Source organism: Aurantiacibacter aquimixticola (assembly GCF_003605475.1).
Lineage (GTDB): Bacteria > Pseudomonadota > Alphaproteobacteria > Sphingomonadales > Sphingomonadaceae > Alteraurantiacibacter > Alteraurantiacibacter aquimixticola_B.
Genome location: NZ_RAHX01000001.1, coordinates 784,639 through 842,309 on the forward strand (window position 1 = coordinate 784,639; position 57,671 = coordinate 842,309).

Below are 57,671 nucleotides of genomic sequence, written 5' to 3' on the forward strand. Positions count from 1 at the left end.
GCCTGGTTCGAGGCCCTGCTGGACGAGGACGACGTCGACGTGATGGCCTGGGCGCTCGGACGGCAGGAACCGCCCAAAAGCTTTCAGGGCGAGCGCATGGAAGCCTTGCGCAAGCTGGATTACGTGCGCATTTAGGCGGCTCGAACCCCCGTCTCAGATCGAGCCGGGGGCACTTTTGCTTGTGCAATCGTTGAGCCTGAAATGCCCGATCTTTCCCGCATATTGAACGCCGACAAACCGCTTACGCTCGCCCAGGTCGCGCGTGGGAGCCAGACGCTCGTCATGGCCGACATCGCTCGCGCCGCGAAGGGCCGCGCGGTTTTCATCGCGCCGGACGATACAGCGATGAGGGCCGTGGTCGATGCCGCGCATTTCTTCGCACCGGAATTGCAGGTGATCGAATTTCCTGCATGGGACTGCCTGCCCTACGACCGCGCCAGCCCGGCCATGTCGGTCAGCGCCCAAAGGCTCGCCGCGCTGCATCGCTTGCAGACCGGCAAGGCGGGCAGCCAGCTTGTCGTCACCACCGTCAATGCGCTGCTCCAGCGCGTGCTCACACCGTTCCGCATTCGCGAAGCCGTGCGCGAGTTCAAGCCGGGCACGCAGATCGGGCATGAGAGCCTCGCCGCGCTGCTTCGAAGGCAAGGCTACACCCGCGTCGATACCGTCGTCGACACCGGCGAATTCGCCGTTCGCGGCAGTATCGTCGATATCTATCCCAGTGGGCTCGAGGCTGGTCTGCGGCTGGATTTCTTCGGAGACGAGCTGGAAAGCCTGCGCCTGTTCGACCCCAGCACCCAGCGCACCACCAAGACTGTCGACAGCCACCTGCTGCTGCCCGCGAGCGAGGCGCTGCTGGACGAGGATAGCATCAAGCGTTTCCGCGGACGGTATCGCGAGGCGTTCGGCGCGGATGCCACGCAGGATCCGCTTTACGAAGCGGTGAGCGACGGGCGCCGGCTGGCAGGCATGGAGCACTGGCTGCCCATGTTCGAGGAGAAGCTGGCGACACTGTTCGACCACCTCGATGCGAAGGACACGGTGGTCATAGATTCCGGCGCGCTCCAGGCCGCCGACGAGCGGCTGTCCGACATCGCCGATTATCGCAAGCAGCGCGGCGAAATCGCCGGGCAAAGCAGGGGCAGCTATCGCCCGCTGGAGGCCGATGCGCTTTATCTGACCGACGACGAATTCAAGAGCGCGCTGGCCGACTGGCCGATCCATCGCACCACGATTTTCGATGAACCCGAGAGCGAGAAGGTGGTCGATTTCGGCTTCAAGTCCGCCCGCGATTTCACGCCCGAGCGATCTCAGGGGACGAATGTCTACGAAGCAGCTGCCAAGCACTTGGCTGCGCTCGGAAAGGCGGGGAAGCGCCCGCTGCTGGCGGCTTATACGCCAGGCTCGCTGAGCCGCATCACCTCGATCGTCGAGGAAGCGGGCACCAAGATCGCCACTGTCGAAAGCTGGCAGGAAGCCCTAGGCAGCGCCGCCAGGGGCCAGCCCACCGCAATGGTGCTGCCGCTCGATTCGGGTTTCGCGAATGACGAGCTGGAGCTGATTACCGAGCAGGACCTGCTGGGAGATCGCCTCGTCAGGCGGCGCAGGAAGAAGAAGGATGCGGACGCCTTCATCGCCGAGCTGCAATCGCTCGCGCGCGGCGATCTGGTCGTCCATGTCGATCACGGCATTGGCAAATATGTCGGGCTGGAGCCCATCGCGGTCGGCAAGAGCCAGCACGATTGCGTGCGGCTGGAATATGCAGGCGGCGACAAGCTTTTCATCCCGGTCGAGAACCTCGACGTGCTCAGCCGGTATGGTTCCTCCGAGGAAAGCGTGCCGCTAGACAGGCTTGGCGGGGAAGCATGGCAGAAACGCCGCAGTCGCCTGAAGGAGCGTATTCGCGCCATTGCAGGCGAGCTGATGAAGGTCGCCGCCGCGCGCTCGCTGCGGAACGCGCCGGTGCTGGCAGCGGATGAAAGCAGCTACGGCCAGTTTCTCGACCGCTTCCAGTATGAGGAAACCGACGATCAGGAAGCGGCCATCGCCGACGTCCTGCGTGATCTGGAGAGCGGGCGGCCGATGGATCGGCTTGTCTGCGGCGATGTGGGTTTCGGCAAGACCGAGGTTGCGCTGCGCGCCGCTTTCGTTGCCGCCATGAACGGCCAGCAAGTGGCGATGATCGCGCCCACTACGCTGCTCGCGCGGCAGCATTTCCAGAATTTCACGGATCGGTTTTCCGGCTTCCCGCTGAAGATCGGCCGCCTGTCGCGCCTTGTACCCTCCAGCGAGATGAAGGCAACGCGCGAAGGGCTGGCATCCGGAGATATCGACATCGTGATCGGCACGCATGCGATCCTCTCCAAAAACACGACATTCAAGGATCTTGGCCTCGTCATCGTTGATGAGGAGCAGCGCTTCGGCGTCACCCACAAGGAAAAGCTGAAGCAGCTTCGCGCCGATGTGCATGTGCTGACGCTCACTGCCACGCCCATCCCCCGCACGTTGCAAATGGCGATGACGGGGCTTCGCGAACTTTCGACGATCAAGACCCCGCCCGTCGATCGTCTCGCCGTGCGGACCTACGTGATGGAGTGGGACGACATGGTGGTGCGCGAAGCGCTGCTGCGCGAACATCACCGCGGCGGGCAGAGCTTCATCGTCGTGCCGCGGATTTCGGACATGGCCAACGTGGAGGAATGGCTGAAGGAATTCGTGCCTGAGGTGAAATATGTCGCCGCGCACGGCCAGATGAGCGCGGGCGAGATCGAGGAGCGGATGGGTGCCTTCTACGAAGGCAAATACGAAGTGCTGCTTTCCACCACGATCATCGAAAGCGGGCTCGACCTGCCTACCGCCAATACGATGATCATTCACCGCGCGGACCGCTTTGGCCTCGCCCAGCTCTATCAGCTGCGTGGGCGCGTCGGGCGCGCAAAGATCCGCGCCTATGCCTATCTCACCACGCCTGCCGACACGCAGCTTTCCGAGGTGGCGGAGAAGCGGCTCAAGGTGCTGGGCGATCTCGATTCGCTTGGCGCAGGTTTTCAGCTTGCCAGTCACGATCTCGACATTCGCGGTGCGGGCAATCTGCTTGGCGACGAACAGAGCGGGCATATCCGCGAAGTCGGGTTCGAGCTATATCAGTCCATGCTGGAAGACGCGATCATGGAGGCCAAGGCGGGCGATGCCGGGCTGGCATCCGACCGGACCGGCCTGTCACCTGCCATAACTGTCGACGCGCCGATCATGATCCCTGAGGATTACGTGCCGGATCTCGCCGTGCGCATGGCGCTCTATCGCCGCCTGAACCAGGCCGAAGGGCAGGCGGAGATCGAAAGCCTTGCCGCCGAGATGATCGACCGCTTCGGCGAGTTGCCGCAACCGACCAAGAACCTTATCCGCCTGATCGAGATAAAGGCGCAGGCCATCGACGCGCATATCGCCAAGATCGATGTCGGCGCGCGCGGCACGCTGGTGACCTTCCACAGAGATCACTTTCCCGATCCTGCCGGGCTGATCGCCTATGTCGACCGACTGAAAGGCACGGCAAAATTGCGTCCCGACATGAAGCTGCAGATCAATCGCGCATGGGGCGATCCGCAAAGCCGCCTCAATGGGCTGTTCCAGCTGACCAAGGGCCTCTCCGGCGTCGTAAAGCGCGCCGAAAAGAAGAAAGAAGCGGCCTAGAAACGGCTGGCGAAATCGGCGGCGGGTTCGGGCCGCGCGCCGAGATAGCCCTGCCAGACATCACACCCTTCGCGCGTCACGATGTCGCGCTGTTCGGCGCTCTCCACCCCTTCGGCGATGACCGTAAGGTCGAGGGCGCGGGCCATGGCGACGATGGCGCGAAGCACGGCCAGGTCGCGCTCGCCCTCTGTCACGCCGTCCAGCATCGACTTGTCGAGCTTGAGCGCATCGAGCGGCAGCACTTTCAGGTAACGGAAATTACAGAAGCCGGCGCCGAAATCGTCGAGCGCGATGCGAATGTCCTCGCCTGCCAACGCCTCCAGCTTCGCCGCCGAGCGATCGAGATCGGCGACGAGCGCCTGTTCGGTGATTTCCAGTGTCAGCCGCGACGCCGGAAAGCCGGTATCGGCGAGCATGGCGAGCAATTCCTCGCCGAAGGTCCGGTCGAACAGGTCCATCGCCGTGACGTTCAGCGCCAGACGAAGGTGATCGGGCCACTGCGCAGCCGCGTTCAGCGCAGCACGGGCGATATGGCGCGACAGCCGCCGCGCGATGCCGCCGCTCTGCGCGATGGCCACCAGCGCATCACCGGCGAGAGTCCCATGATCGGGATGCTCCCAGCGGACCAGCGCCTCCGCCCCCACGAGCGCGCCATCACTGCTGCGCCATTGCGGCTGGAACAGCAGCTCGATCGCATTCGCCGTCAGCGCATCGGCAAGATCTTCGGTGACCGGATGCGGCTCGCTCCGACGCCTGTCGGTGCGCTCGCGGCGCTCGATCGGATGTACGGGAAGAGACATGCAAGTGTTCTCTTGCACTTAAGCGCTCCCGTTGACAGCCCCGTGCGATTGGCGCGTTGCAAATCGGGACGGCGCTTCATAGGGATGGCGCATGGGAGCGGCGCAACCAGGCGGAGACACCGGCACGGCCTATGAACGGCTGGCCATGCTGCATTCGCCGACGGACCGCGCCAGCGCCGCCGCCGCAGAGCTGCGCGCGCGAATGGATTTCGTCCCGCTGGACCAGGCCGATGCCGTTATCGCCGTGGGGGGCGACGGTTTCATGCTCGACACGCTGCACGACATGCTGGAGGCGCAGCGTGTTTTGCCCGTTTTCGGCCTGAATCTCGGCACGGTCGGCTTCCTGATGAACCGTTATCGCGCAAGCGGGGACCTGGCCGCTCGCATCGCCCGCGCCAAGCCGCTCGCCGTCTCGCCGCTGCGCATGGAGGCGGTGACACAGGCGGGTGAGACGGAAGTCTCCTGCGCGATCAACGAAGTCAGCCTGCTGCGTGAAACCCGCCAGACCGCTAAGCTGGAAATTTCCGTCAACGACCGGGTGCGCATTCCTGAACTGGCAGGCGACGGCGCGCTGCTGGCAACGCCGGTAGGCTCCACCGCCTACAACCTTTCCGCCAACGGGCCGATCCTGCCGCTCGATTCGCATCTGCTGGCGCTCACCGCGATCAGCCCCTTCCGCCCCCGCCGCTGGCCCGGCGCGATCCTGCCCGACACCAGCCGTGTCACCTTCCGCGTGCGAGAGCCTGCCAAGCGCCCCGTCGCCGTCGTGGCGGACCAGAAGGAAGTGCGCGACGTGGCCGAAGTGCGCGTGGAGATCGCGCGCGAGCTGGAGATGACCTTGCTGTTCGACCCCGGTCACGCGCTGGATGAGCGCATTCTGGCCGAGCAATTCGTACAGTAAGCCACGCACCCGCATTCGAGGCTTGCATTCGCAAATCGCGCCCAATATAGGCGCTCACCTGCCTGACGGGCTGCTCCCCGATAGCTCAGCGGTAGAGTAGGTGACTGTTAATCACTTGGTCGTTGGTTCGAATCCAACTCGGGGAGCCACTTTCAACCGACATCGCCGGATGCGAAAAGGGTGCCGCCTGCGCGACACCCCCTCTCATGTCATTGAATTGCGTTTCAGTCGTTCAGCGGTGCTGATGGCCCCGCCGCGGCCGATGCTCCAGCGCGTGGGGCGATTTCAGCCATGCCGACCGGCGCGCGGCGGATTGCGCTTGCCGGAATGGCGAGCTCGACATTGCTCTGCGTCGTCGCGACCAGCTCGCGTCCGGCCGGGATCACCGCGCTGCGGCCGGTAATGAAACCGCCGAACACGCCGGCAACGATCACGCCGCCGACCGTGGCCAAGGTGTTGCCCTCGCCTTCCTGCCGATAGGTGCCTTCGAGCGCGATCTGCCGCCCGGCGACCTCTGCATATTCCAGTTCGATATCCATCTTACCGGATTTTCCGAACATGCCGCGACTGGTAAGCCACGTGATCCGCCCGACGGCCCTGCTGCCTTCCGGAATGACGACGTAATCGCCCAGCATCACATCGTGTGATACGGTGAGATTGAACGTGTCACCCTCGTTCCATGAATTGCCGCGCGTGGTGACGTCCTGGTTCATGCGCAGGCGCAATTCGGTGTTGGCCGGAAGATAGGCGTTGCCCGCATCCTGCTGCTGCACCTGCAGTGGCATCGGCGCGGGCACCTCCTGCGCGGCGGCAGGCGCAGTCATGGCGAGCGCCAGGCCCGCCGAAAGCAGTGTGATTTTCATGTGAATATTCCCTCATTCGGCGACCCCCTGCCGCCGATCCGGGAGGAATGCTAATCGCCGCATGCGAGCATTCGGTTTGCCAAGATGGTTCACACCAACACTGCGACCACCTACGCACTCTCGCGTATCGGGGACCGCCGTCTCGCCATCTTTGCGGCTCGCGGGCACAAAAAAAGCCGCGCTTCTTTGACCCTTGGGGGCCAGGGAGGCGGCGCGGCCTTTGGAATGACAATTCGCAAAAGCGACAATCGGTTCCCGCTCGTTCGGCGGATCCGCTTTACTTCCTGAAACGCAAGGAAACTATTTCAGGAAATCGGTCCGGATCGGCATCGGCGGGCACGGGATAGGCAAAACGCTCCCGCTCCGCCTCAAGCGTAAACCCTGCTGCACGGACATCCTCACGCGGCAGATAGGCGCGCATTCCCTCGGTCGCCGGATTGGCGCCCTGCGCGGCGCCTCCTCGCCCGGTGGCCTGTTCGACGAAGTAGATCCCGCCCGGCTTAAGTGCCGCGTGGATGGCGCGATTATGCGCATCGACATGCTCACCATTCAGCTGGTGATATTCGAGGCCCGCCCACACAAGATCGATCGGTTCCGGCATTTGCAGGTTCGCAAAGTCGGCCATGTCCAGCACCTCCACCGTGTCGAATTGCGCGGCGACGTCCCGGATCGGCCCGGCCACATCGGAAAGGCCCTGCGGCACGAGCGCGTAGACCTTGCCTTCCGGCCCGACCGCCAGCGCGAGCAGCCGTGTGAAATACGGATCGTAAGTCGCGATCTGCGCAATCGTCTGCCCGCGCGCGACACCGGCAAAATCCAGGCGATCGAAGGGCTGGCGGCCGTCATCCTGCGCAAGCTCGCCTGCGGGCCGAGCGGGACTGATCACCGCCGCCATCAGCTCCTCGGACCGCTCGAACGTGCCGAGCGGCTTCTGCTCCATCGTGCTGCATCCGCCCGCGAGCAACGCTGCGGCTGCAAGCGGAAGGATGCAGCGCGCTGCCATCAGGCGGCGGCCCCGTGGCAGTGCTTGTACTTGCTGCCAGAGCCACACGGGCACGGCGCGTTGCGACTGACGCCCTTCCCGGCAAAGGGATCTTCGCCCTGCGCGCCGCCGACGCTCGCCGTAGCGACCGGAGCACCCGCCAGCGTGCCGAAAAGCGGCGCCTGACGCTCCGACCCGTCGCCGTCGTTGGAATTGTCTTCCCCCGTTAGCGGATCGATATGGCCGGTCATGAAATCGGGCAGGTCCGGCAATTCGCGCGGCATAGGCGGCGGCGCGGCGCGGAATTCCGCCGTCAGCAGCACCTTCGTCACATCCTCGCGCAGCGTGTCGAGCATGGTTTCGAAAAGGCCGAACGCTTCCTGTTTATACTCGTTGATCGGCTGCTTCTGCGCATAGGCGCGCAGGAAGACGACCTGCCGCAACGCGTCGAGCGTCGCGAGGTGTTCCTTCCAGTGATAATCGAGCCGCTCGAGAAGGATGCCCTTTTCCACCCGGCGCCAGCTTGTCTCGGGAATGTCGGCGATCTTTGCGGTCAGCTTCTGCTCCGAAAGATCCAGCAGCCGTTCCTCGATGAGCTCGGGTTCGACCTGATCTTCCTCCATCCAGTCATCGAGCGGCACATCTAGGCCGAGCACTTCGTCGATCTTGTCCTTCAGCCCTTCGACGTCCCACTGCTCGGGATAGGATCCCGGCGGGCATGCGGTGGTGACGATCGCGTTGATGGCGTCGCGCCGCATGTCCTCGACAACATCGTCCACACGCTCGGAATCCATGATCTCGGCGCGCTGTTCGTAGATGACCTTGCGCTGGTCGTTCATCACGTCGTCGTACTGCACGACCTGTTTGCGCATTTCGTAATTGCGCGCTTCGACCTTCTTCTGCGCCGTTTCGATGGCTTTCGAGAGCCACTTCGAGCCGATCGCCTCGCCATCTTCCAGATTGGCGTTCATCATCTTGGCGAACAGCGTGTCCGGGCCGAAGATGCGCAGCAGATCGTCTTCCAGGCAGAGATAGAAGCGCGAAAGGCCGGGGTCGCCCTGACGGCCCGAACGACCACGAAGCTGATTGTCGATCCGGCGGCTTTCATGGCGTTCCGTGCCGAGCACGAACAGCCCGCCCGCTTCGAGAACCTTGCGCTTTTCCTCGGCCACTTCCTCGGCAATGCGCTGGATCGCGGCGTCCTTTTCCGGGCCGTCTTCCATCCCGGAAAGCTCATCCTCGATGCGGAACTCGACATTGCCGCCAAGCTGGATGTCGGTGCCGCGCCCCGCCATGTTGGTGGCGATGGTGACGGCGCCGATGCGGCCCGCCTGCGCCACGATATGCGCCTCTCGCTCGTGCATGCGGGCGTTCAGCACTTCGTGCTTCACACCTTCCTTGTCGAGGAAGCTGCTGAGCAGTTCGGACTTCTCGATGCTCACCGTGCCGACCAGCACCGGCTGGCCGATCTCGCTCTTCTCGCGGATCGCCTTGGCGATGGCGGCAAACTTGTCGAGCGTGTTCTTGTAGAACTCGTCCTCCTCGTCGATCCGCTGAATCGGGACATTGGTGGGGATTTCGACGACGTTGAGCTTGTAGATATCCCAGAACTCGCTCGCCTCGGTGGCGGCGGTGCCCGTCATGCCGGACAGCTTGGGGTACATGCGGAAGTAGTTCTGGAAGGTGATGGAGGCCATCGTCTGGTTCTCGGGCTGGATCTCCACGCCCTCCTTGGCTTCCGCCGCCTGATGCAGCCCGTTGGACCAGCGGCGACCATCCATCATGCGGCCCGTGAACTCGTCGATGATGATGACCTTGTCGTCCTTGACGATGTAGTCGGTATCCTTGCGGAACATCACCACGGCTTTCAGCGCCTGGTCCATGTGGTGGACGACCTGCGTGTTCTCGACATCGTAGAGATTATCGGTTTCGAGCAGTTCCGCGGCGATGAGCCGCTTCTCCATCTCTTCCACGCCCTCTTCGGTGAGCTGGATGTTCCGGCTCTTCTCGTCCTTCGTGTAATAGCCCTCATCCTCGCCGAGCGGGCCGTCAGCGGCCTTTTCAAGCGCTTCCTGGTCCTTCACCAGCTGCTTAACGATGGCGTCGAGCGCGACGTAGAGGTCGCTCTTGTCCTCGGTCGGGCCGGAGATGATGAGCGGGGTGCGCGCTTCGTCGATCAGGATCGAGTCGACCTCGTCGACGATGGCGAAATTGAAGGGCCGCTGCACCATCTGGCGGCGTTCCTGCTTCATATTGTCGCGCAGGTAGTCGAAGCCGAACTCGTTGTTCGTCCCGTAGGTGATGTCGGCGGCATAGGCCTCGCGCCGGGCGGCTTCGGGCATATTCGGGACGATCACGCCGATGCTGAGGCCGAGAAAGCCGTGCAGCCTGCCCATCCATTCCGCATCGCGGCGGGCGAGATAGTCGTTGACCGTAACGACATGGACGCCCTTGCCCTCGATCGCGTTGAGATAGGTGGCGAGCGTGGCGACCAGCGTCTTCCCCTCACCCGTCTTCATTTCCGCGATCTCGCCGCGATGGAGCACGATGCCGCCCACCATCTGCACATCGAAATGCCGCATCCCGAGCACGCGCTTCGATGCTTCCCGCACGGTGGCGAAGGCCTCGGGCATGATATCGTCGAGCGTCTTGCCGTCTTCCAGTTGCAGGCGGAACTTCGCGGTCTGGGCCTGCAATTCCTCGTCGGAAAAATCGACAAGTTGCTCTTCAAGAGCATTGATGCGGGCGACGATCTTGTCGAGCGAGCGGACGTAACGGTCGTTGGACGAACCGAAGACGGTTTTGGCGATACCTTGCCACATGGCGGAGATTTCCTGCTTGGATATTATGAGTGCGGCCCGCGCATGCACTGCGACGCGGCCGAAAAGTCGTGCGTATGGAAGAGGCTGCGAAGCCTATTCGCGGGCGCGATCTGCCTGAAGGCGGACGCTGGGCGCGTCGAGCCGCGTAACAGCAATAACGCGCCGCGGTTCGTCCGCCGCGCATTCCTGTGCCGTCAGCAGAGCTTCCGGAGCCGCCGAAACGATCGTTACACCGACGCTTTCCGCTTCGGCTGCGGCGATGCTGACCGCACGCGCGTCCGCTGCGCTCACAGGCTCCGCCGCGAGCGTAAAGCCCGAAATGACGGCAAGCAGGGTGAGCAATTGGCGAAGCATCGGTGGCCCAGATAGCGATTGGTGTGGCGAAGTCTATGCCGCAAGCGGTGAATGGTCGGTGAAACTGGCGATTGTGGCGCGCGCGCCGGGGCCTTAGGACACCGCGCGATGGAACTCAAACGCTCACCGCTCGCTCTGCCTTTCCCCGACATGTCCGCGATCGACGGCGTAACGCTGCGCGTGGCGCGGGCGCGCTATAAAGATTGGGACCGCGCGGATCTGACCTATGCAGAACTGGCCGAGGGCACCGCGTCGGCAGGCGTGTTCACGAAGAACGTGTGCTGCTCCAGCGAGGTCGAGCTGGGCCGGGAAAGCGTGGCGCAAGGCCGCGCGCGAGCGCTGATCGTCAACGCAGGCAATTCCAATGCCTTCACCGGCTATCGCGGGCGCGAGGCGGTGGAGCAGATCATGGCGCAGGTGGCGGATGAGCTGGGCTGCGAAACGTCCCAGGTGCTGGTATCCTCGACCGGTGTGATCGGCGTTCCGCTGCCAAAGGACCGGGCGCGCGAGGGCGTCTCGGCTGTGCTTCGGGCTGCGCCATGCGGCTGGGAAGAAGCCGCCGCCGCGATCGGCACGACCGATACCTTCACCAAGGGCGCGACGACCGCGGCGATGCTGGGCGACACCCGCGTCACGCTGAATGGCATCATCAAGGGCAGCGGCATGATCGCGCCTGACATGGCGACCATGCTCGGCTACATTTTCACAGACGCTGCGGTGGAGCCGACATTCCTCCAGCACTGCCTGGAACGCGCAAACGCGCAGACATTCAGCTGCATCACCGTCGATAGCGATACGTCGACGAGCGATACCGTCCTCGCTTTCGCAACGGGCAAAGCGGACAATGCGCCGCTTGCGAGCTTCGACGATCCGGGCGCAGATGCCTTCATGGCGGCATTGGCAGACCTGTGCCGCCAGCTTGCCCATCTCGTGGTGCGCGACGGCGAAGGGGCGCAGAAATTCATCGCCGTGACCGTCACCGGAGCGACGAGCGACGAGAGCGCGCGCCGCATCGGGCTGGCCGTGGCCAATTCGCCGCTGGTGAAGACGGCGATTGCTGGCGGCGACGCGAACTGGGGCCGCGTCGTCATGGCGGTTGGCAAAGCGGGCGAGCCTGCTGACCGCGACCGGCTGGGCATCGCATTCGGCGGGCACTGGGCGGCGCGCGAAGGCTTGCCGCTGGAGAATTACGACGAGAGGCCGGTGGCCGAGCACCTCGCGGGACGCGAAGTGGACATCACGGTCGATATCGGCCTTGGCGACGGGCGCGCAACCGTGTGGACCTGCGACCTGACCCATGGCTACATCTCCATCAATGCGGATTACCGCTCGTGAGCGAGATTATGGCTTTTCACAGCGAAGTCCACGCGCTGCTCCGCAAGGTCAGCGAAGAGGCGATCCTGCCGCACTATCAATCGCTCAGCGCCGCGCAGATCGAGGATAAGGGCGGCAATGACCCGGTAACTGTCGCCGACAAAAAGTCCGAGGAAATGCTCCGCGACGGCCTGGAAAAGATCGTCCCCGACCTCGCCTTCGTCGGCGAGGAGACAACCCACGCCGATCCCAGCACGGCGGATGGCCTGTCAGGCGATTGCTGGATCGTCGATCCGCTGGACGGGACGCGCAATTTCGCAGATGGCCGCCCGCCTTTCGGGATCATCGTCGCAATGGCTTCGGGCGGAGAAGCGCATAGCGGCTGGATCTATGACTGCCTCAGCGGCCGCATGTGCACCGCGCATCGCGGCAAGGGTGCCTTCGTCGACGAAGAGCGCGTGACAGCGCGCGAAACCGGCGATACGCCGCCCGTCGCCGCCATATCGCTAATCTTCATGGAAGAAGCGCGGCGAGAGGCTGTGAAGCGGCATATCTGCCCACATTACAGCTTGGTCGACATTCCCTATTGCGCCGCCGAACAATATCCGCGCCTTGCGCTCGGCGAAAACGACGTTTCGATCTTTGAACGCACACTAGCGTGGGATCACGCGGCGGGCGTGCTCTGGCTGAACGAGGCAGGCGGGAAAGCCGCCCGCATGGACGGCTCACCCTACCGGGTCGATGCCGACATCTATGGTGGGCTGATCGGCGCCGCCTCGCCCCGGCAATTCGACCTGATGGCCGAGCGGCTCGCGTCGCTGGATTAAAGCTCGCCTTCCAGCCAGCTCTTCAGGGCATTCTTCGGAGCCGCTCCCATCTGTTGGGCAACCGGCTCGCCATTCTTGAACAGCACGAGGAACGGGATCGACTGGACGCCCATCTTGCCCGGTACGTCCGGATTTTCCATGATGTCCATCTTGGCGATCGTCACCTGGTCGGACAGCTCTTCGGAAATCTCTTCCAAAGCGGGCGCGATCATCTTGCACGGGCCGCACCATTCGGCCCAGAAATCGACGAGCACCGGCTTGTCGGCGTCGAGCACGTCGGACTGAAAGCTGGCATCGGTTACGGTCTTGGTGGCCATGTCGGCTCTCCTGATTTGCTTGGCGCCCTATCTGGGCGCGATCTCTGCCACCTCAACGCACAGGCGTGGATAGCTTTCCTTGGCTTGTCCGCAGATGCGGTTTGTTTGCGGCGAGCATATCCGCGGGAATGGCAATCAGCTGCGGGGTTTGCGTGTAAAGCACGGCCGCCTCGATGGCGCGGCCGGGATATATGACGGACAGCGCGGCGGCATAGGCGCCCATTTGCGACAGCGTCGACTGCGGCACGTCGTCCAGCCGCGTCGGCGGGCGGCGCGCGGTTTTGAAATCGGCCACTAGCACCCGCTCGGGCGTTACTAGCAATCGGTCAGCCGTGCCTGCAATCACTTGATCGCCAACAGTCGCAGCGAGCGGAACCTCGGCCAGCCCATCCGGCCCGAACAGCTCGCGCCATTCGGGCACGTCGAGCACGGCCAGCGCGCGCTCCAGCATTTCCTCGCGCTCGGCGGGAGAGAGGTCGGACCCGTGCCGCTCCAGCCACGCCCGGCCTCCGCTCGCGCGCATATCTCGCGGCACGTCGGGCAGTCGCTCCAGCAATGCGTGGATCAGCACACCGCGCCGTGCGGCGATGGCGGCCTGCTCTGCGGCAAGCGGCGGATCCGCGCCCTGTTCCTCTGCACTGGCGGAAGGCGCGAGTGGACGCGGAGGCCGCGGCTCCTCGCCGATGGGCCGCGTCGCCCAGTCCGGAAGCACAATCGGCAGAGCGAGATCGGCCTGCGAACGCTGCTCCACCGGTGGCGGCAATTCGCCGCGTTGCATGCGCGCGCCCCATATCGGATCGTCCAGCCAGTCCTCACCGAAGAGCGGCTGCAGCCGGGCATACCAGCTGTCCTCGGCCGGCTCTTTCTCCCGCTTGCCGAGCGCGCCGCCGACAAAGAGCGCCTCCTCCGCCCGCGTCATCGCGACGTAGAGCAAACGCCAGTGCTCCTGTCGCTCCGCCGCTTTTGCGGCCTCCTCGGCTTGCGAGACGCGGCCGACGCGTTCCTCTTTGGCGAGAGGCGGCAGCGGCAGTTCCAGTCCCTCAGTTGCGCCTGGCAGCTCTTCCTCCAAGGAAAGGCCTCCCGTGCGTGATGCATCGGGATCGCCGCAGGCATCGGCCAGAATGACGATCGGCGCCTGCAGGCCCTTCGAACCGTGCACGGTCATCACCCGCACCTGATCTTCGCCGCCTTCGGCTTCTCGCTTCAGCTCGCCCTCGCCGGCATCGAACCAGCGGATGAAACCCTGCAGGCTCGGCGTGCTGTTGGCGGAGAATTGCAGCGCGGCGTTGAGCAATTCGTCGATGGGGTCGTTCGCCTCCCGGCCGAGCCGCGCGACCAGCTTTCCGCGCGCTTTCCACGGGCCGACGAGCATCCAGTGCAGCAGCGCTTGCGGCGGCTCGAAATCGGCGCGGGCGAGCAGATCGCGCAAAGCTTCAACCGTCTGCGCCACCAGCGGTGCATCGCCGTCGCGAAGGTGATCCCATAACGGCCGGCCTTTCGGGCGGTAGCCATGCTCCAGCAGCTGCTCTTGCGACCACCCGAAGATCGGCGAGACAAGCAGGCAGGCAAGCGAGAGATCGTCCCGAGGCTGGGCGGCGAAGCGGAGGGCGGCCATGAGGTCTTTAACTGCCAGTGGCGCGCCGAGCCGGAGCCGGTCGACACCCGCCACCCGAACGCCCGCCGCATGCAACCGGGCAACGATCAGGCCCGCCAATTCCCTGCGCTTGCGGACCAGGACCATGATGTCGCCCGGCGTTGCGTTGCGCGGGTTTTTCTCATCCTTCACGAGGGGATATCCGCGGTCGAGCCAGGCCTTCACCTGCTCAGCGATTTTGTCCGCCATCCGCCGCTCGGTTTCTGACACGCCGATTTCGGGCCCGTCTTCTTCGCCCTCATCCTCCGGCCGACCCGGCACCGGCTGCCATAGCGTGACCAGGCCGGGTCGTTGAAAACCGCGATGCGGTTCGGGCGTTCTCGATAGACCAATCGCTTCATGCCCGATGGCATCAATAACAGCGTCCACCACGTCGAGTATGGGCTGCGCCGTGCGATAGGAGCGGCCCAAACCAAGCTCCTGCAGCGTGTGCGCGGACAGATTGCGCCGCTCCGCCAGCGCATTTTCCCGCCGGACGCGCAGCAGCTCGGCATAGCGGGCCTGTGCGCGGGCGAAATTCTGCGGGCTGGTGCCCTGAAACCCGAAGATCGCCTGCTTGTAATCGCCAACAACAAAGATCGTGCGCTGCCGGTCTCCCTTCTGCCCCGCACCGGAGAAAAAATCGTCCGTCAGCGCGTCGATGATGGCCCATTGCTGCGCGTTCGTATCCTGCGCCTCGTCCACCAGGATATGATCGAACTGCCGATCCAGCTTGTAGCGTATCCAGGCCGACATATCTTTATTCATCAGCAGTTTGGCAGCGCGTCTTATCAGATCGTCGAAGTCGACCAGCCCCTCGCGCTTCTTGGCCTCGTCCCAAGCGATCGCGAATTTGCGCCCGATTTCCAGTGCCGGTGTGATGATATCGACCAGAGCCAGCAGCGCGGCCTGGTCCGCGACGCCGGTGAGCCAGTCATAAAGTTCGCCTGCGAGGGCAGTGACGCCATCATCTTTCTTTTCAAGGCTTGACTGGTATTTGAGCAGGCCCCTGTCGTTGTAAAGCTGGCCGAGAAACGCGCCGCTCTGCGCGAACCGTTCTTCGGGCGAGAGCAGCAGCCAGTCGCCGATGAGCCCTGCAAATTTCTGACCGCTTTTCGTGCCCCAGCCATCATATTTCCACATCACCTTGCGGACGAGGTCGACGCCGTGCGTTCCGTCCACGCAATCGTGCGCCAACTCGCTTGCCGTCGCGTCCGCAGGCAGGCCAATCAGACGCTTGACCCGATCCTGCATTGGCGGCTGCCACGCAGCTGGGCCGAACCAAGCTTCGCGCGCCAAAGCGCAGCGCATCAGCCAGCTTCGCGCACCGTCCGGGCCCATGCGAAGGGAAAGCATCTCCAGCGCCTCGACCGCCGCCGGATCGTTATCCTGCCACTCGACCAGCAATTCGCGCAATACGCGGCCCGCCAGCAGGTCGCGATCACGATCCTCCATCGGGCGGGTGCCGGGGATCAGGCCCGCCTCCTCCGGGAAGGCGGACAGGAGCCACTGCGCGAAGGCGTGGATCGTGTCGATGCGGAGGCCACCGCCTGGGCAATCGAGCACGCTGGCAAACAGGGTGCGGGCGCGCTGCACCGTTTCCGGGCGGATATCGGAGCCGATATTCGCCAGATCCGCCCCGAGCTGCTCGTCCGGCATACGAACCCAGTTGGCCAGCACCTCGTTCACGCGCGTTGCCATTTCGGCCGCGCCTGCCTTGGTGAACGTCAGGCACAGGATCTGCTCCGGCGCGACACCTTCGGTCAGCAGCAATCGGAGCACGCGGGCAGAAAGCACCTGCGTCTTGCCTGTCCCAGCACTGGCCGAAAGCCAGACGCTGTCCTCCGGCTCCACGGCTGCGGCCTGTTTGTCCTGCAGCTTGAACACCTTACCGCTCACGAGTCACCCTCCTCACGGCCCTGCCATTCCTGCAGGCGCATCAGCTGGTCATATGTCGAATAGCCCGGCGCATCGGGATTGAGGCGTGCGGTGAACGGCTCGTCGCCGAGGATCCAGCGGTTCAGCGCATCGTGCAGGAAGCGCTCGGTTTCGGGCAGGAAATCTTCGGGCGGGATGCCGCTGCGCTTCTTGCCTTCGAGCAGCGGCGTGGTGACATAACCGAACCCGGTCTCGCTCTTCGGGTTACGGCCGAGCGACCAGTATTCGAATTTCGTCGCGGCGCCGGACACGCCGTCGAAGTCTCCGTCACGCAGAAGCAGGCCAATCGTGCCGAGTTGCAAGGCGTAGCCCTCCTCCACCTGCGCGCCGCTGGGCGGCATGCCGGTCTTGTAATCGACCACGGCGAGGGTTCCGTCCGGCAGGCGGTCGATCCGGTCCGCCTTGCCGAAGATGCGGATGCCATCGACATGGATTTCGCCCCATTTCTCCCACTTCACTGGCTCTCGCCCTGGCTCGGCAGTGATCTCGCCTTCCACCCACTGCAGTGCTCGCAGCAGGCGCGGACGCCACAGCGCACGGAGCAGCGGATGTGCGGAAAGCTCCTGCAGATGCCGGTCGGCCAGCTCGTGCAAAGTGCCTTTCCCCCCGTGCCAGTCCTCCAGGATCGCGTGGGCAAGCGTCCCCTGCCACGCCGGGCCGGGATCGGCATCGAGCGCGTCGAGCTCACTCAGGCGCAGAATTTTGCCGGCGTAGAATTCGTAAGGATCGGAGCGCAGTCGATCGAGCGCGGTCACGCTGATGTCCTTGCGACGCTGCTCGGAAGACGGGAGCGGCCTCGGCTGCGGATGCGCAGCGACGGGTGGCGGATCATCCAGCGCACGGGCGAGCTTGGGAAGGTCACTGTCCTCGTGTCGCTGTACAAGATCACCGCCCAGCAAGGCTCGCACCCGCAGCAGGAAACGCGAGGCGATGGCCGGTCCGCTGACATCCCGGCGCGCGCGGCTCAGCACGACTTCGGGTGCACCCAGGGCTCCGGCGAGATCGTGCGCGGCAAGGCCGATGCGGAAGTCTGCGCCCGGCACGCCCAGCGCGCGCAGGATAGCCGGTGCCAGCAGCGGGTCGGCGGATGGCGTGGGCGGCCACGTTCCTTCGTTCAGCCCCGCACAGATGACAAGATCGGCGCGGGTCATGCGCGCTTCCAGCAGGCCATAGATCGCCACGCGCGGATGGCCGCCATAGGGCGGGCGCACGGCAATCCGGTCCATCGCATCGCGCAGGGCCGAAGGCAGGTCGGCGGCCTCCAGCGCAACGGGCACGTCGCGCGCCTGCAAGCGCAGATCTTCGACAAAAGCGGACAGCGCGCGCCCGTCCTCTCGCGCCCAGAGGTTCTCGCCGCACAGCGCTTCGCCCGCTTCGGCCAAGAGGTCGAGCCATTCGGCAAGCCCGCGCGTATTGACCTCGCCAAGCAATGGCGAGATGACCCGGCTCACGCCGTCGAACCATTCCGAAACCGACGCCTCCGCGGCGACAAGCACCAGCGGGCCGAGGCCAGGCTCCTTGCGCGGGCCGCGCAACTCCAGCTCGAAAGCGCGGGCGTTGCGAAGCCACGCTGCCCTGCCCTCGCCGGCTGCTATCAATGGATGCTGCAGCAGCGCCATCAGCGGCACTGGCGCGGCTGCTTCCGACGCGGTTTCCGCCAGCAGAAGCAGCACCCGCCCCGCCGCCGTCTGCGATAGTGGCCGTCCAGCGGAATCGTCCGCCTGAATGTTCCAGCGACGCAGATGCTGCGCGATGCGGCCTGCAAGACCGCGATCCGGCGTGACGACCGCCACGCGCCTTTCCGGCACTTCGAGCGCTTCGCGCACCAGCAGGCTGACGGCCTGCGCCTCTTCTTCCGGATTGCCGGTCTCGATCAGGCGCACGCCCGACATGCGGCGCTTTTCGGGCGGCAGATCGACCCACGCCTTGCTTGCTTCGGGCGGCAGGAAGAGGCTGGAAATCGCGTGACTGCGCTCTGGCGGTCCCTTGGCGAGACCGGCGCGGTGCCATTGCTGCACTTCGCCGCGCGCCACGCCCATGCGGTTCAGCAGCAGCTTCAGGTGATATTGGGGATGGGTGACGGCATCGCCCTTGTCGAAAGGCGTTTCGCTATCCGGATCGCCCGCGCCGCCAAGTTCGTCCCACACGGCATCACCCATCGACAGGTCGAGATCGGGCAGGATCACCGCGCCTTGCGGCAGCTCGCTCACAGTGCGCAGTAGCCGTGCCAGCGCTGGCGCCGCGCTGGTCACGCCCGCTGCGACGAAGGGCGTGGCTGGCGGATTGTCGCGCATGCGCCGGGCTGCCTCGCGAAACAGCATGTTCCGGCGCGCCGCCGCATCGCGCTCTCCCCGTTCTTCCAGCTCTGCCCGCCACAATTGTTGCAGCGTGGCGAAGAGGTGGAGGCTGCCGCGCCAGTGTTCCGACAGATCGCCGACAAGATCGACAACGCGGTCCGACAGCAGATCCTCGGGCGCGATTTCCTCGACAAGCAGGCGATCCATCACCTGCCCCGTCTCGAAGGCGAGGCGCAACAGCGCGCTGCCCTGTGGCGCCTTGTCGCCCTGCTGCTGTCGGATCAGCTGGGCCAGGCGCAGCCAGCGCCGCGTCGGATCGGCGGCAGGCGGAATGGCCGCGCCAGCGCCGAGCGAGTCGAATAGCGGCCCGAGCGCCTCGTCTAGATCGAGATCGCCGACCAGCACCATGCGCGGCATCAGCAGGCCGGGATTGCCGCTGGCCCCGGCATGGCGCACGAAAGCCTCGGACATGGTGCGCGCCGCGCGGGCCGAGGGCAGCAGCAACGTCAACCGCGCGAGGCCGACATGCTCTTCGCTGTAGCGCGGCACCAGTCCGGCAACGAGCGCATCGGCAAAGCCGCGATGGGCGGCGATGGAATAGACTTGCGGCCCGGAACGTTCAGCCATTGCGCAGGGCGCGCTCCGTCGGCCCGATCGCATCGGGGGTTCCAACCTCGAACCATGTGCCCGCGAATGGCGTGCCGAACAGTCGCCCTTCCTCGATCGCGCGGCTCCACAGGACGTTTGTCGAGAATTTGCCATCGGGCGCGTCCCGCAAGAGCCGCTTGGCGATCAGCTGGATGCCGGTGAAAATGAAAGGCGCTCTCTCGTCCTGCCCGCGGCGGCTGACCCGGCCCGCGATGTCGAGATGAAAATCGCCCAGCCCGGTGAAATTACGCGCACCGCTATGCGGCACCAGCAGCAGCAGCGCGTCCATCGCCTCCGCATTCCAGGCAGCCGAGAGATCGACGAAACAGTTTTGCGGACCGTCGAGCCAGATATTATCCGAATTCAGGCAGAAGAACGGGTCGGGCAGATGTTTCTCCGCGCGGATCAGCCCGCCGCCCGTTTCCAGCAGCGCGTCGCGCTCGTCGGATATGACCACCTCTGGCGCGGCGCGGTCCATGACATGCTCTTCCAGACTGTCAGGCAGATAGTGCACGTTCACCACCGCGCGCGCGATTCCGGCATCGGCGAGCTTGTCCAGCGCGTGGTCGATCAGCGGCTTTCCGGCGACCTGCACCATCGGCTTGGGCTGCGTCTCGGTCAGCGGGCGCATTCGCGTGCCTTTGCCTGCGGCGAGAACCATGGCGGTATCCGAAGCCAGTGCGCTCATTCGCCGAGCCCTCCGCCATGCGCGGCCCGCAGCTCTTCCGGGATATTCGCATCGAACCATAGCGCCACGGGCGCGAGCGCGGGGTGCGCAAGATCGCGCTCCATCGCCTGCCAGACACGCGGAATCATGGAGAGGTAGCGCGGCTTGCCATCACGCTTCCACAATCGCGCAAAGATGCCGATCACTTTCGCGTTTCGCTGCGCGCCAAGCCGGGCATAGTCGGCATCGAAATCGTCGCCCGGACTGCCGCGCGATTTGTACAGCTCAAGCATATCCGCCTCGAGCGTCTCCGACACATCGCGGCGCGCGTCCTGCAGCAGCGAGACAATGTCGTAGGCGCGGTGGCCGACAAGCGCGTCCTGAAAATCGATCAGGCCCTGCGTGCCGTCATAGCCGCCATCGGGGCCCAGCAGCATGATATTCTCGGCATGATAGTCGCGCAGCACGGTGACGCCCGGCGTCTGGCGCAGCAGAAGCGAGCCGAGAACTTCGCGCCAAGCCGCCAGGAAGCCCATCGAATCCACCTCGATGCCCGCCGCCGGGCAGAACCAGTCCGGAAATAGCGACACCTCCTTGAGATAGGTTTCGAGCGAATAGGGATTGAACGGGCCGGGCGGGCATTCGTGCAGGGCCACCAGCGCGCCAATCGCGTCGGCGTAGGTGCGCCGTTCTTCGCCCGGATTGTCATCCAGCCAGTCGCGCATCCGGTCATTGCCGAAATCCTCGATCAGGATCAGGCCGTGCGTAGTGTCTTCCGCGTGGATCTTGGGCGCGCGCATGCCATGGGCATCCAACCATTTGCCGACATGCAGGAACGGGCCCGGATCCTCGTGCGGCGGCGGGGCATGCATCAGCAGCGCGCCATCGGTACCGTTGCGCACACGGAAATATCGGCGGAAGCTCGCATCGCCGGGCAGCGGATCGACTGCCGCGCCGCTCCATCCAGCCTGCGTCAGGAAACGGTCGAGTTCGGCAGGCAGTTCGCTGTTCATGGCATGCGCTCTTGCCAGCCCGCCCCGCCTTCGACAACGGCCAAGCGGCCCTGCCCACGGATTTCGAGCGTGATGGAAAGGCAGTCCGCCTCATGCGCAAAACCACCGGCATGATCCGGCCATTCGGCCAGCAGCACGCTGCCATCGCGATAATCGTCCAGACCCAGCTGCTCGGCCTCCGACGGATGCGCGAGCCGATAGAAATCCGCATGGACGACCGGCGGCTGCAAATGATCGTAGCTTTCGATGATCGTGAAGGTCGGCGACGGCACTTCGCCCTCATGGCCCATGGCGCGCAAGATCGCGCGGGACAGCGTCGTCTTGCCGGTGCCCAATGTGCCGGACAGCTCCACGACATCGCCCGGGCGTAGCAGCTCCGCAATGCGCTCGCCAAACGCCCGCATGGCTTCCAGATCAGGTAAGTCGAAGGTCAAGGCAGCAGCACCGTCGCCGTCGTGCCAGCACCCTTTTCGGACTGGATCTCAAGCCTCCCTCCATGCGCTTCGATCAACTGCCGGGCGAGAGGCAGGCCGAGCCCGCGCTTGCCTTCCTTGCCGTCGCTTCCCGCAAGCCGGTAGCCATCCAGCGCACGCGCCAGCTCGCTCGGCTTCATGCCCTCGCCATTGTCGGAGATTACCACCCGCACACCCGATTTCCGCCGCGTCAGCGCCACGAGAATACGGCCACCCGGCGGCGTTGCCGCGATGGCATTGTCGAGCAGATTGCCGAGCGCCCGGCCCAGCTGGCGGCGATCCGCGTTGACTTGCCCAGCGCCCTTGTCGCCGCGCAGGTCCAGCGTGACGTTCTTCGCCTCGATGGCGTCCTCACGGCTGCGCACGATGTGCGTGGTGAAGGCCAGCAGATCGACTTCTTCGGTGGCGATGGGCAGCAGCCCGGCCTCGCTCTGCGTCAAGTCGAGCACGCTTTCAATCTGCTTGGACAGACGCTCCACCGATGCGAGGATCGCGCCCACATATTCGCTGCCCTGCTCGGACAAGTCCCCCGCCACACCCGACTGGAGCAATTCGGCAAAACCGCCGATGGAAGTGAGCGGCGTGCGGAACTCGTAGGACATATTGGCAAGGAAGCGCGTCTTCACCGCGTCGGCCTCTTCCAGCGCACTCGCCCGTTCGCGCAGGGCCTCCTCTGCCTTGGTCGAGTCCGTTACGTCCATGACCGTCAGCAGGCCGTTGCCGTCCGGCAGCGGGACGCCAGCGAATTCCAGCGTGCGCCCGTCGGACAGCACCACTCGGCCGCCCCGTTCCTTGCGATCGAGCGTCGCCGCGCGGACCACTTCGCCGATCGCCTTGCGCTGGCCGGGCCGCGCCAGGCGATTGGAAATCTTGTCGAGCAATTTATCGACATGCGGATGCTCGTCGAAGAAATCCTCCGGCAGTCCCCAGATCGCCGGGAAACTGCGGTTCCACAACTGCATGCGCCCATCTGGGGCAAAGACGCCAAGCGATTCGAATAGCGAATCGAAGGTCGCCGTTCGCGTACGCAGCAGCGTGTCGCGCGTGGCCGAAAGAGCAAGCTGTTCGGAGCGATCCTCCGCCACCAGCACCAGACCGCCATCGGGCATCGGCTGCGCGACGATGCGCAGATGCGTGCTGTCCGGCAGCGTCCACGCATCCTCCACCGCGGAGCCTTCCTGAAACCATCCGGCAAGCTCAGCGCGCCATTCGGGAAAGTCGCGCACTTCCGGCAGGCGCGAACGGTCGCGCGCCATGTCAAGAAAGCGCTCGAATGTCGGCAGGTCGAGCTGGGCGGAATTCGGAAGTGCGAAAATGCGCTGAAAGGGCTGGTTGGCGAAAGTGAGCCGCTTGTCCGGATCGAATTGCGCCACGCCCACCGATAGCTGGTCCAGCATGCTGCGCTGCGCGGCGCGGAAGGCGCGGAAGGCGCGGGTCTGCTCTTCCAGCTCTTCGATATCGATGCCATATCCGGCCACGCCTTCGGAACCGAGCGGAAGATCGCTCACCCGAAGCGTCCGGCGCTGGCTGCCTACAGTGGCCTGAACGATGCGCTCTATCGGCGTGTCGCGATCGCGCGCCTGCCTGGCGACCTGAGCGGCATCGAGGCCATCCACCTTTTCCACCAGTTCGATCTGCTTCTTCACGACATCCGCCGCGCTTTCCGCCGCTACCGCGTCGACATAGGCGGAATTGACAAGTCGCAACTGCATATCGTTGCCGCGGAACCACATCGGCATGGGCGCGGCCTCGATCAGGCCGACAAGCGCGGCGAAGTCGTTGCGAGCGCGTGCCGTCTCGGTCCGTAAGCGCGAGAGTTCACCCTGGCTTTCGGAAAAATCGAACCACCATAGCAGCGCCGCACCGCCGCTGGCGATGGCCGCATTGGCCAGCTGTCCGCGCACAGCGAGGCTTTTTTCCGATCCGCGCGGCGTGATCATCATCCGGAAAGGCGACGCCGTCTTCTGCGTGCGACGGACGGCATCGCGAAGCTGTTCGAGATCGCCTTCGGTCAGCCCGGCCTTGCCGGTATCGAGTTCGGAGAGAAAACCGGGGAGGCTGGAAAGTCCGAGCCAGGCGGCGAGCCTTTCCGGCCCTTCCAGCTTGCCGTCGGCCTTTACCAGCAGCGGGATCGCCGGAGAATCGTCGATCATCCGAGACAAGCGACGCATCGTGCTGCGCGCCGTGCGCGCGGCCTGCGCGCGCTGCAGCGAGCTTACCACCATCCAGCCCGCGCCGACCGTCCATGCGGCCAGAAGCAGGCCGAGCAGTGCCAGCGCTGTCAGGGAGAGTTCCATCGCCTGTCAGCTATGCGCGGGTGCACGGCGATGCAATGGCGTTAGGCACAAACTCCCCTCGCTGTTTCATGGGAGGGGAGCCCATGATCAATAGCGATAGTGTTCCGGCTTGAACGGACCTTCCACCGGCACGCCGATATAGTCGGCCTGCTGCTGGCTCAGCTTGGTCAGCTTCACACCAAGCTTGTCGAGATGCAGCGCCGCCACCTTCTCGTCGAGATGCTTGGGCAGGACATAAACATCGTTGCCGTAGCTGTCGGCGTTCTTCCACAGCTCGATCTGCGCCAGCACCTGGTTGGTGAAGGAACAGCTCATGACGAAGCTGGGATGGCCGGTGGCGCAAGCGAGGTTCACCAGGCGGCCCTTGGCCAGCACGATGATTTCCTTGCCGTCCGGAAATTTGACGAGGTCGGTCCCCGGCTTCAATTCCGTCCAGTCGTAATTGTCCAGCGCGCCGATCTGGATCTCGCTGTCGAAGTGGCCGATATTGCACACGATGCTCATCGGCTTCATCGCCTTCATGTGCTCGGCGGTGATGACGTCCTCATTGCCGGTGGTGGTGACGAAGATATCGGCGCGCTTCACGCCTTCTTCCATCGTCACGACCTCGAATCCGTCCATCGCCGCCTGCAGCGCGCAGATCGGGTCGATCTCGGTTACCAGCACGCGCGCACCGCCATTGCGGAGCGACTGTGCGCTGCCCTTGCCGACATCGCCGAAGCCTGCGACGAGCGCGACCTTGCCTGACAGCATGACGTCCGTCGCGCGGCGAATGGCGTCGACCAGCGATTCCCGGCAGCCATACAGGTTATCGAACTTCGACTTGGTGACGCTGTCATTCACATTGATGGCCGGGAAAGGCAGCTTGCCCTTCTTCGCCAGAGCGTAGAGGCGGTGAACGCCGGTGGTGGTCTCTTCCGAGACACCTTTCAGGTTCTTCACCGTCTGGGTCAGATAGCCGGGCTTCTTCTTGACGAAGGCCTTCAGCGCACGCTGCATCTCGATTTCTTCGGCATTGGTCGGCTCGGGCATTTCCTCGCCCGCTTCGATCCGCGCACCCCAGAGGGCGAACATCGTCGCATCGCCGCCATCGTCGAGAATGAGGTTGGCGGTCGTTCCGTCGCCATCGGTCTCCCAGTCAAAGATATTGCCGACATAGTCCCAATATTCAGCCAGGCTTTCACCCTTCACGGCGAAGACGGGAATGTTCTCGGCAGCCATTGCGGCGGCGGCGTGATCCTGCGTCGAGTAGATGTTGCAGGTCGCCCAGCGCACATCGGCGCCCAGCGCGGTCAGCGTTTCGATTAGCACAGCCGTCTGGATCGTCATATGCAATGAGCCGGTGATGCGCGCGCCTTTCAGGGGCTGCGCGTCGCCATATTCCTCACGCGTCGCCATCAGGCCCGGCATTTCGGTTTCGGCGATGTTGATCTCCGCACGGCCGTAATCGGCCTGACTAAGATCCTTTATGATGTAGTCGGTGAAAGCGGCGTCGGCCACGGGCAGCTCCTTGGCGTATGAATGGTGAGGCGTCGCCGGGGCTCCATGCGACACGTGTGTTGCCGCGCGCCATAGGCGGGCACACGCGCGCTCACAACCCCCGCCGCATGAGGCGCGACTGTCCTTGCGCTGTCATGCCAGACGCCTATGTCGGCAGCCGGACGGGACAGAAGGACGAATTACATGACGATTTCCAAAGGCGACACCATTCCCGACGTCACGCTTGCGAAGGCGACGGAAGAGGGGCCCGAGCAGGTCCAGTCGAAAGACTTCTTCGCCGGCCGCAAGGTGGCGCTGTTCGCCGTTCCGGGGGCCTTCACCCCCACCTGTTCGGCCCGTCACCTGCCCGGCTATGTCGAGAAGGCCGACGAGCTGAAGGCCAAGGGCGTTGACGAGATCGCCTGCACTGCCGTGAACGACGCTTTCGTCATGAATGCCTGGAAGGACGCCAACGATGCGGGTGAGATCACCATGCTCGCCGATGGCAACGGTCAGTTCGCCAAGGCGCTTGGCCTCGATGCCGACTTCACCAATTTCGGCATGGGCGAGCGGTGCCAGCGCTATTCGATGATCGTCGAGGACGGCACAGTGACCGAGGTCAATGTCGAGAAGCCCGGCGAATTCGACGTGTCGAGCGCGGACCACATGCTCGGCCAGCTCTGAGCACTTACCGGCAAACGAAAAGGGCGCCCCTCTCGGAGGCGCCCTTTTTCATGTCAGCCTTCGTCGTTCCAGCTGACATCGACGCCAAGGCTGTCGATATTCGCCACGAAGTCGGGATGCGCGCGGCGTATGGGATCGGCGTCGAGGATCTTGCTTTCCCCCTCGATGCTGCTTGCCACCATCAGCATCGCGATGGCGACGCGGATGATATAGGGGCTGGTCACCGTTGCAGGCACCAGCTTGTCCCCGCCAAACGTGATTAGGCGATGCGGATCGCAGAGCAGCGTGTGTGCGCCAAATAGGCTGAGTTCGGTGTGCCAGGTAAGGCCGCCTTCATAGACCTTGTTCCAGAACATTGTCTGGCCTTTTGCCTTCACGCCGAGCGCGATGAAGATCGGGAGGAGGTCGGCGGGAATGTAGGGCCACGGCGCAGCCTCCACCTTGGTGGTGATGTGGCTGGTGAAATTCTGCTGCACGACAAGTTCGCTGGGCGCGTTCAGGCGTGACCAGCCGTCCTTGTGCGTCACCTCGGCGCCGAATTTCTCGAAGGTTCGGTCGATTAGCATGAAATCCTCGGGCCGCGTGTTGCGCACCGAGATATCGCCGCCGGTCACGGCCGAGAGCGCAAGGAAGGTCGCGATCTCGTGGAAATCCTCCACGAAGGTGTAATCGACGCTGGTGAAGTTCTTGCAACCCTCGATGCTGACCATCGAGGTACCCTTGCCCTTCAGCTTCGCACCCATTTTTTCGAGGAAAGCGCACAGTTCCTGCACATGGGGTTCGCAGGCGGCGTTGACGATCTGGCTGGTGCCGTCGGCGCTCAGCGCGCTGATGATGAAATTCTCTGTTGTGGTGACGGACGCATATTCCAGCCACATGCGCGCAGCCTCGCCACGGCCCTTGTGACGAAAGACGATGTCCTTGCCTTCCGTCTCGCATTCGGCGCCGAATGCACGGAACACGGCCACATGCGGATCGATCTCGCGCGCGCCGAGTGTGCAGCCTTTTACCTCGTGCTCCAGCCGGGCCTCGCCGAGCCGCGCCAGCAGGCCGGGAATCATCATGATCGAAGCGCGCATGGCCTGTGGCAGGGTCGCCTTCGCATTGGTCGGAATGGTCGAATGATCGATGGCGAGCGTCTTGTGCTCCTTGTCCCACTCGATCGTGCTGCCGAGTTCGGAAAAGAAGGCGTGGATGCGCGTCACATCGGTGATTTCCGGCACGTTGCGCAGCATGATCGGCGCGTCCGAAAGCAGCGTGGCGCACAGCACCGGCAGCACGGCATTCTTGTTCGCCGATGGCTCGATCTTGCCTTCGAGCTTCTGCCCGCCCCTCACATACAATGCCGTCATCTAAAATCCCTCGATATTCCTGAAAGTCGTTTGGCGCGCGGTTGGGCTCAATAGCCCATCAGCTTGAGCACTTCTTCGCGGCTGCGGTGGTCGTCGCGGAAGCAGCCCATCACCCGGCTGGTGACCATCTGGACACCGGGCGTGCGGACGCCCCGCGCGGTCATGCAAGCGTGGCTCGCCTCGATCACCACGGCGACGCCCCTGGGCTGCAGATGCTTGTCGATGCAATTGGCGACCTCGGCCGTCAGCCGCTCCTGTATCTGCAGGCGCCGCGCAAAGCCGTGGAGGACGCGGGCAAGCTTGGAGATGCCGACGACGCGATCGTTCGGGAGATAGGCGATGGCCGCCTTGCCGATGATCGGCGCCATGTGATGTTCGCAGTGGCTCTGGAATGGAATGTCCTTCAGCAGCACGATTTCGTCGTAGCCGCCGACCTCCTCGAACATTCGCGAAAGGTGGGTGGATGGATCCTCTTCATAGCCGAGGCAGTATTCTTTCCACGCCCGCGCCACGCGCGCAGGCGTATCGACCAGACCTTCGCGTCCGGGATCGTCGCCCGCCCAGCGGATCAGCGTTCGTATTGCATCCTGGACATCGTCTGGCACAGGCGGCTTGCCGCGCGGATCGTCTTCGTCGGGGCCTACGAGGCTGCTCATGCTGGTGTGCGCTTTCTGCTCAATCGACTGCGAGCCCGTGCCAATAGGCTGCCGTCCCGGAAAAGACCATGCCGGGGGGAGCGGATGTCGAACAGATCCTCCGGCTCTTCCGGATCGAAAGTCTGGCGATCGGCGAGCTCGGTGAGAATGCCATCCTCGACATGCGGCCTGAAGGGCATGAGATGGCGGTGCGATTCATCGCCCGCGGCATCGATCATGTCCGCCATCGAACCGTAACGCGCGATCAGCTCCGGCACATTTTCTTCGCGAATTCCCAGATGCTCCGCCAGGAGTGAGTGGCGAAGTGCCGTAATGGTCGGCTTGGCCTTGGCGTTACCGGGTCGGTCGCAATCGATGAAGACGTCGCATTCGCTATCGAGCCCCATGGAACGGTTGTTCATATTGGCCGATCCGATGCGAAGGATGCGATCATCGACGATGGTCAGCTTGGCGTGAACATAGATTGGCACGTCGGCGGAATAGGGCACGTAGAGATGAAACCGGTCGTGCTTGTCCAATTCCTCCAAAGCCTGAACTAGCCGCGCGCGGGCGGGCGACATGGCCTGCTCCTCGATCCAGCCATCGGCAATCTTGGGCATCACCAGAATGAATTCGGGCGGATTGTCTTCCTCGAGCCGCTTGCCGATCGCCTCGCAAATGGTGCGGGAGGTGAAATACTGGTTCTCGGCGTATACGAAATCCTTCGCCTCGGCGATCTGCTGGAGAAAGAGCTGCTCGACCTCATCCACCTTCTCATCGCCGTCATAGGCGGCGCGGGTGCGCGCGATTCCGATCTCCACATCCTCGAAATGCGGTTCAAGGCCGTCGGGCCATGCGCTGCCGGGATCGTGCTCCGGCGCGCTGAGCACTTTGCCACCCGCTCGAAGCCAGCGCTTGCGTCCGAGCTTTTCGAGCGCACCGGCCACTTCGCCTTCCATCATCATGGTAACATCGTGCCAAGGCTTGTATGACGTGCCGTCCGGCGATTTGCGGCGACGGTCTTCCGGCTTGTGTTCGCGCGTGTCCCACCGCCCGGTGGTCATATCGATCCCACCGCACACCGCGAAATCGTCATCGATCACGACGATCTTTTGGTGATGCGAACAGCCGACCGGATGCGCGGTGTCGAATTTGAAATCGATCCGCCGGTGCGGCGCCCAGCGCGCCAAGTCCAGCATCATGGAACCTCGGCTGAAGAATTTCAGCACGCCATAGCTCCATTTCAGGATGCGGATTTCCAGATCGGGCCGATGGTTGCTGAGCCAGACGATGAAACTGCCGAGGCGAGCAGGATACTCGCGCTTCCAGCCCTTCTGCCACCAGCGTCGCCCGCGCGACAGGTGGATACGCGTATCGAAATCCCAACCGATCAAGAGGATGCGCTGATGTGCCTTCAGCATCGCCTGCTGGATCAGGTCGAAGTAATCCTCGCCGTCCACCACCACACGAACGCGGCGGGCGTGAGCATACTGCCACACGCCCGCCTCGACGGAGCTATCGTCATAGCCCTCGACCTCGTTCTTCGCTTCCGTCAAAGGCTCCCTCCGACCTGTTGGTCTCAGCCCTGGAACGCATCGGAGAAGATCACTCCTTCGCGTCTTCCATTTTTTCGGGAGTGATCTCGGCATCGGCCTTTTCGGCCTTTTTCCGTCGATCGAAGACTTGCCGCATATGCTCGCGATCGTCCTCGGTCAGCAGCTTTTCGAAATCGGGGAAGTGGTCTTCCTCTTCCTCGTCGATGTGGTGGCGGTAATCGTGATCGAGCTGCTTGAATTTCTGCATCCATGCAGGCGATGACATATCTGTCGCCGCCAGATCGTTCAGCAATTCGTTCAACTCGTGATGCTCCGCCACGGAATGGCGAGTCTCGTCGGTTGCAGGCGGCTTGCGGAGCATCGTCGAATACAGCGCCTGCTCCTCGGCGGCGGCGTGGCTTTTCACATCCAGCGTAAATTTCTCGAACAGTTCGCGCCGCTCCTCGCTCTCGCCGCTGGTTTCCGCCAGCTTGTCGAGAATTTCGCGGTGATCATCGTGGTCTTGCTTCAGTCGAGCAAAGATATCTTCGGCCATCGGGAATCTCCTTTTGCCATTCAACGGGTTGGCCGAAGCAGAGTTCCGCAGGCAGGCTACCGGATAAAGACCGCAGCGCGCATATATTAAAGGCCGCCCCTCCTGATGGAGAGACGGCCTTTAAATGGCGCGCCCGGAAGGATTCGAACCTCCGACCACCTGATTCGTAGTCAGGTACTCTATCCAGCTGAGCTACGGGCGCGCTGGAGAGGCGGCCACTTAAGCGGCGCAGACTGGCTTGGCAAGGGCTATCGGGCGCAAAAGCGGAAGCTGTGTTCCTCAGTGCCCCGAGGGCGCGCCGAATATGCGGACCGTCAGGTCTATATCCAATTGCGGCCTCTCGAGCCGCTCGATCTCTGGCACCTTGAACCAGCCTATCTTGCCGCCTTCCAGAGATCGCGGTTCGCCGATCCATTTCGATGCGATGTAAAGAAGAATGACAATCGCTTTTCCATCGACCTGCGACCCTTCATCGGCAAAACATGCGGGCTGCAAATCCTCTGCAGCGACGGCGATGTCGAGCTCCTCACGAACCTCGCGGACGAGACCTTCGCGTGGATTTTCAAACGCTTCGACCTTCCCACCCGGAAACTCCCACATCCCTCCATGGCGTTTGTGCGGCGGTCGACGATGCATGAGCCAGCGCCGCTTTCCATCGGTGAGAGCGAGGGCGACCACCGGCTGCCATGTCGGGAATTCTTCCATGTTAACCTTCCGGTGCAAGATCTTCTTAAACCCTCGTCCGTAGAAACACTCTCGTCGCACAGGGCAAGTGAGGAATTATCGAGTGTCGGCTTACAAGAAGTTCAAGCAGTGCATGCTCGATGAAAGCGGCGCGACGGCCATTGAATATGGCCTGATCGTAGCTTTGCTGTTCCTCGCCATGATCGGCAGCGCGCAGCTGTTTGCCGATGAAGCCAATACAATGTGGGACATTATAAGTGGTACGATGTCCGATGTGTCCGACGACGCAAATGTCGAAGACGCTTAGGATTTTTTAAAGACTTACGTGGGAAAACGAATTCAGCTCGAAATCTTCAACCGATGCGAGCCGGGTACAGAAGACTAACCAGGAGACTACTATGACTTTCTTCAAGAACATGATCCGTGACGAAGCCGGCGCGACCGCCATCGAATATGGCCTGATCGCCGCTCTCATCGCCGTCGCCATGATCACGGCCGTTGGCGCCGCTGGTGGCGAAGTTTCGCGTACCTTCACCGGTGCGTCGGAAGGCATGGCCGAAGTGAACGACGCCAACGCTCCGACCGAGTAAAGCCTCACGGCCTTGAAAAGAGAAGGCGGCGGGTTCATCCCCGCCGCCTTTTTTTATGTCTGAAGTAATCCAGCCCGATCAGTTGGAGCGAACTACGATCTTGTATTGCTGGCCGGGAACAACCTGCGCATTTCCGAACAGGCCGTTCAGAACACGAAAGCGCGCCTCCTGCCCATTGTCGTAATCCATGCGGCGGGCGAGCGTCGCGACACTGTCACCCCTGCCCGCGGTCACGATATCCACACGGCGCGGCACGACGCTGCCGGCTTCGGCCTGGCTGATCCGACGCATGGAATTGTATAGCGAATTGAACGTCGCTGCCTGCCCGGCCGGCGTGATCGACTGGAAGTGATAGGCACGGTCGTTCGCGAACTCATAAGCAAATACCGTCACGTCGACCTGCTGTTGGCCGTTATTGACCCGGGCCGTGCCGTAAACCGCCGGCAGTCCATTGACTGTCGTGCGCTGGATGCTCTGCGGCTGAAGCTGCTGCTGCTCGCCACCGATAGAACGGAATACCTGACGTACATAGTCCTGCAGATCGCCATTATAGGGCGCAAGCGTCAGTTGTGAGCGGCCCTGATCGCCATTGATGGAAACAGCGCGCGTGCTGTTGACCATATAAAAGCCCTGCGGCGCGGTGAAAGTGAACTGCAATACCGGGTGGATGAACTGCCGGCCCTCGATCAGTCCTTGCTGGGGATCGTCACCATAGATCATGCCGTCGATTCGACTGAGGAATGTCTCGCGATTCGTGACACCCGTCGCGCTCCCGGCGATCTGCGCTGCGGTCTGCACGCGGCTTGCCGGATCGGGGTGAGTCGATGCCCATTCCGGAATTGTCGCATCTTCGCGGCCCTGCAATTGCGCATCGAGCTGGTTCTGCGCTGCAAGGCTCTGCAACAGGGTGGACATGGCGCGCGGATCGTAGCCCGCCTGGTTCAGATATTGGATGCCGAGCCTGTCGGCCTCAAGCTCCTGATTGCGCGAATAGCCCAGCGTTGCGAGCTGCGAGCCCTGCTGCGCCAGCCGGCCAAGTTCAGGGCTACCGAGAACGGCACCGCCGATGATCGTACCGAGCAGGCCAAGCAGCTGATTGCGCTGGGCGCGTTGCTGCCGACGTGCCGAATGGCGCGCGGCGACGTGGCCAACTTCATGGCCGAGCACGGCGGCAAGCTCCGCCTCGTTGTTCATCAGGTTCACCAGCTGACGCGTCGCATAGACATATCCGCCCGGCACGGCGAAGGCGTTGTTCACGCTGGAATTGAGAAGGGTCACGTCGAAGGAGCTGCGGCTGTTCGCGATACCGGACTGGAAAGCGATATTCTGGCCGACCTGCTCGACATATTGCGCGTACGGCCCGGTCATCTCGCCACCGAATTCCTGCACGAACTGCTCGTGATACTGAGCACCGAGCTGGGCTTCCTCGGCCGTGATGGGCGCTCCAGCAGGCACATTCGCGCCCGGCACGGTGGCACACGCCGAAAGCGCGAGTGCTGCGGCACTGCTGGTGGCCAGAGCCTTCATCTTGTGGGAAATCGATGAGCGGGATGCGCTATGCGACATGGCTTTCCTCCAAACCTTATTGCAGGCGGAGTCCCCGCCCGATCTATGGTTACGGAAAACCTTATGCGGCGGGCTTGTTCCCGACGCGCCTGCAGACGCGCGTCCGGCAGGCCTAGTCGGTGAGGCCCCTGCCGATGGCGAGGAAGCGTTCTTCCCGCTGTCTGCGCAGCTCGGCCGGTGCGAGCGGGGACAGCGTTTCGAGTTCTTCGTCGATCGCGCTTACCAGACTTGCGATAGCGATGCCCGAATCGCGGTGCGCGCCACCAATCGGTTCAGGCACGATGCGATCGATCACGCCCAGACCTTTCAGATCCTGCGCGGTGAGGCGCATCGCTTCGGCCGCCTGCGGTGCCTTGTCGCCCGTACGCCAGAGGATCGAAGCGCATCCTTCGGGTGAGATAACGGAGTATACGGCATGCTCGAACATCAACACGCGCTCGGCACTGGCAAGCGCGACTGCGCCGCCGGATCCGCCCTCGCCCACGATAGCGGCCACCATCGGGACGCCCAGTGCGAGGCAGGCCTCGGTCGAGCGCGCAATGGCTTCAGCCTGGCCACGCTCTTCCGCCTCGATACCGGGAAAGGCACCGGACGTGTCGACCAGCGTCACCACCGGCAGGCCAAACCGATCGGCCAGCTCCATCAGGCGGATCGCCTTGCGATAGCCTTCCGGCTTGCCCATTCCGAAATTGTGACGAATGCGGCTATCGGTGTCGTTGCCCTTTTCATGGCCGATCAGCACGATCTTGCGGCCCTTCAGAATGGCGAGCCCGCCCATGATGGCCTGATCGTCACCGTAGAGGCGATCCCCGCCCAGCGGCATGAATTGATCGAAACCCAACTCCACATAATTGCGGAAATGCGGCCGGTTGGAATGCCGCGCAACCTGCGTTTTCTGCCAGGCGGAGAGGCTGGCATACGTGTTTTCGAGCAGTTTCGCGCTCTTCAGTTCCAGCCGCAGCAATTCGTTGGAAATGTCGACATCGCCATCCTCGCCCGCAGCGGTCTTGAGATCGGCGATCTTCGCTTCAAGCGCGGCGACGGGTTTTTCGAATTCGAGAAATGACGACATCGGTCAGCCGCTACCGCCCCCCGCGCTCGCCCGCAAGAGGATGGCGTTCGTTTACCAAAGCCACCAATCGCGCCGAATCGACATGGGTGTAAATCTGCGTGGTGGCGATGTCGGCGTGGCCGAGCAGAGTCTGCAGAACACGCAGATCCGCACCGCCCTCCAGCAAATGCGTTGCAAAGGCGTGGCGCAGGACGTGCGGACTGATCTTCGCCGGGTCGAGATCGGCTCTTGCAGCCAGCGCTTTCACCAGCTGATAGAGCCGCACACGCCCGATATGGGCCTTGCGCGACGGAAAAAGGAAAGGCGATCCACTGTCGGGCCGCGCCTCCATCCACCGCGCGATTGCCGCCTGCGCGCGGCGGCTGACCGGCACCATTCGTTGCTGTCCGCCCTTCCCCGTGATCGTCAGGAAGGGCGCATCGCGCGGCACTGCGCTGACCGGCAGGGCGACAAGCTCGGTTGCACGCAATCCGGAGCCGTATAACAGTTCGAGCAGCGCGAGCATTCGCAGCGCATCGGGGCGATCGCTGGCCGCTTCGTCTTCCGCCCGCGCGAACAGCCGTTCGATCTCGCCATGGGACAGGATCTTCGGCAGGGGGCGGCGCGCTTTCGGCCGTGGCAGGGCAGACGAGGGATCGTCTTCGCGCAGGCCGTCATCGACGCAGAAACCGTAGAATTGTCGGAGTGCCGAAACCTTCCGGGCTACCGTGGAAGGAGCGAGATCGAACCAGGCGCCGCTCAGCTTGCCGAGGTCCGCTCGGCTCGCCATCGCGAGCTCGCCGAGTATGGCCTCGGTTCCCTCGAGATCGCGGCGATAGGCAGCCAGAGTGTTCGGTGCCGCGCCGCGCTCGGCGGCGAGCGTGGCGAGGAAGCTTTCAATGGCCACGGACATGACAGCTCAGCCGCGCGTCACCGCCTCCGCGGCGATCATCCGGGCCTCCGCGGAAAGGCCGACCTCGTTCAGGGCCGAAACGATGTGGTAGAGATGGCGCGGCGTCATCCGATCCCAGCTATCTCCCTGCATTCCAAGCCCGGCCAGCAGCGCGACAAGCGCCGCGTTATCGACCTGCGCGGCGCGGCCGATGGCATTGCTCCAGGCGCTTGCACGGGTGTAATGCACGTCGAGATCGGAAGCGAAATCTTCGAGATCGCCGTCATCGAGCCTGCCGAGGCCGGCAAGCCCTGCCACCAGGAAAGCTGTCCGGCGCTGGTCCGCGCTGTCGTCGTTACCGCGAAAATCGTCGACGTCGCCGCTGCTGGCCTGGCCGCCCGACGGATCGGCGAGAGCGAGCAGCGCCCAAGCCTCACTACCGTCGGATACAATATCGGCCCAGCGCATGGCGTTGCGATCCAGCCCGGCGGTCAGCATAGAGGCGATGAGCGGCGCGGCAACATCGGCCTTGTCTTCGCTCACCGGAAGGCGGGCCGCGGCATAGGCGGTCAGAACGCGGCGGCCGAAATCGCTTTCATCGCCCCACAATTCCTGGATCGCCGTGAGCCGCTCCGCAACCGTGGCTGCAACGTAAGCGTCACGCAGCAGGCCGGCTTGGGCCTTGTCCCCGGCCTCATAGGCATCACTCGCCCACAGCTGGGAATAGAGATCGACCATGGCGTCGGAAGACAACACGCCGCGCGCGGCCGCGCTATCCGCTGCCTGCACCCGCTGAAGCAGGGGCGTAGCCGGGATCAACACTTCGGAGATATCGTAACGGGCACCCGCATCCGCGCGCAATTCATCGGGAATCTCGACGCCGAGCGCGCGAGCGAGCGCAAAGCGCCAGGGCGTCAGCTCGTCGACAGCGTCCCAATCGATATCGGCACCCGTGCCGCCCTCGCCCGCGGCCCCGGCATAGCGTTGCGCCAGGCGCACGTCGGCCGCTTCCGCCGAACCGGTGCCGAGCGTGCGCTGCAATCGCCGCTCCGCACTGCGCGCCTCGCCCAGATAGGCGGAGCAAATCGCCTGCACCATTTCCCATTCGGCATCTTCGCGGATATCGGTTTGCAGACGCGCGACCGGGCACATGCCGAGAATATCGCCTGTCGCTATGTAGGAATCGAATGCCGCATCGGTGAGCAGGCGGTTGTAACTGCTCCCGTCGACATCCTGCACCAGCGCGCGAGCGACCGCGCCTTCTCCCATACGGGTCAGCGAACGAGCGCGAAGGGCCGCGAAGGCGACCGGGTCCATACCGTTTGGAGCGTCCAGCCGACTTGCGAGCACGCGGCGCATGAGAATATGACCCCAGCGAGAGACGATTGGGCCGTCGCTGGCGCGAAGGGCCGCCAGCACGAGACGCGGCGGTTGAGCCGCGAGCGAACCGGCCGGAAAACCGCCTTCGGCCTCTGACAGCAGCCCGACCTGCGAGACGGAACGGCGCGCGGCGGCGGGAATATCGAATTTCGGGCGCAAGCCGAGAACGGCGTTGATCTCGTCCGCTTCCATCCGCTCCAACTCTCGCAACGACGGAAAGTCGGCGGGAAGGGTGAAGGACGATCCTCCCGACGACGGGGCGGATGGTCCGCGCGGCACCGGTTGCACAACCGGCGTGCCGCCGGGCGAGGGTGTGGCTGGCCGCGCGGTTTGCGTGGCGGTTGGGGTCGGCGTGGGCGCGGGCGTCGGCTGTTGCGGCGGCGTATCGCGGAAAGCCGGAGGAAGCAGGTCTTCCGGTCCGCTCGCCAACGCAAGCGAGGATGTCAGGGCAAGCGCCGCTCCGCCTAGGAAAAGTCCGACACGCATTACAATTCACTCTCCGGCAGGGTGACGGGTTCCACGATCAGGCGCTGCTCTTCGCGCCCGCCATCATACCATGCGACCGCTAGCACGATGACGAAAAGCACAATGGCGGCGATTCCTGCTGTCCGGCGAATGGCCATCCCTCGCGAACCCGTTCCCACATCAATCACACCCGGACAAAAGGCCCGGCGACCTTGCCAGCGCGGTTAGCCCAATTATAGCCCTTGCGGCAATGACCATTGCCCGCCGACTTCCCGATGACAGTCTGATCCGATCGGTCCGTGACCGGCTGGACCGCCCGCTCGTGCTCGTCGGCATGATGGGCGCAGGCAAGTCGACCGTGGGCCGAAAGCTTGCTGCGGCGCTGGAGATGGACTTCACCGACGCCGATGACGAGATCGTCGAGGCGGCAGGCATGTCCATCGCCGAAGTGTTCGACCGGTTTGGCGAAGAGCATTTCCGCGATGGCGAGCGCCGCGTGATCGCGCGGCTCATGGAAAATGCCGGTTCCGGCCAGGTGATCGCAACCGGCGGCGGTGCGTTTCTGCAGGATGAAACACGCGCGCTGATCCTCGACATGGCCATCGCGATCTGGCTGGACGCGGCAATCGACACGCTGGTGGAACGCGTTAGCCGAAACGACCGTCGCCCGCTTCTGCGCACTGGCGATATTCCGGCGAAGGTGACCGCGATGAAAGAAGAACGATCCCCCATCTACAGCAAGGCACCGATCCATATTCAGAGCGACACCGGACCGCACAATGTCGCCGTCACCCGCATTATCGAGGCACTCGACCGATGGCTGTAACGCGCGTCGAACTTGCGGGCCGTGCCTACGAGGTTCGCGTCGGGCCGGATTTGCTATCCAGACTGGCGGAGGAATGCGGCGCACTGCTCCGCAAGCAGGCCGTCCCGATCGTCACCGACGAGAACGTCCACCGCCTTTGGGGCGAGACAGTGGAGCGCGCGCTCGCCGATGCAGGCAAGACGCCGCGCTGGATGGTTCACCCGGCAGGCGAAGGCGCGAAGAGCTGGGACGGTCTCTCCCGCACTGTCGAATGGCTGCTGTCCGAAGGCGTAGAGCGCGGCGATCACATCGTGGCGCTCGGCGGCGGGGTGATCGGTGATCTAACGGGTTTTGCGGCTTCCATGCTCAAGCGCGGCTGTGGCCTCGTGCAAGTGCCGACCACATTACTGGCGCAGGTGGATTCCTCCGTCGGCGGAAAGACCGCGATCAACGTGGCCGCAGGCAAGAACCTTGTCGGCGCGTTCCACCAGCCCGCGCTGGTGCTGGCCGACACCGAGGTGCTTGGTACACTGCCCGAACGCGAGATGCGCTGCGGTTACGCCGAGGTCATCAAATACGGCATACTCGGCGATGCGGACTTCTTCGCATGGTGCGAGGAGCATGGCGCGGCGGTGCTGGCGCAAGACCACGGCGCGCTGGAAAAAGCGATCACCACCAGCGTCGAAGCCAAGGCGCGCATCGTCGCCGAGGACGAACGCGAGACAAGCGGCGCGCGCGCCCTGCTCAATTTCGGCCACACTTTCGGCCATGCGCTGGAAGCTGCAACGGGCTTTTCCGATCGGCTGCTGCACGGCGAAGCGGTGGCGGCGGGCATGGTGCTTGCTGCGCGTTATTCGGCGCGGCGCGGATCGTGCTCACTGAACGATGCAGAGCGCGTGACGGCCGCAATAGATGCCGTCGGCCTGCCCTCAGAAATCGCCGCGATGGCGCTGGATTGCAGCGGGGACGAACTCACTGCGCACATGCTGCACGACAAGAAGATGGATGCAGGCACCCTGCCCTTCGTCCTGCTTCGCGGCATCGGCGAGGCCTTCCTCGCGCGCGACGTCGCGCTGTCGGACGTTGCCGCATTTTTGAGCGAGCAGCTACAGGCGCATTAGTCGCCGAAAATGCCGACCTCGTTCACGCCGGTGCTGTCCGCACGGCCGCGATACATGCCGCTCGTGTTGAAGGAGAAGGCGGTTTCCCCGCTCGGGGAGACGACGATCACGCCGCCACTGCCACCCAGTTCCTCGACCTCGGCCATCAGGTTGTCGCCCGCCTCCATCGGCCCCATGCCCGAAAGCAGCATCAGGTCGCAGATAGACTTCGCGACGACCGCGCGGATGAAATACTCGCCGCTGCCGGTTGCCGACACGGCGCAGGAGCGGTTGTCGGCATAGGTGCCCGCGCCAATTACGGGCGAATCGCCGATACGGTCCCAACGCTTGCCCGTCATGCCACCGGTAGACGTTCCCGCCGCGAGATTGCCGTGCATATCTCGCACCACGGCGCCGACCGTGCCGAAGCGATGTTCGTCATCGTCGGCGTGCGAGACGACGCTTTGCCGGAAGCGCTCCAGCGCCCGGGCGCGCGGCTCGGTTACGAACCACTCGCTGTCCATCCGTTCCAGCTCGGTATCGTCGGCAAATTCTTCCGCACCCTCCCCACTCAGGAAGACATGGCGCCCATCGCGCATCACTTCGCGAGCGAGCAGGATCGGGTGACGCACGTCGGAAATGCCCGCCACCGCGCCCGCCGCGCGGCTGTCGCCCAGCATCAACGAAGCGTCATGCGAAATCCCGCCATCGAAAGTAAGCACCGCGCCGCGCCCGGCATTGAAGAGTGGATCGTCTTCCATCAACGTGATCGCGGCGATCACAGCGTCCTCCGCCGTGCCGCCCGCTCTGAGGATTTCCGCCACTGCATCGAGCGCAGCCTGCAGGGAGGCAGTGTAGGCCGCCTCCCGCTCCGGCGTCATGGCAGAGCGTTCCAGCGTGCCAGCGCCGCCGTGAATCGCGATCGACCAGCTGGCAGGCTCGCCGTCATGATCGTGATCGTGCGCTGCCGCCGTGGCAGGCAGCAGGAAAGCCAGAAACGCGATGGCGTAGCGAAGCATGTGGATCGACCCTCTCCGGTGTTGTTTCGCCCCTTTGCACATGGCCGCGCGCCGATTTCAAGATACGAGCGGCGCGGCGTCCAGATCGATGCGTCGACACTGGGTGAAAGCCGCTTCGATCAGCAGACCGCGATGGCATTGCTCGGTCGTCTCGCAATAGCAGAGAAGACAGACGCGTCTTTCGAGCGCCAGCGACTGCAATTTGGCCATGCGCGCCATTGCTTCGGGCAATTGCAACTGGCCGGAATAAATCTCACGCAACGTAACCAGGTCGCCTTTTCGCGCCGCCTCGCGGCCCTCCTTCGGCGTGCCGAGTTCGCGGATATGGATATACTCCATGCCTGCCTGCTCGACCGCCGCCCTGAGCGATGTCTTGGAAAAGCCTGGGCGTCGCGACAGCGGCAATGCGCGAATGTCGGCAAGCACATCGATCCGCGCGCCTTTCAATGCTGCGACGAGCGCGTCCTGCGTCGCGCGGGCATAGCCGATGGTGAGAATCTCGTGTGTCATTCCAATCCTGGCGGCGGTGCCGAGTCCGGCGCGCGTTGCGGCGGATACATGGTGTCCATCCGCGCGGTCGAATCCGGATTGCCGACGCCGTGGGTCGGCCCATCGCCGCAGGCGGCGCGAAATTTATCGAGATCGGGACCACCGGACGTGATCGCGTTGGGCGCAGCCCAAACCATGCGCTCGCCCAGCCTGCCGCTCACCTGTCCGCTAATCCGGTTGACCAGCACGTAATAGCCTTCCTCGTCCACATCGAGGCCAGTCTCCGCGTGCAACCAGGCGAGCTTCTCCGTCCCCTGATGGTCGACGAAGAAACACCCGTCGCGAAGGAACACGCGCCCGTAATCCGCCGCCTGCAATTTCAGACCGGTGCGCTGCTCGCTCGCCGGCCAGACGCGAATGCTGCTTTGCGCCGCATCGCTAACGCGCGGCGCGCGCAGGGGAGCCATGAAGCTCCAGCGCAGATGCGGCGGTACATCCCAGCCATTCTCGGCCACCCAGGCATCGAAGTCATCGGCGGTAACGCGGATATCGAACCCACCGATGGGCGCGTCATCGGCCTTGCCGGAAAGCCCATATCCATCGACCACGTCGCGCTCCTGCAATCGGGCGAGCCAGACTTCGCCGATGCGCTTTGCATCGGCGGGCGGTTCCGCAGAAGGGTCGCGGAAAGCCTCATAGGGCTCGATCATGTCGGCATTCGCAATGATCGCAGCATAGTCCGGCGCGGGCGCGGTCAACTGCGTCGCGTAATCGCGATCTTCGGCGAGGGGCCTATTCGGTCCCTCGCCGGCCCCGCAGGCGGCGAGCGCGAGAAGCGGCAAATACAGCATTCGTTTCATGGTGATGGCCTTGCCCCGCACGGCCAGAACCACGGCTGAACGCCGCACTCATCGCATCAGCACGAGTTCTTCCGCCATTGTCGGGTGGATCGCCGTGGTCGCATCGAAATCGGCCTTCGTCAGCCCGGCCTTCACCGCGATGGCAGCCGCCTGCATCATTTCGGGCGCTTCCGGCGATATCATATGAATGCCCACGATCCGCTCATTGTCGCCTTCGCAGATCATCTTGAACAGGCTGCGTTCGTTCCGGCCTGCAACGACATTCTTCATCGCGCGGAAATCCGATTGGTAAACCTTCACGCTGCCCAGGGAATTCTTCGCTTCGCCTTCCGTCATGCCGACCGCGGCGATGGGCGGGTGACTGAAGACGGCGCTTGGGATGCAGGAATGATCGACCGCGACGGGATCGTTCGGGCCGAAGACGCTGTCGGCAAAGGCCTGCCCTTCGCGGATCGCGACAGGCGTTAGCTGAACGCGATCCGTCACGTCGCCCACGGCATAGATGTGGTCGAGATTGGTCTTGCTGAAGCGGTCCACGACCACTTCGCCCTTTTCGCCCAATTCGACGCCGATATCCTCCAGGCCAAGCCCTCCGGTGTTCGGAATGCGGCCGACTGCGAACATCACGACGTCGACTTTCACCTCATCGCAATCGGACATCTTCACGAAATAGCCGCCATCGTCGCACGGCTTGATATACTCGAAGATCGTGTTGAATTTGAACTCGATCCCTTTGGTGATCGAGATCTGCAGCAGCCGGTCGCGCACCGCCTCATCATATTGCCGCAGCAGCGTGTCGCCGCGATTGACGATGGTCACGCGGCTGCCGAATTCGTTGAAAATGCCGGCGAATTCATTGGCGATATAACCGCCGCCGGCGATCACGATCTTCTTCGGCACATCGTCCAGATGAAAGGCCTCGTTGGACGAGATCGCGTGCTCGGCGCCCTGGCATTCGGGCATCCGCGGCCGTGCGCCCGTGGCGATGAGGATATATTTCGCGGTGAGCTTCGTGCCGTCCTCAAGCGTTATTTCATGCGGCCCGGTCAGCTTGGCGGTCTGCTTAAAGATCTCCACATCGTGGTTTTCCAGCGTGTCTGTATAAGCGTCCTCGATGCGCGAGACATCGTCGAACACATTGTCACGCAGCTTCTTCCAGTCGAAGCTTTTCCCTTCGATCGACCAGCCGAATTTCTGGCAATCCTCCAGATCCTCCGCGAAGTGCGCGCCATAGACGAGCATCTTTTTGGGCACGCAACCACGGATCACGCAGGTGCCGCCGACCCGATGCTCCTCGGCAATGGCGACCTTCGCGCCATGCGCCGCTGCCACGCGGCTCGCCCGCACGCCGCCGCTGCCTGCGCCGATGGTGAAGAGGTCGTAATCGTACTGGTCGGCCATAAATTTCCCTTGCGAGCGAGGTGGTTTGGAAGGGCGCTATGCGCGTCTCCCTATCGCTTGCCAACCATGCAGGGTCGCGATCGGTCCCGATCAGCTTTCGAGATAGGGCGCATAGTCGCGCAGCAATTGCCAGGCGCGCATGTCCTGCAGGGTGATCAGCCCTTCGTCCTTGATCCCCGCCTGCCGTTGCAACAGGCGCATGACCGCGCCGCGCTCGGCATCGGTGACACCAGGCATGGTGACGAGCGTGTCCGGGGGGGTCTCGAAGGGCGCATCGAACAGCATGGCGCAGTTCATCGGATCGAAACCGAAGCCGAGGAAAACCAGCCTCTTGCCCTGCGTCACCTCGCCGACAAGCTGGCGCTGGAAACCGCGTTGGTCCGCGCGCTCGGATGCCGTATGCAATTGCTCGACCACGCCAGCGAAATCGTCAGGGTCGCTCTCTCCCCATTCGGCCACTGGCGCGTCGCCCGCCTGCCATTCGAGCCGCCCCGGCGTCCCATAGGGGTGCACGATCCGCAGCTTCTCCGCGACCAGCGCCTGCGCATCGGTCACACTCATGCCGAACGCCATGTGCAGCGCCCAGGGCATGTAGTTTTCGACACTGCGGTCGTAGTTAAAACAGACGATGGAGAGGTTGTCGAAGCAGCTTTCCGCCTTCGCGCGGGGGACGCCGTTCACCACTGCCCGGGCGAGCTGGAACAGCCAGTTCTCCGTGCCGCGCACGGGGAGATCGCCGGGATCGCGCGGCTCGGCCCCCATCGGCGATTCCGCCTCGGCCCGAAGGATGAAATGCGCGATGGCGAGCTTGCCGACGGCGAGCACCATCGGATTGTCGCCATGCTGTTCGAGGATGGCGTCGATGGATGGCGATATCCGCGTGGCGGAGCGGATCGTCTGCCCGGCCTCGAGCAGATCGTCCGTTTTCACCCGCGCCTGTTTCGCAATCGCTTCGATCCGCACAGCCATCGCCGCCATGTCCTCGCTTTCCAGATCGCCGCCAAGGCGCTGGAAATCGAAACTTGCGGCGATGCGGGCAAGCAGCTCTCGCCCGTCAGGAAATTGTAGCTCCGTGGACGCGCCAGCGCCCACCACCAGCGTCGTCTTCGTGCGGATCATCGCGCCAGTGCCTCTGCCTCATGCAACATGAGGGGAGGTCTGGCGAAAGATGTTTAAGATTCAGCTAGCGATGGCGCTCAGCCGCGCGATTGCGCCGGGCCACGCCCGCCGCCACCGCCACCGCGCCGGCGTCGGTTCGACTGGCCGCCCTGCCCCTGCGGGCGGTTAGGCTTGCCCTTGCGCGCCGAATGCTTCGGCTTGCCCGGAGCATCTCCGCGCGGCTTGGGCTTCACCCGCTGACGCTGTTGCTTGGGCGCGGGCTTGGTTGGTCCGACACCTTCGACCACGGCGCGGAAGTTGTCGGGCAGCGGCAGCCGCTCGAAACTCGCATCGGTCTGCTTGTTGATGTCCTTCAGATACTGCCGCTCATCCTCCGCACAAAAGGCGATGGCAACGCCATCCGCCCCTGCGCGCGCCGTGCGGCCGATGCGGTGGACATATTGCTCCGGCACATTGGGCAGCTCGTAATTGATGACGTGTGACACGCCCGGGATGTCGATCCCGCGTGCCGCGACGTCGGTCGCGACCAGGATCGGCGTCTTCGCCCGCTTGAACTCGTCCAGCGCCCGCACACGCTGGGGCTGGCTCTTATTGCCGTGGATGGCGTTGGCGGGAATCCCGCGCTGGCTCAGCTTCTTCACCACGCGATCCGCGCCATGCTTGGTGCGGGTGAAGATCAGCACACGCTCGAAATCGCCCGGCGTCGGGTGCTTTTCAAGCAGGATCATCTCGAGCAGCGTCTGCTTCTCGTCCTGCTGCACCATGAAGAGATACTGGTCGATCCGCTCCGCCGTGGTGGCGGCGGGGGTGACGCTGACGGTGACCGGATTGTTGCAATACTTGCCCACCAGTTCCTTGATCTGCCCCGGCATTGTCGCGCTGAAGAACAGCGTCTGACGGTCCTGCGGGACAAGCTGACTGATGCGGCGCAGTGCGTGGATGAAGCCGAGGTCCAGCATCTGGTCCGCCTCGTCCAGCACCAGCACTTCTACGCCGGAAAGGTTGAACGCCTTCTGATCAATCAGGTCCAGCAGACGGCCAGGGGTGGCAACAAGGATGTCGCAACCGCGATGCAGCTTGTTGCGATCCTTGTTGACGCTGGTGCCGCCGACGATGGAGTGGACCTTCATGCCTGCCAGCGCGCCATAATCCTTGGCCGACTGGGCGATCTGCCCAGCCAGCTCGCGCGTCGGTGCAAGCACCAGCATGCGGCAGGATTTGAATGGGATCTGGTTGTCGGCCTTGCGCAGATTGTCGATGCTGGGCAGCATGAAGGCAGCCGTCTTGCCGGTGCCTGTCTGGGCAATGCCGAGCAGGTCGCGCCCTTCGAGCACGGGCGGAATGGCCTGCGCCTGGATCGGCGTCGGCTCTTTATAGCCCTGCATGTCGAGCGCCTGCATCACAGGCTGCGAAAGACCGAGGTCCTTGAATTGGATAGTCATGTGTAGTGTCGAACTCGCAAAATATGCGGCGCGCAGAGTCAAAGCTCGCGCGGCGCGGGTGTCAAAACGACCCGCGTGAAAAGGGAAGTCTCAGGAAAAATGACCGAAGGGCTACCGGGGCCAGGTGGCTTTCTCACCACCGCCGCTTCACGCTGGCGCGCGCTTCGATGGGGTGCATGTGGTGCAGCGCAGCATCAAAGTCAATGATTTCGCTCTTGCGGGGCTTCTAGAGATCAGCTTGAACTCTAATCTCTTTTTTTCGGTCGACAGCTTCAGCCCACCCCCGCTGCCTTCAGCAGCGCCTCGGTGCTAGCATCGAAGCGTTCGCCGCCCTTCTCGATTTTCTTCGCGATTTCCTTGCCCAGCTCGACGCCGAACTGGTCGAAGGGGTTGATGTCCAGCAGCACGGCGCTGGCGAAGGTCCGATGTTCGTGGAATGCCACCAGCGCGCCGAAGGTGAAGGCATCGAGATCGTCGCACAGGATCGTCGCCGAGGGACGATTGCCGGGATAGTTGCGGTGCGGGTCGTCGCTTTCCTTGCCCGCCATCAAAGCCGCGCCTTGCGCGAAGCAGTTCATCAGCAGGATGTGGTGATGCGCGGCATCGAGCATGTCACCCGGCTCTACGCTGGCAATGAAATCCACCGGCACCAGATGCGTGCCCTGATGAAGCAGCTGGAACACCGCATGCTGCGCGTCCGTGCCCACGCCGCCCCAGGTGATCGGCGCAGTAGGGCCGGCGGGATTGCCATCCACCGTCACGCTCTTCCCGTTCGATTCCATCTCAAGCTGCTGGAGGTAATCGGGCAGCAGGCGCAATCGCTCGTCATAAGCGAAGACGGCGCGGGTCTGCGCGCCTTTTATGCGCAGGTAAAACATATCCGCGAACGCCGCGCGTAGCGGCAGGTTGCCGCGGCCGTCCGTGTCGCGGAAATGCCGGTCCATCGCCGCTGCGCCGTCCAGCATGGCCTGAAAATCGCTCCAGCCCACCGCTGCCGCGATGGGAAAGCCGATGCTAGACCACATGGAATAACGCCCGCCGACGCTCTCCGCGAAAGGCAGGATGCGCGTTTCATCCACGCCCCACTCGACGGCCTTTTCCGGCGCGGCGGTGAGCGCAACGACACGGCCGGTGGGGTCCGAAACGCCGCTATCCGCCAGCCATTTGAGCGCGGACTGCGCGTTGGTCATCGTCTCGATAGTGGTAAAGGTCTTGGACGCGACGGCGACGAAGGTCGTGGCCGGATCGCATTTGGAGAAAGCCTCTTCCAGCGCGACGCCATCCACATTCGAGACGACGTGCACGTCCACTTCCCTGCCGTCCCGCGCCAGCGCATCGACTGCCAGCGCCGGGCCGAGCGCACTGCCGCCAATACCGACATGGATGAGGTGCTTCACCTCTCCGAACGCGCCTTCGTGCATGGCTTCGACAAGCAGCTTCATCCGCTCGCGCAGGGCATCGGCCTCCTCGACACTGGCATCCTGTCCCACACCGCGCAGGGCGGAATGCTCCGCCGCGCGGCCCTCCGTCGGATTGACGACTTCGCCCGCAAACATTCTGTCCCGCATGGCGGCAAAATCGGACGCCTCGGCCAGCGCCTCGAAATCGCCGAGCAGGTCGTCGGTCAGATGCGTTTTCGACCAGTCGAAGAGAATGCCCGCCGCGACCTCGCCCGGCTGCCAGCGCACTGAGAGCTTGTCCACCCGGTCGCCATCTTCGGCAAAAAGCTCCTCCAGTGTCGGATCGGGATGGAGGGCAAGCTTCTTCCAGGCTTCGTCGCGGGTGAGTGTCACGCTGATATCGTCCTTTCCTACAATTCTGCTCTCTCGCTAGGCCAGCGGGCGATGATTGAAAACCTGCGAAATACCTATGCGCCGGGCGCAGGAAATTCCGCTCCAGGACACTGTCACACCTGTCACACCTGCGGGCGACCGGCATTGTGACGCTTGACGCGCGGCGCGGCTCGCAACATGACCTCGCCGCAATGACAGACGCGAACATCCGAGAGATCGAGGAGCCTACGGGCACCAAGGGCGAGAAGCCGGCGAAGGAGGAAGACTGGAAGAGCTTCGGCTGGTTCCTCGTCAAGCTGGTGATCGTGGTGCTGGTCTTCCGCACCTTCTTCTTCACCAGTTTCAACATCCCCAGCGAAAGCATGCTGCCCCGGCTGCTGGTCGGCGACTATCTGCAGGCGCAGAAATGGTCCTACGGCTATTCGCGCTTCTCCCTGCCCTTCGATCTGGACGTTGGCGATGGACGGATCTTCGCCAGCCAGCCTGATCGCGGCGATATCGTGATCTTCAAGCACCCGGTGGACGAGGCGGACTATATCAAGCGCGTGATCGGCCTGCCGGGGGATACCGTGCAGATGGCCAGCGGCGTGCTCCTGCTGAACGGAGTGCCGGTCGGCACGGAGCGGATCGAGGATCTCGTCCTGCCGGTGGAATCGCCGATGGTCTGCCGCGCGGGTGGCGAGTTCGTTCCTGCGAATGGCGGCGATGCAGCGACCTGCATCTATCCGCAATTCCGCGAAACGCTGCCGGGCGGCGTCAGCTACAACATCCTCGATCTCGGCACCTTCCCGCAGGACGACACCGCGCCCATCACCGTGCCCGAGGGCATGCTGTTCCTGATGGGCGACAATCGCGACAACTCGCTCGACAGCCGCTTTCCCGCGGAACCCGGACGGGGCATCGGACTGGTGCCGGAAGCCAACCTCGTGGCCGAGGCGAGCTTCATGTACTGGTCCACCGATGGCACGTCGGAATGGGTCAAGCCGTGGACCTGGTTCACCGCCGCGCGCTGGAGCAGGATGTTCCGCGGCATATGAGCGAGCTTTCCGCCGAAACGCGCGAGTGGCTGGAAGAGAACGGCTTCACCGTGCGCCGGGCCGACCTCTGGAAGGAAGCGCTGACCCACGGCAGCACCGGTGACAAGCGCGATTACCAGCGGCTCGAATTCCTGGGCGATCGCGTGCTCGGCCTCACCATCGCGCACTGGCTCTACGCCGATGGACGCGATGCCGAAGGGCGCATGGCGCAGCGGCTGAACGCTCTCGTTTCTAAAGGTGCCTGCGCCGCCCGGGCGCGGGAACTGGACGTGTCGGATCATGTGCGCATGGGAAAGCAGGCACGTGAGGACGGCGCGCATGACAGCGAGAATGTGCTCGGCGACATCATGGAATCGCTGCTTGGCGCGAATTTCCTCGAAGCCGGGTTCGACGCGACGCGCGATCTAATCCGCATCCTCTGGCGCGACGCCGTCCACGGTGCGGTAGGGCAGAACAAGCATCCCAAGAGCGCGCTGCAGGAATGGGCAGCTGGCAATCAGCGACGCCCGCCCGAATACGAAGTGGTCGATACGCTTGGGCCGGACCACGCGCGCCGCTTCACCGTGCGCGTAAGCGTCCACAAGGTCGGCGAGGTGGAGGCAACTGCAAGCGGCAAGCAGGAAGCCGAAACCGAAGCGGCGAAGCTCTTCATGGAGAAATTCGGATGAGCGAGAAGCAAAGCAGATGCGGCCTCGTCGCCGTGATCGGCGCGCCCAATGCCGGCAAGTCCACGCTGGTGAACCAGCTTGTCGGCCAGAAGGTCGCGATTACCTCGCCAAAGGCGCAGACAACCCGCGCGCGGCTCCTTGGCATAGCGTTGCATGGCGACACCCAGATCCTGCTCGTTGACACGCCCGGCATTTTCGAGCCGAAGCGTCGCCTCGACAGGGCGATGGTGAGCGCCGCCTGGGAAGGAACGACAGCGGCCGATGCGCTGGTCCTGCTCGTCGATCCGGTAAAGCAACGCAGGCATGAACTGATGCCGCTGCTCGACGCGCTGAAAGACCGGCCCGAGCGCAAGATCCTCGTTCTCAACAAGGTCGATGTCAGTCCGAAGGAGCCGCTGCTCGCACTGGCGCAGGAGCTTGGCGAGGCGGTCGAATTTTCAGAGGTGTTCTTCGTGTCCGCGCTGACCGGCGACGGCGTGCCCGAACTGAAGGATCGGCTGGCCGAACTCATGCCAGAGGGGCCGTGGCACTATCCCGAGGACCAGGTATCGGACGCCAGCGAGCGCCTTCTCGCCGCCGAAGTGACGCGCGAACAGCTATATCGCCAGCTGCACGAGGAACTGCCGTATGACGCTGCCGTGCGTCACGAAAGCTATGAACAGCGGCCCGACGGCAGCGTCGAAATCCGACAGCAGATCGTGATCGCCCGAAGCAGCCAGAAGCCGATCGTGCTCGGTAAAGGCGGGCGACGCATCAGGGAGATCGGCGAGGAAGCGCGCAAGGAACTTTCCGAAATCCTCGGCCAGAAAGTGCACCTGTTCCTGCACGTGAAGGTCGATGAACGCTGGGCCGAAAATCGCGAGGTGTATGAGGAGATGGGGCTCGACTGGGTGAATTGACGCTGTTCTACAGCCGAGAGCAAAGCGTATCCGCACTGCGGCTCTTTCACACCGTCTGACTCATCGCTTCTTCGCCACCGCGATCTTGTGCTTTTTTGCAAAATCGCGCGTCGATTCCTCGCTGCGATTGAGCGCTTTGGCGATCTGCTTGAGGCCATGCCCCTTGGAGGCAAGCAGCTTGAGCTTGCCTGCCTCCTCTCCGTTCCATGGCTGCTTGTGCCGCTCAAATCGCTCTTTCGCCATCATTTATCGCTTCCGCCCTGCGTGTCCGTCCGGGCACCGGGCCGCCTTTAAATCAATGAAGTTACGGGGCAATCCGTTGAATGGCAAAGGTGACACCGTGTCACCTTCGTCACTCTAATCCTTCGCCGCGGCTTTCTTCCTGGGCGCCGCCTTCTTCTTCGCAGCTGGCTTCTTCTTCGCAGGCGCCTTGCGCTTCTTCTTCGCCGGGCCCTTCGCCGCTTTCTCCGCGATCATGGCCAGCGCCTCTTCCAGCGTCAGCGCGTCCTTGTCCTTATCGCGCGGAATGGTAGCATTGACGTTGCCATCCGTCACGTATGGGCCATAGCGCCCGTCCATCAGCTTCACGTCGTCGCCTGCCTCGGTCTTGCCGAGCACTTTCAGCGGTTCGCGAGCGCCGCGGCTGCCGCCCTTGCGATTGGCGGCCTCCGCCAGCAGCGTGACCGCCGCGTTCATGCCGGTATCGAAGACATCGCGCGTGCTCTGCAGCTTCGCGTATTTACCGTCGTGACGTAAGTAAGGGCCGTAGCGCCCGATGGCTGCCTCGATCTCCTTGCCCGTTTCGGGATGCGCGCCGACGATGCGCGGAAGCCCGAGCAATTTCAGCGCCCATTCGAGATCGAAATCGTCGATGTCTTTGGGGATGCTGGCGCGCTTGGCTTCCTTTCCCTCGCCCAGCTGAACATAGGGGCCGAACCGACCGGTCTTGCGTTCCACGGGAAGACCGGTGTCGGGATCTTCGCCCATCACCGTATCGTCCGACCCGTCGCCATCGCCTGGCTGGCCGAACTTGCGGCGAAAAGTGCACTCCGGATAATTTACGCAACCGATAAAAGCACCGTAGCGTCCGCCGCGCAGGTGGAGCTCACCACCTTCTCGATCCTGCTCCGCGCAGAGGGGGCACCAGCGCGGATCGTGGCCGTCGGCGCGTTCGGGAAAGAGGAAATCGGCGAGAAATTCGTCGAGCACTTCGGTCACTTCCGAAGGCTGGCGCTCCATGACCTCGTCGCTCTTCGGCTTGAAGTCGCGCCAGAACGCCTCGAGCAGCGCTTTGTACTCGGCCCGCCCGCCGGAAACCTCGTCCAGCTCCTCTTCCATCTCGGCGGTGAAATCGTAGGCGACGTAGCGGGGAAAAAAGCGTTCGAGAAATGCCGTCAGGAGCCGTCCGGAATCCTCTGCGAAGAAGCGGTTTTTTTCCATCCGAACATAGTCGCGATCGCGCAGCGTCTGGATGGTCGAGGCGTAGGTAGAAGGTCGCCCGATGCCGAGTTCCTCCAGCCGCTTCACCAGGCTCGCTTCGGAGAAGCGCGGTGGCGGCTGGGTGAAATGCTGGATTGCCTCCACATCCTTCTTTGCCGGCGCATCGCCTTTCCGCATCACCGGCAGCAGGTTGTCGTCGTCATCTTCCGACTTCTCGTCGAAACTTTCGGAATAGACGGCGAGGAAGCCAGGAAACTTCACGACCTGTCCGGTGGCGCGCAGTTCGTGCTGGCCGGTCGGATCGCGCATGTTGACGGTCGTGCGTTCCAGCTGCGCGGTCGCCATCTGGCTCGCCATCGCGCGCTTGAAGATCAGATCGTAGAGTTTCGCCTCATCGCCGGACCCGGCGCGATCCTTCCGGAAATCGGTCGGTCGGATGGCCTCATGCGCTTCCTGTGTGTTTTTCGCCTTGGTCTTGTAAAAGCGCGGCTTTTCGGGGCGATAATCCTCGCTGAAACGATCTGCGATGGCATCGCGCGCGGCCATGATGGCGGACATGTCCATCTGCACACCGTCCGTCCGCATGTAGGTGATGGCGCCCGCTTCGTAGAGCTTTTGCGCGCACCGCATCGTGTGGCTGGCGGAAAAGCCGAGCTTGCGTGCGGCCTCCTGTTGCAGCGTTGAGGTGGTGAAAGGCGGCGCCGGACTGCGCTTCAGCGGCTTGGTTTCCACCTCCTCGACGGTAAAGCGGCCGTCCTCGACCGCCTTCTTCGCCGCATCGGCCATGCCCTTGTCGCCGATGCTGAGCCGCTCCAGCTTCTTCCCGTCGAAGCGCGCCAGCCGCGCGTCGAAGCCGGTGCCATCGTGCTCCATCTTCGCGGTGACGGACCAGTACTCCTGTGGCACGAAAACCTCGATCTCGTGCTCGCGTTCGCAGATCAGACGCAGCGCAACCGATTGCACACGCCCCGCCGATTTGGCCCCCGGCAGCTTGCGCCATAGGACCGGCGAAAGCGTGAAACCGAACAGGTAATCGAGCGCACGGCGGCCGAGATAAGCGTCGATCAGGTCCTGATCGAGCTCTCTCGGGGCCTTCATGGCATCGGTCACGGCCTGTTTGGTGATGGCATTGAACGTCACCCGCTCGACATCGCCGGGCAACGCCTTTTTCTTCTTGAGCAGTTCGAGGACGTGCCAGCTGATCGCCTCCCCTTCCCTGTCGGGGTCGGTGGCGAGGATCAGGCGGTCGGACTTCTTCGCCGCGTCGGCGATCGCCTTGACCTGCTCCCGGTTGCGCTTGTCGGAATAGACTTCCCAGTCCATCGCGAAACCCTCGTCCGGGCGCACGCTGCCATCCTTCGGCGGCAGATCGCGGACATGGCCGTAGCTGGCGAGAACCTTGAAGTCCTTGCCAAGATATTTCTCGATGGTCTTCGCCTTCGCTGGCGACTCGACGATTACAAGCTGCATGATGTTCTGAGGTAATCCCTACACGTGTACGTATGCGCGAGAGTGGTGACGGGCCGGACCGTTCGTCAAGCGGAGAGTTCAGGCGAAGACATCGGTCAACTCCTCGGTGCTGTCGCTCAGCAGCCCGTTTTGTCGCAGTATGCGTTGGTGAGCAGATATTGCGCGACGAAGTAGCCCATTGCACTCGCGATGCCGACAATGCCGGACAAAGGATCGCTAAGCTGGGCAATGAGGGCCGCGAGTAAGAACGCCGTCAGGTAGATGGCCACTTCGCGCTTTGCATCCACGAGTACGCGAAACGTGCCGCTGATCAATTCGCCGACATCAGTCGTTTTATTTTGAACGTAAGGCATTGGCCTAGCCGAACACTTCTTCCAGCGCCGCGCTATCGTCACGAAGCAGGACGAAGCCGGCAAAGCCGAGAAGGAAGCTGTAGATCGAATTTGCTGCAGCGGCTGCATTGGCGACTGCCAATGCGGCGATGTGCACCGTCTGGTCCGCGTCGTAGGCGTAGGAATAGGCGAGGAAGGTGACGCCGATCAGCAGCATGCCGATGATGTAAGCCGCAAGAAGTTTCCAGAAGACGGGCCCGGTCATTTCCCAGCTTTTCGATATCGGACTGTTGCCGCCTGCAAAAACCGCCGGAAACGCCAGAAGCCAGCGCACCGTCAACACGATGCCGGGGATGACGAGAAGCAGAAAACCGATCGCTGTTCCGAGGCCGACGAGAAATGCGACGCCGAAATATGAGCCGAAGCCCGGGCCGGTCTCCCCCTCCCCGATCAGCCCGACATGCTGCGCCAGCCCTTTGGCAAGGAAATAGCAGATGACGAATTGCGCGATTGCGATGACGATGCCGATCCAGATGCCGTCGGGAAAGTAGAATTCGATAGCAAAGCCCACGGCGAACAGCGCGAAGAAGACCGGCACAATGGTCGCCAGACTGCGGCGGGCAAGCTCCAACATCGCAGATGTAAGTTGTGAAAACTCGAAGTTCCGTTCCATGATGCCCCAGTTTCGATTTCAGCCCGACAAGCTAACGCGCCCCCCGGCGTGCCTTTGCAATCTTCCCGCAATCTCCAATTCCAGCAAGGCCATTTGCACGCTGCCGGCGCTGTCGCCCGACTGCCGGATAAGTTCGTCCACGGCCACCGGCGCAAGCGTCAGCAGGTTCGCTATCGCATCGGTATCGCCCTCCTGCACCTCGTCGAAGCTGGCGAAATCGGCGGGTGTGACCGGATCGCGGAAGCTGGAGCGAGGGACGCCGTCGAAGCCGGTCAGCAATTCGATCACATTTTCCGGCTCCTGCACCAGCACGGCACCTTCGCGGATGAGGTGATTGCACCCCTGACTGCGCGCTTCGAGCGGACTGCCGGGAATGGCCATGACTTCGCGCCCCGCCTCACCCGCCAACCGCGCAGTAATCAGCGAGCCCGATTTGGGTGCAGCCTCCACCACGAGCGTACCCATGGCGAGCCCGGCGATGATCCGGTTGCGTTTCGGAAAATGCTGTCCCCGCGGCTCCGTGCCCGGTGCTTCCTCGGCAATGAGCAACGCCTCGCTCGCGATCTGCTCCTGCAGCTTGGTGTGCTGCGGCGGGTAGGCGATATCGATGCCGCTGGCGATGACACCGATGGTGTGAGGTATCGAACCCTCGTGGCAGGCTCCGTCGATCCCGCGCGCAAGGCCCGAAACGACGGTGAAGCCGCCATCGGCCAGTTCACGGGCGAAATCGCGCGCAAGCTTGACTGCCGCCGCCGAAGCGTTGCGTGCCCCGACCATCGCCACGCATGGCTGATTTGCCAGCGCCATGTCGCCGCGCACGGTGATGATCGGCGGGGCGTTCTCCATCTCGCCCAGCAGCGCGGGATAGTCCGGCATGTCGTGAAAGACATATCGCGCACCCGCCTTCCGCGCGGCTGTCACTTCCCGCTCTATCCGCTCTCGCGGGGCTGGCCGGTAGTCGCGCTTGGCACCGCGCTTGGCGAGGTCTGGCAGTGCCTCGATAGCCTCCTGCGCCGTCCTGAATCGCGCAAGCAACTGCGCATAGATGACCGGGCCGATATGTGCCGAACGCAGCAGCCGGATGCGGGCGAATGCCTCCTCCTGCGAAAGCTTCGACGCAGTCACGACTTGCTGCCGACCCGCGGTTCCTCACCGCGCAGGAGGCGGCCGATATTGGCGCGGTGCAGCCAAACGATCAGCGCTGCGATAATTGCGAGGACGGGGCCGAAATGCGCGAAACCAAGCAGCCACGCGCCGAGGGCCGCAGCGATCACCGCGCTCATTCCTGCAACCGAACTGATACGACCGAGCGCCAGAACTGCAATCCAGACAACAGCGTAGACGACGCCGATTGGCCATGCGAGACCGAAGCTGACGCCTGCATTCGTAGCAACCCCCTTTCCGCCCCTGAATCTGAGCCAGACGGGGAAGCAGTGACCGAGGACCGCGCCGAGTGCGGCGAGTGATTTGCATTCCTCGACAAGGTTTGCGGGCTGGATGCGGGGACCATCGAAGCCCCAGAGCCATGATGCGAGCAACACCGGTACGAAACCCTTGGCGAAATCGAGCAGCAGGGTTGCCACAGCCAGCCACTTGCTACCGGTACGCAGCACATTGGTCGCGCCGATATTGCCACTGCCGATGGAGCGGATATCGCCCTTGCCGGCCGCCCTTGCGAGCAAAAGGCCGAAGGGGATCGAGCCGCTCAGATACCCGATCAGAAATGCGCCAAAAAGGTCCAAATGAAATTCTCCGCTCGTCCCGAGCTTGTCGAAGGACCGCTTTTTCTACTAGCGCTGCGATAACGGGAAATACGACCCTTCGACAAGCGCGGCGTGAGCGGAAAGTAACGGAATTGGACGCAAAATCCCCCATCCTGCTGTTCGATTCCGGCTTGGGCGGCCTTTCGGTGCTGTCCGCGCTTCGCGAAGAGCTGCCCGATGCACCGGTTCTCTACGCAGCCGATACCGCGGGCCTGCCATATGGCGACAAGACCGAGGCGGAGATCGCAGCGCGCGTGGCCGGGCTGCTTGGGCGCCTGAGCGAGCGATTCCATCCGCGCCTCATCACCATCGCCTGCAACACGGCGTCCACCATTGCGCTCGGCATGGTGCGCAGCGTGTTGCACGTGCCGATCGTGGGCACCGTTCCTGCGATCAAGCCTGCGGCGAAGATCACGAAAACCGGCACGATCGGCCTTTTGGGTACGGCGGCGACAATCCGGCAGGGCTATGTCGACGATCTGGAAGCGAAGTTCGCCAACGGCCACCGCCTAATCCGCTTTGCGCATCCCGGACTGGTCGGCGCTGCCGAGACGAAGCTGCGCGGCGGGCGTCCCCACGATGCCGTTTTTGCCGAGGCGGCAGCTGGATTGCGCAAACAGGACGGCGGCGAAGCGATTGATACCGTGGTGCTGGCCTGCACGCATTTCCCGCTCGTGGAGGACGAACTGCGCGCGGCAATTGGGCCGGACGTCGCATTCGTCCATGGAGCACAAGGCATAGCGCGTCAGGTTGCCAGGCTGATCGAAGGGCAGGATTTTTCAAGAAACGATGCAGATCGCGCGGTGGTGACGGGCGAAGCCGACCGCGCCTTGGCCGCCGCGCTCGCGCCGTTCGGTATCGGCTCGGTGGAGAGGTTCTGATAGGCCGACCGCTGTTGCGAATGGCTCGCAAACTTCGTCCTTCAAACAAGCGCTACGATTGACTAAATGGCTCCCCGAAACCGGTGCAGACGGACCAGCAGACACTCGTGAATTACGACCAGATCTTCGACCAGGCGATCGACCGGCTGCATTCCGAAGGCCGATACCGGGTGTTTATCGACATCCTGCGCAACAAAGGTGCGTTTCCAAATGCGCGCTGCTTCGCCGGTCATAACGGACCGAAGCCGATCACTGTCTGGTGCTCCAACGATTACCTTGCAATGGGCCAGCATCCCAAAGTGATCGCGGCGATGGAAGAAGCGCTGCACGATGTCGGCGCAGGTTCCGGGGGTACGCGAAATATTGGCGGCAACACGCATTATCACGTTCAGCTGGAGCAGGAGCTTGCAGACCTGCACGGCAAGGAAGCGGCTCTCCTGTTCACCAGCGGCTATGTTTCCAACGATGCCACGCTGTCCACGCTCGCCAAGCTGCTGCCGGGATGCGTGATTTTCTCGGACGAACTTAACCATGCCAGCATGATCGCGGGTATCCGTAATTCCGGATGCGAGAAGCGCGTCTTCCGCCACAACGATATGGCGCATCTCGAAGAGCTGCTCGCGGCTGAGCACGAGGCGACGCCAAAGGTCATCGCGTTCGAAAGCGTCTATTCGATGGATGGCGATGTCGCGCCTATTCACGCGATTTGCGATCTGGCTGATAAGTACAATGCCCTCACCTATATCGACGAAGTCCATGCCGTCGGCATGTATGGGGCACGCGGCGGGGGCATTTCGGAACGGGATGAAGCGGCCCACCGCATCGACCTGATCGAAGGAACGCTGGGCAAGGCCTTCGGTGTAATGGGCGGCTATGTCGCGTCGAGCAGGAAGGTCGTCGACTGCATCCGCTCCTATGCACCGGGCTTCATATTCACTACCTCGCTCAGTCCGGCGCTTGTCGCGGGCGTGCTCGCCGCTGTTCGCCACCTTAAGCAGTCTAGCGTGGAGCGGGATGCACAACAGGCCAACGCCGCTGCTCTCAAACGTCACTTCCGCGAAGCCGGCCTGCCGGTGATGGATTCGACGACGCATATCGTCCCGCTGATGGTGGGCGATCCGGTCCGGGCGAAGCGGATCAGCGACATCCTGCTGGCCGAATACGGCGCATATGTGCAGCCGATCAATTTCCCAACCGTGCCGCGCGGCACCGAACGGCTGCGCTTTACGCCCGGCCCAGCGCATACCGAGGCGATGATGGCAGAACTGACCGCCGCGCTCGTTGAAATCTGGGACAGGCTCGACCTGCAATTGCGCGAAGCGGCATAAGCCATGTCCAAACCCAGCCTGCCAACAAGCCAGAGATAAGCGTCACTTATAACCATGCGTTAGCGTCATGGTAACCAAACCTGCGCCATGAGGAGCACGTGTCGCCGATGATGGCGATGTTTGAGGCAGGTTCGGGCGCTAAATGGCAGTTGGCAATCTTCTGAGAAGTCTTGGAGGCGGCAGTGCGGGCGGCAGGCGAACGCGCGTAATCTCGGCTGACGATACCGAGCGGCGGTTGCAAGTCCTCGACGATTACGAGCAGACCGGTATTTCGTGGATCTGGGCGACCGATGCCGACGGTCACCTTATCTATTTCTCGCCGAGCGCGTCCGAGAGCCTGGATGGGGACCTCGACGAATTGCTCGATCGGCCCTTGCCGGACATTTTCGAGATCGATCCCCACAATGCCGATCGATCCGACCGACCGATCAACTTCCAACTGAAGGC

The 57,671-nt window shown here is 63.4% G+C and carries 51 protein-coding genes and 2 tRNA genes (2 of these 53 only partly in view); 17 read left to right on the forward strand and 36 right to left on the reverse strand.

Annotated elements, in window-relative coordinates:
• Window positions 1–135, forward strand: the 3' end of a protein-coding gene (locus D6201_RS03985) for an FAD assembly factor SdhE (protein ID WP_120047644.1). It extends 135 nt beyond the left edge of the window; the window shows 135 of its 270 coding nt (coding positions 136–270); its start codon lies off the left edge, out of view; its stop codon occupies window positions 133–135.
• 66 nt (window positions 136–201) lie between these two features.
• Window positions 202–3,690, forward strand: coding sequence for a transcription-repair coupling factor (mfd, locus tag D6201_RS03990; RefSeq protein WP_120047645.1), 3,489 nt, complete (start codon window positions 202–204; stop codon window positions 3,688–3,690).
• Here the strand turns inward: mfd and D6201_RS03995 are convergent.
• Window positions 3,687–4,490 carry an EAL domain-containing protein gene (locus D6201_RS03995; RefSeq protein ID WP_120047646.1) on the reverse strand — a complete coding sequence of 268 codons (804 nt, stop codon included), beginning with the start codon at window positions 4,488–4,490 and terminating at the stop codon, window positions 3,687–3,689. The genes mfd and D6201_RS03995 overlap by 4 nt on opposite strands.
• Before the next feature lie 91 nt (window positions 4,491–4,581).
• On the opposite strand from D6201_RS03995, the gene D6201_RS04000 reads away from it, so the two are divergent.
• Both D6201_RS04000 and D6201_RS04005 read left to right on the forward strand, forming a co-directional pair.
• Window positions 4,582–5,391 (forward strand): NAD kinase, encoded by an 810-nt coding sequence (locus tag D6201_RS04000; RefSeq protein ID WP_120047647.1) that lies wholly within the window; start codon window positions 4,582–4,584, stop codon window positions 5,389–5,391.
• 74 nt (window positions 5,392–5,465) lie between these two features.
• A tRNA-Asn gene (locus D6201_RS04005) sits at window positions 5,466–5,540 on the forward strand.
• A 75-nt stretch (window positions 5,541–5,615) separates the two neighbouring features.
• Here D6201_RS04005 and D6201_RS04010 read toward each other — a convergent pair.
• From D6201_RS04010 to D6201_RS04025, 4 genes are all read right to left on the reverse strand, one after another.
• Window positions 5,616–6,254 carry a hypothetical protein gene (locus tag D6201_RS04010; RefSeq protein ID WP_120047648.1) on the reverse strand — a complete coding sequence of 213 codons (639 nt, stop codon included), beginning with the start codon at window positions 6,252–6,254 and terminating at the stop codon, window positions 5,616–5,618.
• 277 nt (window positions 6,255–6,531) lie between these two features.
• Window positions 6,532–7,257: a class I SAM-dependent methyltransferase gene (locus D6201_RS04015; protein WP_120047649.1), complete on the reverse strand. Its 726-nt coding sequence runs from the start codon at window positions 7,255–7,257 to the stop codon at window positions 6,532–6,534.
• Entirely contained in the window at window positions 7,257–10,058 is a 2,802-nt protein-coding gene (secA, locus tag D6201_RS04020; RefSeq protein WP_120049187.1) for a preprotein translocase subunit SecA, read from the reverse strand. The genes D6201_RS04015 and secA overlap by 1 nt, the downstream gene beginning before the upstream one ends.
• Window positions 10,059–10,151: 93 nt before the next feature.
• Complete coding sequence (locus D6201_RS04025) at window positions 10,152–10,412, reverse strand: hypothetical protein (RefSeq protein ID WP_120047650.1); 261 nt, start codon at window positions 10,410–10,412, stop codon at window positions 10,152–10,154.
• A gap of 108 nt (window positions 10,413–10,520) precedes the next feature.
• Here D6201_RS04025 and argJ point away from each other — a divergent pair, with 108 nt between their 5' ends.
• Complete coding sequence (gene argJ, locus D6201_RS04030; RefSeq protein WP_120047651.1) at window positions 10,521–11,747, forward strand: bifunctional glutamate N-acetyltransferase/amino-acid acetyltransferase ArgJ; 1,227 nt, start codon at window positions 10,521–10,523, stop codon at window positions 11,745–11,747.
• 8 nt (window positions 11,748–11,755) lie between these two features.
• Entirely contained in the window at window positions 11,756–12,553 is a 798-nt protein-coding gene (locus D6201_RS04035; protein ID WP_120049188.1) for an inositol monophosphatase family protein, read from the forward strand.
• Here the strand turns inward: D6201_RS04035 and trxA are convergent.
• The 8 genes from trxA to ahcY form a co-directional block, all read right to left on the reverse strand.
• Entirely contained in the window at window positions 12,550–12,870 is a 321-nt protein-coding gene (trxA, locus tag D6201_RS04040; RefSeq protein WP_120047652.1) for a thioredoxin, read from the reverse strand. The two genes, D6201_RS04035 and trxA, sit on opposite strands and share 4 nt — an antisense overlap.
• A 52-nt stretch (window positions 12,871–12,922) precedes the next feature.
• Window positions 12,923–16,402 carry a double-strand break repair helicase AddA gene (gene addA, locus D6201_RS04045; RefSeq protein ID WP_120047653.1) on the reverse strand — a complete coding sequence of 1,160 codons (3,480 nt, stop codon included), beginning with the start codon at window positions 16,400–16,402 and terminating at the stop codon, window positions 12,923–12,925.
• A complete protein-coding gene (locus D6201_RS04050) occupies window positions 16,399–19,365 on the reverse strand; it encodes a PD-(D/E)XK nuclease family protein (RefSeq protein WP_120047654.1) in 2,967 nt (988 codons plus the stop codon). The genes addA and D6201_RS04050 overlap by 4 nt, the downstream gene beginning before the upstream one ends.
• Window positions 19,358–20,074 (reverse strand): nucleotidyltransferase family protein, encoded by a 717-nt coding sequence (locus D6201_RS04055; RefSeq protein ID WP_120047655.1) that lies wholly within the window; start codon window positions 20,072–20,074, stop codon window positions 19,358–19,360. The genes D6201_RS04050 and D6201_RS04055 overlap by 8 nt, the downstream gene beginning before the upstream one ends.
• The gene (locus tag D6201_RS04060) at window positions 20,071–21,066 is read right to left on the reverse strand and encodes an aminoglycoside phosphotransferase family protein (protein ID WP_120047656.1); all 996 of its coding nucleotides are present in this window, start codon (window positions 21,064–21,066) and stop codon (window positions 20,071–20,073) included. Before D6201_RS04060 ends, D6201_RS04055 begins: the two co-directional genes overlap by 4 nt.
• Window positions 21,063–21,500, reverse strand: a complete 438-nt coding sequence (tsaE, locus tag D6201_RS04065) for a tRNA (adenosine(37)-N6)-threonylcarbamoyltransferase complex ATPase subunit type 1 TsaE (protein WP_120047657.1) — start codon at window positions 21,498–21,500, stop codon at window positions 21,063–21,065. The genes D6201_RS04060 and tsaE overlap by 4 nt, the downstream gene beginning before the upstream one ends.
• Entirely contained in the window at window positions 21,497–23,836 is a 2,340-nt protein-coding gene (locus tag D6201_RS04070; protein ID WP_120047658.1) for a PAS domain-containing sensor histidine kinase, read from the reverse strand. Before D6201_RS04070 ends, tsaE begins: the two co-directional genes overlap by 4 nt.
• Window positions 23,837–23,923: 87 nt before the next feature.
• Window positions 23,924–25,342, reverse strand: coding sequence for an adenosylhomocysteinase (gene ahcY, locus D6201_RS04075; protein WP_120049189.1), 1,419 nt, complete (start codon window positions 25,340–25,342; stop codon window positions 23,924–23,926).
• 177 nt (window positions 25,343–25,519) lie between these two features.
• Between ahcY and D6201_RS04080 the strand changes: the two genes are divergently transcribed.
• On the forward strand, window positions 25,520–25,999 hold the full coding sequence (locus tag D6201_RS04080; protein WP_120047659.1) for a peroxiredoxin: 480 nt from the start codon (window positions 25,520–25,522) through the stop codon (window positions 25,997–25,999).
• A gap of 53 nt (window positions 26,000–26,052) precedes the next feature.
• Here D6201_RS04080 and D6201_RS04085 read toward each other — a convergent pair whose 3' ends face one another.
• The 6 genes from D6201_RS04085 to D6201_RS04110 all read right to left on the reverse strand — a co-directional run bounded on the left by D6201_RS04085 (window position 26,053) and on the right by D6201_RS04110 (window position 30,782).
• Window positions 26,053–27,351: a UDP-N-acetylglucosamine 1-carboxyvinyltransferase gene (locus tag D6201_RS04085; RefSeq protein WP_120047660.1), complete on the reverse strand. Its 1,299-nt coding sequence runs from the start codon at window positions 27,349–27,351 to the stop codon at window positions 26,053–26,055.
• A 47-nt stretch (window positions 27,352–27,398) separates the two neighbouring features.
• Window positions 27,399–28,007 (reverse strand): GTP cyclohydrolase I FolE, encoded by a 609-nt coding sequence (gene folE, locus D6201_RS04090; RefSeq protein WP_120047661.1) that lies wholly within the window; start codon window positions 28,005–28,007, stop codon window positions 27,399–27,401.
• Complete coding sequence (locus D6201_RS04095) at window positions 28,004–29,542, reverse strand: phospholipase D-like domain-containing protein (protein ID WP_242447415.1); 1,539 nt, start codon at window positions 29,540–29,542, stop codon at window positions 28,004–28,006. The genes folE and D6201_RS04095 overlap by 4 nt, the downstream gene beginning before the upstream one ends.
• A gap of 49 nt (window positions 29,543–29,591) precedes the next feature.
• Window positions 29,592–30,077 carry a hemerythrin domain-containing protein gene (locus tag D6201_RS04100; RefSeq protein WP_120047663.1) on the reverse strand — a complete coding sequence of 162 codons (486 nt, stop codon included), beginning with the start codon at window positions 30,075–30,077 and terminating at the stop codon, window positions 29,592–29,594.
• Window positions 30,078–30,202: 125 nt separating this feature from the next.
• Window positions 30,203–30,279 (reverse strand) — tRNA-Arg (locus D6201_RS04105).
• Between the two features lie 77 nt (window positions 30,280–30,356).
• Complete coding sequence (locus tag D6201_RS04110) at window positions 30,357–30,782, reverse strand: NUDIX domain-containing protein (RefSeq protein ID WP_120047664.1); 426 nt, start codon at window positions 30,780–30,782, stop codon at window positions 30,357–30,359.
• 82 nt (window positions 30,783–30,864) lie between these two features.
• On the opposite strand from D6201_RS04110, the gene D6201_RS04115 reads away from it, so the two are divergent.
• On the forward strand, window positions 30,865–31,068 hold the full coding sequence (locus D6201_RS04115; RefSeq protein ID WP_242447416.1) for a Flp family type IVb pilin: 204 nt from the start codon (window positions 30,865–30,867) through the stop codon (window positions 31,066–31,068).
• A 91-nt stretch (window positions 31,069–31,159) separates the two neighbouring features.
• Window positions 31,160–31,351, forward strand: coding sequence for a Flp family type IVb pilin (locus D6201_RS04120; protein ID WP_120047665.1), 192 nt, complete (start codon window positions 31,160–31,162; stop codon window positions 31,349–31,351).
• 78 nt (window positions 31,352–31,429) lie between these two features.
• On the opposite strand, the gene D6201_RS04125 is transcribed toward D6201_RS04120, so the two are convergent.
• The 4 genes from D6201_RS04125 to D6201_RS04140 all read right to left on the reverse strand — a co-directional run bounded on the left by D6201_RS04125 (window position 31,430) and on the right by D6201_RS04140 (window position 36,726).
• Window positions 31,430–32,878, reverse strand: a complete 1,449-nt coding sequence (locus D6201_RS04125; protein ID WP_120047666.1) for a M48 family metalloprotease — start codon at window positions 32,876–32,878, stop codon at window positions 31,430–31,432.
• Window positions 32,879–33,029: 151 nt separating this feature from the next.
• A complete protein-coding gene (locus D6201_RS04130; protein ID WP_120047667.1) occupies window positions 33,030–33,989 on the reverse strand; it encodes an acetyl-CoA carboxylase carboxyltransferase subunit alpha in 960 nt (319 codons plus the stop codon).
• A gap of 10 nt (window positions 33,990–33,999) precedes the next feature.
• Window positions 34,000–34,881, reverse strand: coding sequence for a tyrosine recombinase (locus D6201_RS04135; protein WP_120047668.1), 882 nt, complete (start codon window positions 34,879–34,881; stop codon window positions 34,000–34,002).
• 6 nt (window positions 34,882–34,887) lie between these two features.
• Window positions 34,888–36,726, reverse strand: coding sequence for a hypothetical protein (locus D6201_RS04140; protein ID WP_120047669.1), 1,839 nt, complete (start codon window positions 36,724–36,726; stop codon window positions 34,888–34,890).
• Window positions 36,727–36,955: 229 nt separating this feature from the next.
• On the opposite strand from D6201_RS04140, the gene D6201_RS04145 reads away from it, so the two are divergent.
• Window positions 36,956–37,531 (forward strand): shikimate kinase, encoded by a 576-nt coding sequence (locus D6201_RS04145; protein WP_120047670.1) that lies wholly within the window; start codon window positions 36,956–36,958, stop codon window positions 37,529–37,531.
• On the forward strand, window positions 37,522–38,631 hold the full coding sequence (gene aroB / locus D6201_RS04150; protein ID WP_120047671.1) for a 3-dehydroquinate synthase: 1,110 nt from the start codon (window positions 37,522–37,524) through the stop codon (window positions 38,629–38,631). The genes D6201_RS04145 and aroB overlap by 10 nt, the downstream gene beginning before the upstream one ends.
• Here the strand turns inward: aroB and D6201_RS04155 are convergent.
• From D6201_RS04155 to pgi, 7 genes are all read right to left on the reverse strand, one after another.
• A complete protein-coding gene (locus tag D6201_RS04155) occupies window positions 38,628–39,629 on the reverse strand; it encodes an isoaspartyl peptidase/L-asparaginase family protein (protein WP_120047672.1) in 1,002 nt (333 codons plus the stop codon). The two genes, aroB and D6201_RS04155, sit on opposite strands and share 4 nt — an antisense overlap.
• Window positions 39,630–39,686: 57 nt before the next feature.
• Window positions 39,687–40,139, reverse strand: coding sequence for a DUF488 domain-containing protein (locus tag D6201_RS04160; protein WP_120047673.1), 453 nt, complete (start codon window positions 40,137–40,139; stop codon window positions 39,687–39,689).
• Window positions 40,136–41,026, reverse strand: coding sequence for a hypothetical protein (locus D6201_RS04165; RefSeq protein WP_120047674.1), 891 nt, complete (start codon window positions 41,024–41,026; stop codon window positions 40,136–40,138). Before D6201_RS04165 ends, D6201_RS04160 begins: the two co-directional genes overlap by 4 nt.
• Window positions 41,027–42,379 carry a glutathione-disulfide reductase gene (gorA, locus tag D6201_RS04170; protein WP_120047675.1) on the reverse strand — a complete coding sequence of 451 codons (1,353 nt, stop codon included), beginning with the start codon at window positions 42,377–42,379 and terminating at the stop codon, window positions 41,027–41,029.
• A gap of 90 nt (window positions 42,380–42,469) precedes the next feature.
• Window positions 42,470–43,498, reverse strand: coding sequence for a hypothetical protein (locus D6201_RS04175; protein WP_120047676.1), 1,029 nt, complete (start codon window positions 43,496–43,498; stop codon window positions 42,470–42,472).
• A gap of 77 nt (window positions 43,499–43,575) precedes the next feature.
• Window positions 43,576–44,940, reverse strand: coding sequence for a DEAD/DEAH box helicase (locus tag D6201_RS04180; RefSeq protein WP_120047677.1), 1,365 nt, complete (start codon window positions 44,938–44,940; stop codon window positions 43,576–43,578).
• A 272-nt stretch (window positions 44,941–45,212) separates the two neighbouring features.
• The gene (gene pgi, locus D6201_RS04185; RefSeq protein ID WP_120047678.1) at window positions 45,213–46,733 is read right to left on the reverse strand and encodes a glucose-6-phosphate isomerase; all 1,521 of its coding nucleotides are present in this window, start codon (window positions 46,731–46,733) and stop codon (window positions 45,213–45,215) included.
• Between the two features lie 191 nt (window positions 46,734–46,924).
• On the opposite strand from pgi, the gene lepB reads away from it, so the two are divergent.
• Genes lepB through era form a run of 3 tightly spaced genes read left to right on the forward strand, consistent with a single transcriptional unit; the run spans window position 46,925 to window position 49,337 of the window.
• Window positions 46,925–47,770 carry a signal peptidase I gene (gene lepB / locus D6201_RS04190; RefSeq protein ID WP_120047679.1) on the forward strand — a complete coding sequence of 282 codons (846 nt, stop codon included), beginning with the start codon at window positions 46,925–46,927 and terminating at the stop codon, window positions 47,768–47,770.
• Complete coding sequence (rnc, locus tag D6201_RS04195; protein WP_120049191.1) at window positions 47,767–48,438, forward strand: ribonuclease III; 672 nt, start codon at window positions 47,767–47,769, stop codon at window positions 48,436–48,438. The genes lepB and rnc overlap by 4 nt, the downstream gene beginning before the upstream one ends.
• A complete protein-coding gene (gene era / locus D6201_RS04200) occupies window positions 48,435–49,337 on the forward strand; it encodes a GTPase Era (protein WP_120047680.1) in 903 nt (300 codons plus the stop codon). Before rnc ends, era begins: the two co-directional genes overlap by 4 nt.
• A gap of 60 nt (window positions 49,338–49,397) precedes the next feature.
• On the opposite strand, the gene D6201_RS04205 is transcribed toward era, so the two are convergent.
• From D6201_RS04205 to plsY, 6 genes are all read right to left on the reverse strand, one after another.
• Window positions 49,398–49,580 carry a hypothetical protein gene (locus tag D6201_RS04205; RefSeq protein WP_120049192.1) on the reverse strand — a complete coding sequence of 61 codons (183 nt, stop codon included), beginning with the start codon at window positions 49,578–49,580 and terminating at the stop codon, window positions 49,398–49,400.
• A gap of 114 nt (window positions 49,581–49,694) precedes the next feature.
• Complete coding sequence (topA, locus tag D6201_RS04210; RefSeq protein WP_120047681.1) at window positions 49,695–52,247, reverse strand: type I DNA topoisomerase; 2,553 nt, start codon at window positions 52,245–52,247, stop codon at window positions 49,695–49,697.
• A gap of 116 nt (window positions 52,248–52,363) precedes the next feature.
• Entirely contained in the window at window positions 52,364–52,600 is a 237-nt protein-coding gene (locus tag D6201_RS04215; RefSeq protein WP_120047682.1) for a hypothetical protein, read from the reverse strand.
• A 4-nt stretch (window positions 52,601–52,604) separates the two neighbouring features.
• A complete protein-coding gene (locus D6201_RS04220) occupies window positions 52,605–53,252 on the reverse strand; it encodes a hypothetical protein (RefSeq protein ID WP_165853490.1) in 648 nt (215 codons plus the stop codon).
• A gap of 18 nt (window positions 53,253–53,270) precedes the next feature.
• Window positions 53,271–54,377, reverse strand: coding sequence for a DNA-processing protein DprA (dprA, locus tag D6201_RS04225; RefSeq protein ID WP_120047684.1), 1,107 nt, complete (start codon window positions 54,375–54,377; stop codon window positions 53,271–53,273).
• Window positions 54,374–54,994 (reverse strand): glycerol-3-phosphate 1-O-acyltransferase PlsY, encoded by a 621-nt coding sequence (plsY, locus tag D6201_RS04230; RefSeq protein ID WP_120047685.1) that lies wholly within the window; start codon window positions 54,992–54,994, stop codon window positions 54,374–54,376. Before plsY ends, dprA begins: the two co-directional genes overlap by 4 nt.
• 113 nt (window positions 54,995–55,107) lie before the next feature.
• Between plsY and murI the strand changes: the two genes are divergently transcribed.
• From murI to D6201_RS04245, 3 genes are all read left to right on the forward strand, one after another.
• Window positions 55,108–55,896, forward strand: coding sequence for a glutamate racemase (murI, locus tag D6201_RS04235; RefSeq protein WP_242447417.1), 789 nt, complete (start codon window positions 55,108–55,110; stop codon window positions 55,894–55,896).
• Between the two features lie 107 nt (window positions 55,897–56,003).
• The gene (hemA, locus tag D6201_RS04240; protein WP_120049193.1) at window positions 56,004–57,224 is read left to right on the forward strand and encodes a 5-aminolevulinate synthase; all 1,221 of its coding nucleotides are present in this window, start codon (window positions 56,004–56,006) and stop codon (window positions 57,222–57,224) included.
• Window positions 57,225–57,366: 142 nt separating this feature from the next.
• A protein-coding gene (locus D6201_RS04245; protein WP_120047687.1) for a putative bifunctional diguanylate cyclase/phosphodiesterase crosses the window boundary here: on the forward strand, window positions 57,367–57,671 show its start. 1,894 nt of this gene lie beyond the right edge of the window; only the first 305 of its 2,199 coding nucleotides appear in the window; its start codon is at window positions 57,367–57,369; its stop codon lies beyond the right edge, outside the window.

Bases quoted from the DNA above. Each gene is read 5' to 3' on its own strand.
- mfd (WP_120047645.1), top strand. From the start codon at position 202: ATGCCCGATCTTTCCCGCATATTGAACGCCGACAAACCGCTTACGCTC.
- D6201_RS03995 (WP_120047646.1), bottom strand. From the start codon at position 4,490: ATGTCTCTTCCCGTACATCCGATCGAGCGCCGCGAGCGCACCGACAGG.
- D6201_RS04000 (WP_120047647.1), top strand. From the start codon at position 4,582: ATGGGAGCGGCGCAACCAGGCGGAGACACCGGCACGGCCTATGAACGG.
- D6201_RS04010 (WP_120047648.1), bottom strand. From the start codon at position 6,254: ATGAAAATCACACTGCTTTCGGCGGGCCTGGCGCTCGCCATGACTGCG.
- D6201_RS04015 (WP_120047649.1), bottom strand. From the start codon at position 7,257: ATGGCAGCGCGCTGCATCCTTCCGCTTGCAGCCGCAGCGTTGCTCGCG.
- secA (WP_120049187.1), bottom strand. From the start codon at position 10,058: ATGTGGCAAGGTATCGCCAAAACCGTCTTCGGTTCGTCCAACGACCGT.
- D6201_RS04025 (WP_120047650.1), bottom strand. From the start codon at position 10,412: ATGCTTCGCCAATTGCTCACCCTGCTTGCCGTCATTTCGGGCTTTACG.
- argJ (WP_120047651.1), top strand. From the start codon at position 10,521: ATGGAACTCAAACGCTCACCGCTCGCTCTGCCTTTCCCCGACATGTCC.
- D6201_RS04035 (WP_120049188.1), top strand. From the start codon at position 11,756: ATGGCTTTTCACAGCGAAGTCCACGCGCTGCTCCGCAAGGTCAGCGAA.
- trxA (WP_120047652.1), bottom strand. From the start codon at position 12,870: ATGGCCACCAAGACCGTAACCGATGCCAGCTTTCAGTCCGACGTGCTC.
- D6201_RS04050 (WP_120047654.1), bottom strand. From the start codon at position 19,365: ATGGCTGAACGTTCCGGGCCGCAAGTCTATTCCATCGCCGCCCATCGC.
- D6201_RS04055 (WP_120047655.1), bottom strand. From the start codon at position 20,074: ATGAGCGCACTGGCTTCGGATACCGCCATGGTTCTCGCCGCAGGCAAA.
- D6201_RS04060 (WP_120047656.1), bottom strand. From the start codon at position 21,066: ATGAACAGCGAACTGCCTGCCGAACTCGACCGTTTCCTGACGCAGGCT.
- D6201_RS04070 (WP_120047658.1), bottom strand. From the start codon at position 23,836: ATGGAACTCTCCCTGACAGCGCTGGCACTGCTCGGCCTGCTTCTGGCC.
- D6201_RS04080 (WP_120047659.1), top strand. From the start codon at position 25,520: ATGACGATTTCCAAAGGCGACACCATTCCCGACGTCACGCTTGCGAAG.
- D6201_RS04085 (WP_120047660.1), bottom strand. From the start codon at position 27,351: ATGACGGCATTGTATGTGAGGGGCGGGCAGAAGCTCGAAGGCAAGATC.
- folE (WP_120047661.1), bottom strand. From the start codon at position 28,007: ATGAGCAGCCTCGTAGGCCCCGACGAAGACGATCCGCGCGGCAAGCCG.
- D6201_RS04100 (WP_120047663.1), bottom strand. From the start codon at position 30,077: ATGGCCGAAGATATCTTTGCTCGACTGAAGCAAGACCACGATGATCAC.
- D6201_RS04110 (WP_120047664.1), bottom strand. From the start codon at position 30,782: ATGGAAGAATTCCCGACATGGCAGCCGGTGGTCGCCCTCGCTCTCACC.
- D6201_RS04120 (WP_120047665.1), top strand. From the start codon at position 31,160: ATGACTTTCTTCAAGAACATGATCCGTGACGAAGCCGGCGCGACCGCC.
- D6201_RS04125 (WP_120047666.1), bottom strand. From the start codon at position 32,878: ATGAAGGCTCTGGCCACCAGCAGTGCCGCAGCACTCGCGCTTTCGGCG.
- D6201_RS04130 (WP_120047667.1), bottom strand. From the start codon at position 33,989: ATGTCGTCATTTCTCGAATTCGAAAAACCCGTCGCCGCGCTTGAAGCG.
- D6201_RS04135 (WP_120047668.1), bottom strand. From the start codon at position 34,881: ATGTCCGTGGCCATTGAAAGCTTCCTCGCCACGCTCGCCGCCGAGCGC.
- D6201_RS04140 (WP_120047669.1), bottom strand. From the start codon at position 36,726: ATGCGTGTCGGACTTTTCCTAGGCGGAGCGGCGCTTGCCCTGACATCC.
- D6201_RS04145 (WP_120047670.1), top strand. From the start codon at position 36,956: ATGACCATTGCCCGCCGACTTCCCGATGACAGTCTGATCCGATCGGTC.
- aroB (WP_120047671.1), top strand. From the start codon at position 37,522: ATGGCTGTAACGCGCGTCGAACTTGCGGGCCGTGCCTACGAGGTTCGC.
- D6201_RS04155 (WP_120047672.1), bottom strand. From the start codon at position 39,629: ATGCTTCGCTACGCCATCGCGTTTCTGGCTTTCCTGCTGCCTGCCACG.
- D6201_RS04160 (WP_120047673.1), bottom strand. From the start codon at position 40,139: ATGACACACGAGATTCTCACCATCGGCTATGCCCGCGCGACGCAGGAC.
- gorA (WP_120047675.1), bottom strand. From the start codon at position 42,379: ATGGCCGACCAGTACGATTACGACCTCTTCACCATCGGCGCAGGCAGC.
- D6201_RS04175 (WP_120047676.1), bottom strand. From the start codon at position 43,498: ATGATCCGCACGAAGACGACGCTGGTGGTGGGCGCTGGCGCGTCCACG.
- D6201_RS04180 (WP_120047677.1), bottom strand. From the start codon at position 44,940: ATGACTATCCAATTCAAGGACCTCGGTCTTTCGCAGCCTGTGATGCAG.
- lepB (WP_120047679.1), top strand. From the start codon at position 46,925: ATGACAGACGCGAACATCCGAGAGATCGAGGAGCCTACGGGCACCAAG.
- rnc (WP_120049191.1), top strand. From the start codon at position 47,767: ATGAGCGAGCTTTCCGCCGAAACGCGCGAGTGGCTGGAAGAGAACGGC.
- era (WP_120047680.1), top strand. From the start codon at position 48,435: ATGAGCGAGAAGCAAAGCAGATGCGGCCTCGTCGCCGTGATCGGCGCG.
- D6201_RS04205 (WP_120049192.1), bottom strand. From the start codon at position 49,580: ATGGCGAAAGAGCGATTTGAGCGGCACAAGCAGCCATGGAACGGAGAG.
- topA (WP_120047681.1), bottom strand. From the start codon at position 52,247: ATGCAGCTTGTAATCGTCGAGTCGCCAGCGAAGGCGAAGACCATCGAG.
- D6201_RS04215 (WP_120047682.1), bottom strand. From the start codon at position 52,600: ATGCCTTACGTTCAAAATAAAACGACTGATGTCGGCGAATTGATCAGC.
- D6201_RS04220 (WP_165853490.1), bottom strand. From the start codon at position 53,252: ATGGAACGGAACTTCGAGTTTTCACAACTTACATCTGCGATGTTGGAG.